This window comes from Segatella sinensis, assembly GCF_040095255.1.
In the GTDB taxonomy this organism is placed as follows: Bacteria; Bacteroidota; Bacteroidia; order Bacteroidales; family Bacteroidaceae; genus Prevotella; species Prevotella sinensis.
The window spans coordinates 1-57,671 of sequence record NZ_JBBNGE010000005.1; the positions used below are offsets into that span (position 1 = coordinate 1).

The 57,671-nt window shown below is 47.2% G+C and carries 34 protein-coding genes (1 of these 34 running past the window's edge); 28 read left to right on the plus strand and 6 right to left on the minus strand.

Translation table 11 applies throughout. The features are described 5' to 3' along the window. Positions 1–159: 159 nt before the first annotated feature. Entirely contained in the window at positions 160–1,677 is a 1,518-nt protein-coding gene (locus tag AAAT87_RS02290; RefSeq protein WP_349225506.1) for an NAD(P)H-hydrate dehydratase, read from the minus strand. 126 nt (positions 1,678–1,803) lie between these two features. Here AAAT87_RS02290 and hpt point away from each other — a divergent pair, with 126 nt between their 5' ends. The 5 genes from hpt (at position 1,804) to AAAT87_RS02315 (ending at position 6,417) form a co-directional block, all read left to right on the plus strand. Next, the gene (gene hpt / locus AAAT87_RS02295; protein WP_349225507.1) at positions 1,804–2,343 is read left to right on the plus strand and encodes a hypoxanthine phosphoribosyltransferase; all 540 of its coding nucleotides are present in this window, start codon (positions 1,804–1,806) and stop codon (positions 2,341–2,343) included. 54 nt (positions 2,344–2,397) lie between these two features. Further along, positions 2,398–2,970 (plus strand): adenylate kinase, encoded by a 573-nt coding sequence (locus AAAT87_RS02300; RefSeq protein WP_089543891.1) that lies wholly within the window; start codon positions 2,398–2,400, stop codon positions 2,968–2,970. Between the two features lie 114 nt (positions 2,971–3,084). Next, on the plus strand, positions 3,085–4,245 hold the full coding sequence (gene obgE / locus AAAT87_RS02305) for a GTPase ObgE (protein WP_295023708.1): 1,161 nt from the start codon (positions 3,085–3,087) through the stop codon (positions 4,243–4,245). Next, on the plus strand, positions 4,238–5,077 hold the full coding sequence (gene pgeF, locus AAAT87_RS02310; RefSeq protein ID WP_218419289.1) for a peptidoglycan editing factor PgeF: 840 nt from the start codon (positions 4,238–4,240) through the stop codon (positions 5,075–5,077). The genes obgE and pgeF overlap by 8 nt, the downstream gene beginning before the upstream one ends. Positions 5,078–5,193: 116 nt before the next feature. Beyond that, positions 5,194–6,417 carry a peptidoglycan DD-metalloendopeptidase family protein gene (locus AAAT87_RS02315; protein WP_349225508.1) on the plus strand — a complete coding sequence of 408 codons (1,224 nt, stop codon included), beginning with the start codon at positions 5,194–5,196 and terminating at the stop codon, positions 6,415–6,417. A 147-nt stretch (positions 6,418–6,564) separates the two neighbouring features. Here AAAT87_RS02315 and AAAT87_RS02320 read toward each other — a convergent pair whose 3' ends face one another. After that, entirely contained in the window at positions 6,565–6,765 is a 201-nt protein-coding gene (locus AAAT87_RS02320) for a hypothetical protein (RefSeq protein ID WP_006848784.1), read from the minus strand. A gap of 21 nt (positions 6,766–6,786) precedes the next feature. Then, positions 6,787–7,971, minus strand: a complete 1,185-nt coding sequence (locus tag AAAT87_RS02325) for a phosphoribosylaminoimidazolecarboxamide formyltransferase (protein WP_153096179.1) — start codon at positions 7,969–7,971, stop codon at positions 6,787–6,789. Positions 7,972–8,175: 204 nt separating this feature from the next. On the opposite strand from AAAT87_RS02325, the gene AAAT87_RS02330 reads away from it, so the two are divergent. Beyond that, positions 8,176–8,430 carry a hypothetical protein gene (locus AAAT87_RS02330; protein WP_295023711.1) on the plus strand — a complete coding sequence of 85 codons (255 nt, stop codon included), beginning with the start codon at positions 8,176–8,178 and terminating at the stop codon, positions 8,428–8,430. 79 nt (positions 8,431–8,509) lie between these two features. On the opposite strand, the gene rplS is transcribed toward AAAT87_RS02330, so the two are convergent. After that, positions 8,510–8,875 (minus strand): 50S ribosomal protein L19, encoded by a 366-nt coding sequence (rplS, locus tag AAAT87_RS02335; protein ID WP_296973322.1) that lies wholly within the window; start codon positions 8,873–8,875, stop codon positions 8,510–8,512. Between the two features lie 261 nt (positions 8,876–9,136). Here rplS and AAAT87_RS02340 point away from each other — a divergent pair, with 261 nt between their 5' ends. Together AAAT87_RS02340 and AAAT87_RS02345 are read left to right on the plus strand one after the other, a co-directional pair. Beyond that, the gene (locus tag AAAT87_RS02340) at positions 9,137–9,913 is read left to right on the plus strand and encodes a 5'-nucleotidase C-terminal domain-containing protein (protein WP_296973325.1); all 777 of its coding nucleotides are present in this window, start codon (positions 9,137–9,139) and stop codon (positions 9,911–9,913) included. Between the two features lie 68 nt (positions 9,914–9,981). Beyond that, positions 9,982–10,896 carry a bifunctional metallophosphatase/5'-nucleotidase gene (locus tag AAAT87_RS02345; protein WP_349225509.1) on the plus strand — a complete coding sequence of 305 codons (915 nt, stop codon included), beginning with the start codon at positions 9,982–9,984 and terminating at the stop codon, positions 10,894–10,896. 86 nt (positions 10,897–10,982) lie between these two features. On the opposite strand, the gene AAAT87_RS02350 is transcribed toward AAAT87_RS02345, so the two are convergent. Continuing rightward, positions 10,983–12,653 (minus strand): glycoside hydrolase family 43 protein, encoded by a 1,671-nt coding sequence (locus AAAT87_RS02350; RefSeq protein ID WP_295023715.1) that lies wholly within the window; start codon positions 12,651–12,653, stop codon positions 10,983–10,985. Positions 12,654–12,856: 203 nt separating this feature from the next. Next, entirely contained in the window at positions 12,857–16,927 is a 4,071-nt protein-coding gene (locus tag AAAT87_RS02355; RefSeq protein ID WP_349225510.1) for a hybrid sensor histidine kinase/response regulator transcription factor, read from the minus strand. 543 nt (positions 16,928–17,470) lie between these two features. Here AAAT87_RS02355 and AAAT87_RS02360 point away from each other — a divergent pair. The 20 genes from AAAT87_RS02360 to AAAT87_RS02455 form a co-directional block, all read left to right on the plus strand. Beyond that, the gene (locus tag AAAT87_RS02360) at positions 17,471–18,898 is read left to right on the plus strand and encodes a cellulase family glycosylhydrolase (RefSeq protein ID WP_349225511.1); all 1,428 of its coding nucleotides are present in this window, start codon (positions 17,471–17,473) and stop codon (positions 18,896–18,898) included. A 141-nt stretch (positions 18,899–19,039) separates the two neighbouring features. Beyond that, on the plus strand, positions 19,040–22,168 hold the full coding sequence (locus tag AAAT87_RS02365; RefSeq protein ID WP_428848534.1) for a SusC/RagA family TonB-linked outer membrane protein: 3,129 nt from the start codon (positions 19,040–19,042) through the stop codon (positions 22,166–22,168). Between the two features lie 14 nt (positions 22,169–22,182). Beyond that, complete coding sequence (locus AAAT87_RS02370) at positions 22,183–24,126, plus strand: RagB/SusD family nutrient uptake outer membrane protein (protein ID WP_295023719.1); 1,944 nt, start codon at positions 22,183–22,185, stop codon at positions 24,124–24,126. Positions 24,127–24,180: 54 nt separating this feature from the next. Beyond that, the gene (locus AAAT87_RS02375; protein ID WP_295023720.1) at positions 24,181–27,021 is read left to right on the plus strand and encodes a SusC/RagA family TonB-linked outer membrane protein; all 2,841 of its coding nucleotides are present in this window, start codon (positions 24,181–24,183) and stop codon (positions 27,019–27,021) included. 22 nt (positions 27,022–27,043) lie between these two features. Then, positions 27,044–28,837: a RagB/SusD family nutrient uptake outer membrane protein gene (locus AAAT87_RS02380; protein ID WP_295023721.1), complete on the plus strand. Its 1,794-nt coding sequence runs from the start codon at positions 27,044–27,046 to the stop codon at positions 28,835–28,837. A gap of 34 nt (positions 28,838–28,871) precedes the next feature. Next, on the plus strand, positions 28,872–29,855 hold the full coding sequence (locus AAAT87_RS02385) for a DUF5627 domain-containing protein (protein ID WP_349225513.1): 984 nt from the start codon (positions 28,872–28,874) through the stop codon (positions 29,853–29,855). Between the two features lie 14 nt (positions 29,856–29,869). Continuing rightward, positions 29,870–32,053, plus strand: a complete 2,184-nt coding sequence (locus tag AAAT87_RS02390) for an endo-1,4-beta-xylanase (protein WP_349225514.1) — start codon at positions 29,870–29,872, stop codon at positions 32,051–32,053. A gap of 180 nt (positions 32,054–32,233) precedes the next feature. Continuing rightward, positions 32,234–34,138, plus strand: a complete 1,905-nt coding sequence (locus AAAT87_RS02395; protein WP_428848533.1) for a sialate O-acetylesterase — start codon at positions 32,234–32,236, stop codon at positions 34,136–34,138. A 332-nt stretch (positions 34,139–34,470) separates the two neighbouring features. Further along, on the plus strand, positions 34,471–37,503 hold the full coding sequence (locus tag AAAT87_RS02400) for a SusC/RagA family TonB-linked outer membrane protein (protein WP_349225515.1): 3,033 nt from the start codon (positions 34,471–34,473) through the stop codon (positions 37,501–37,503). 19 nt (positions 37,504–37,522) lie between these two features. Then, the gene (locus AAAT87_RS02405; RefSeq protein WP_295023725.1) at positions 37,523–39,316 is read left to right on the plus strand and encodes a RagB/SusD family nutrient uptake outer membrane protein; all 1,794 of its coding nucleotides are present in this window, start codon (positions 37,523–37,525) and stop codon (positions 39,314–39,316) included. 119 nt (positions 39,317–39,435) lie between these two features. Beyond that, complete coding sequence (locus AAAT87_RS02410; RefSeq protein ID WP_349225516.1) at positions 39,436–40,761, plus strand: family 43 glycosylhydrolase; 1,326 nt, start codon at positions 39,436–39,438, stop codon at positions 40,759–40,761. 171 nt (positions 40,762–40,932) lie between these two features. After that, positions 40,933–41,496: an acetylxylan esterase gene (locus AAAT87_RS02415; protein WP_296973387.1), complete on the plus strand. Its 564-nt coding sequence runs from the start codon at positions 40,933–40,935 to the stop codon at positions 41,494–41,496. Between the two features lie 20 nt (positions 41,497–41,516). After that, positions 41,517–43,007: a family 43 glycosylhydrolase gene (locus tag AAAT87_RS02420; protein ID WP_349225518.1), complete on the plus strand. Its 1,491-nt coding sequence runs from the start codon at positions 41,517–41,519 to the stop codon at positions 43,005–43,007. A 50-nt stretch (positions 43,008–43,057) separates the two neighbouring features. Further along, entirely contained in the window at positions 43,058–45,664 is a 2,607-nt protein-coding gene (gene xyl3A, locus AAAT87_RS02425) for a xylan 1,4-beta-xylosidase (RefSeq protein ID WP_349225519.1), read from the plus strand. A gap of 1,014 nt (positions 45,665–46,678) precedes the next feature. Beyond that, a complete protein-coding gene (locus AAAT87_RS02430) occupies positions 46,679–48,241 on the plus strand; it encodes an ATP-binding protein (protein ID WP_349225520.1) in 1,563 nt (520 codons plus the stop codon). A gap of 122 nt (positions 48,242–48,363) precedes the next feature. Beyond that, positions 48,364–49,935: an ATP-binding protein gene (locus tag AAAT87_RS02435; RefSeq protein ID WP_349225521.1), complete on the plus strand. Its 1,572-nt coding sequence runs from the start codon at positions 48,364–48,366 to the stop codon at positions 49,933–49,935. Between the two features lie 261 nt (positions 49,936–50,196). Next, complete coding sequence (locus AAAT87_RS02440; protein WP_349225522.1) at positions 50,197–51,543, plus strand: glycoside hydrolase family 43 protein; 1,347 nt, start codon at positions 50,197–50,199, stop codon at positions 51,541–51,543. A gap of 91 nt (positions 51,544–51,634) precedes the next feature. Further along, positions 51,635–54,610 carry a family 43 glycosylhydrolase gene (locus tag AAAT87_RS02445; RefSeq protein WP_428848532.1) on the plus strand — a complete coding sequence of 992 codons (2,976 nt, stop codon included), beginning with the start codon at positions 51,635–51,637 and terminating at the stop codon, positions 54,608–54,610. Between the two features lie 16 nt (positions 54,611–54,626). Then, positions 54,627–57,020: a glycoside hydrolase family 95 protein gene (locus AAAT87_RS02450; protein ID WP_428848535.1), complete on the plus strand. Its 2,394-nt coding sequence runs from the start codon at positions 54,627–54,629 to the stop codon at positions 57,018–57,020. Between the two features lie 118 nt (positions 57,021–57,138). Further along, a protein-coding gene (locus AAAT87_RS02455) for a family 43 glycosylhydrolase (RefSeq protein ID WP_349225523.1) crosses the window boundary here: on the plus strand, positions 57,139–57,671 show its start. 1,606 nt of this gene lie beyond the right edge of the window; only the first 533 of its 2,139 coding nucleotides appear in the window; the start codon lies at positions 57,139–57,141; its stop codon lies beyond the right edge, outside the window.

A 57,671-nucleotide genomic window follows, 5' to 3' on the forward strand; every position in this document is an offset into this window, starting at 1 on the left:
CCGATCGCCCTGAAAGGGCAAAAGCTTTCAATTTCAAAGCTTTTGCCCTTTCAGGGCGACTTTTTTGTATTTGTTCTAAAACCCAGGGCGATGCCCTGGGCTAGGAGCTTCTGCCCTTTCAGGGCGTATTGGCTGTGACTAATGACACACCCTCCTATTTTACTCTTCCAATCTGAGGAATGCCTTCGGCAGGTAATCGATGAGATCGCTGGCGATGAGGCTTTCCTTGCCCAGGTCCTTGATGGCGAGGTCGCCGGCAAGACCATGAAGGTACATGCCGATGCGGGCAGCATCTGCCTGCTTGTAGCCGCGAGCCAGAAGAGCGGTGATGATGCCTGTAAGCACATCGCCACTGCCCGCCGTAGCCATACCGCTGTTGCCCGTAGAGCAGAACTCCACCTTACCATCCGGATGACAGAGGGCAGAGAAATGTCCCTTCAGCAGGATGTAGCCGTGCAGACGGTCGGCAAGCTCGCATGCCTTGAAGAGGCGCTCGGTGCAGTTGCTGCTGGTGATGCCAGCCAGACGGTCAAGCTCCCTAGGATGTGGAGTGAAGATGAGGTTCTTAGGCAACTGCTGCATCCAGGCACGGTGACTGGCAAGGATGTTGAGTGCATCGGCATCCACCACAACCGGACAGGTGCATCTTCTGAGCTGGGCAATCAGGGCGATGGCTGTCGCCTCGCTGGTTCCCAGTCCCGGACCGATGCCCATGGCATGGTAATCTTCCGTATCTACCGGTTCGCTGAAGATGGTTTCCTCCGTATCCATCTGCAGTACCGCCTCGGGCACGGAAATCTGCATGATCTCGTAGTTTCTCTTAGGCGTATGGGTAATCACCTTTCCCACACCCGTTCTGAGGCAGGCTCTGGTGGCAAGGACCGAAGCGCCCGACATGCCGTAGCTGCCTGCGATGAGGAGTGCCGTGCCCATACTGCCCTTGTGGGCGAAGTCGCCGCGAGGCTTCAGGAGCTGGCGGATGTCCTTCTCCTCAAGGATGCTACAACGGCTCTCGGTGCGCTGGATGAACTCTGGAGAGAGTCGGATATCAAGCACCTTGATTCTGCCCAGGTACTGCTGGTTGTCTGCCATCATCATCGACAGCTTCTTCTGCTGCAGGGTGAGGGTGAGGTCGGCACGGATGATGTTGGCTCTGATGTTGTAGGAATTGTCCTCGCTCATCAGGCCGGAAGGCAGGTCGATGCTCACGATCTTTGCCGCACTCTGGTTGATGTATTTCACCATGGCAGCGAATCCGCCCGCCAGCGGCTTGTTGAGTCCGCTGCCGAAGAGACCATCCACCACGAGCATTCCCGCCTCGAGCTGAGGAGGGTCGAAGTTGACGGTAACCTCTGTAAACTGCTTGACGCGCTTACCCTCGATGAGTCGTTTCTTGTTGGTGGCACAGTCGGCAGAAAGCTTGTTGTGCACATTGAACAGGAATACACTCACCCCATAGCCGTCTTCGCTGAGGAGGCGTGCCACGGCAAGTGCATCACCACCATTGTTTCCCGGACCGGCGAAGACCACGACCGGCGTTCTGTTAGACCATTCCTGCTCGATGGCACGTGTGAGCGCCTTTGCCGCCCTTTCCATCAGGTTGAGCGATGTGATCGGCTCATGCTCAATGGTGTATTTATCCAGCTCATGTATCTGAGCACTAGTGAATATTTTCATATATTAATGTATTTTATGTCCGATTATCTGATTATTTTAATGCAAAAGTACTAAAAAAAGTCGATGAATGGATGAAGTTTCACGATTTTTTCGTAATTTTGCAGAAAATATTATATCATCAAGACTATGGGCATAGTAAAAATCAAGGATAAGACCTTCAAAACCTCCATTCCAGAGGCAGATATTCTGAAGAAGGTACAGGTCGTAGCCGACCGATTGAACCGGGATTATGCGGACAAGACTCCGGTGTTCCTGGCTGTGTTGAATGGTTCGTTTATCTTCGCTGCCGATCTGATGCGAATGATTACGGTACCAAGCGAGATTTCTTTTGTGAAGTATGCTTCCTACGAGGGTACCAGTTCTACCGGCAGCATGAAGACCCTGATGGGTCTGAACCAGGATCTTACCGGTCGCCACGTGGTGATCGTGGAGGACATCGTGGATTCCGGCTTTACCATGGCTCACATGATCGAGGATCTGAAGAAGAAGAATCCAGCCAGCATCGAGATCTGCTCGCTCCTCGTGAAGCCGGGCAATCTGAAGGTGGATCTGGACATCAACTATGCCGTAATGGAAATCCCTAACGATTTCATCGTAGGGTATGGATTAGATTATGACCAAGAAGGCAGAAACCTCCGCGACATCTACACGATAGTAGAAGAATAGGGGGTGAAGCATGTGGGAGACACAACATAAAACAATTTATATATAAAGGTAAAAATGAAAAATATCGTAATTTTCGGTGCTCCAGGTGCTGGTAAGGGTACACAGAGCGACAAGATGATCGAGAAGTATGGTCTCGGTCACATTTCAACAGGTGACGTACTTCGTAATGAAATCAAGAATGGTACAGAGCTCGGCAAGACTGCCAAGGGCTATATCGACAATGGTCAGTTGATTCCAGACGAGTTGATGATCGACATCCTCGCAAGCGTATATGACAGCTTCGGCAAGGATCACGCAGGTGTGATCTTCGACGGTTTCCCACGTACCACTCCACAGGCTGAGGCTTTGAAGAAGATGCTCTCTGAGCGTGGTCACAAGATTGCTGCCATGATCGAGCTTGCCGTTCCTGAGGATGAGCTGATGGCTCGTCTGCTCAACCGCGGTAAGTTGAGTGGCCGTTCTGATGACAACGAGGAGACTATCAAGAAGCGTCTGAACGTATATCATACACAGACTGCTCCTCTCATCGACTGGTATGAGAAGGAGGGTATCCACCACCACATCGAGGGTCTCGGAACTGTAGATGAGATCTTTGCTCGTGTTTGCAATGTGATCGACAACTTGTAATCAAGATATAATAATCTTCCCCGCAAGGCTGCGGGGAAGATTTATTCATTAAAAAAAGAAGAATCTTCCGTTCAAAAGAAGAAGATTCAACGTTCAAATTAAAAAGAAAAATCAATGGCTGAATCCAATTTCGTAGATTATGTAAAGATCAACTGCCGCTCTGGTAAGGGTGGTAAAGGCTCCATGCACCTGCGCCACGTGAAGTACCAACCGAATGGTGGACCTGACGGTGGCGATGGCGGACGTGGAGGAAGCATCTATCTTCGCGGCAACCACAACTACTGGACCTTGCTGCATCTGAAGTATCAGCGCCACTTCTTCGCCGAGCATGGTGGCAATGGAGGACGTGACAAGTGCCACGGCACTGATGGTAAGGACATCTATATCGATGTGCCTTGCGGTACCGTGGTGTATAATGCCGAAACCGGTAAGTTTGTCTGCGACGTGGCTTACGACGGTCAGGAAGTACTGCTCCTGAAGGGCGGACGCGGCGGACTGGGTAACTTCCAGTTCCGTACCTCTACCAACCAGGCTCCACGCTATGCGCAGCCAGGTGAGCCGATGCAGGAGATGACCATCATCATGGAGCTGAAGCTCCTTGCCGATGTGGGTCTTGTGGGTTTCCCTAATGCCGGAAAGTCAACCCTGCTCTCTGCCGTATCCAGTGCCCGTCCAAAGATAGCCAACTATCCGTTTACCACCCTTGAGCCATCGCTGGGAATCGTGGATTACCGCGACCACCAGAGTTTCGTGATGGCAGATATCCCGGGTATCATCGAGGGAGCGAGCGAAGGAAAGGGCTTGGGACTGCGATTCCTGCGACACATCGAGCGCAACTCGCTGCTCCTCTTCATGGTTCCGGGCGATACCGACGACATCAAGAAGGAATACGAGGTGCTGCTGGGCGAGTTGAAGAACTTCAACCCAGAGATGCTCGACAAGCATCGCGTGCTCGCCATCACCAAGTGTGACCTGCTGGACGAGGAGCTCATCGAGATGCTGAAGGAGACCCTGCCAACCGATCTTCCGGTGGTATTCATCTCATCAGTTACCGGACAGGGCATCCAGGAACTCAAGGATGTGCTCTGGAAGGAGTTGAATTCAGAGAGCAACAAGCTGCAGGAGATTACTTCAGAAGATACTCTTGTTCACCGTGACAAGGATATGAGCCGCTTCCAGCAGGAACTCGAGGCTGAGGGCGAGGACATCGTGGAGTATGTCGACGAGGATGAAATCGAGGATGTAGATGACTTAGATGATTTCGAATATGAATAAGGAATATCATATCGCTGAGGGCGTCACAGCTTTCTCTACCACCCGAAAGGGAGGAGTGAGCCAGGGCAACTACAGCGAATTCAATATCAATGACTATTGCGGCGACTGCGCCGAACACGTGGCAGAGAACCGCAGGAAGCTGGCGGATGAGCTGGGCATAAGCATCGACCATATCATCCTGCCGCATCAGGTGCATGGAGTAGAGGTCCGTCAGGTGGCAGGAGATTATTTCTCAATGCCTGAGAACATCCGCAAGATGATTCTCGAGGGCGTAGATGCCGTGATGACCAATGAGAAGGGCGTATGCATAGGCGTTTCCACCGCCGACTGCATCCCAATCCTGCTCTATGACGAGGAGCACCATGCCGTGGCAGCCATCCATGCCGGATGGCGAGGCACGCTGGCACGCATCGTCCACAAGACCATCCAGGAGATGGCTTTCGCCTATCATACGGAGCCAAAGAAGCTGAAGGCAGTGATTGGTCCGGGAATCTCGCTGGAGCATTTCGAGGTAGGCGATGAGGTGTATGAGGCTTTCGAGCAGGCAGCCTTCCCGATGGAAGAGATTGCCGAGCAGCGCCCCAATGCCGCCTTCTCGGTAGATGTTGCCGAGCGTGAGCGCCTGGCTGCAGAAGGAAACATCGTGCAGCCGCTGAAGTGGCACATCAACCTGCCGCTCTGCAACAAGCAGATCCTGCTGCATTGCGGTGTGGCTGAGGAGAATATCCAGGATTGCGGCATCTGTACCTTTGCCCATAGCGACGAGTTCTTCTCGGCAAGAAAGCTGGGCATTGAGAGTGGCAGAATCTATACCGGCATTCTGATGAAGTAAGTTTTCAAGATAACATCCATTTTTCTCTTTTCTATGAACGAAGAGGGAAAAATGGATGTTTTTATGTTTTAAGATTTAATGGTTAAATTTAAAAAATGAATCTAAAAGAATAGAGAATGATTGTAAACAGTAGATTAAAAAGAAGAATCGGGCTGGCTGCCGTCTCGGGAATGCTGATGCTTTCGCTGAGCAGTTTCATGCCCGCCAAGAATGAGTTTACTGCCGCCGAGCAACAGCAGGTGAGCATCGCAACGCCAGGTCTCTTTGCCCAGAGTCAAGCCTTCAATGTTGACTTTGAGATATTCCGTGCCAAGGAATATTCATTCCCGCTTCCTGTGGGCAAGGCTAGCCTTATCAATGGCAACAGCGTGATGCGCATCTCTACTGCCAAGGGCGATGCAGTGAAGGCGATGTTTGATGGTTATGTGCGTCTCTCGCGCAAGACCGAATCGATGGGCAACGTGATCGTGATCCGCCATGACAACGGTCTGGAAACCGTGTATGCCAACAATGCCGAGAACCTGGTGAAGGTGGGACAGTCGATAGATGCCGGACAGACCATCGCCATCGTGGGCACCCGAGAGGGAGAGACCTATTGCGATTTCTCCATCATGGTGAACGGTGCGCGCATCAACCCGGAAACCATCATCGAACTGAAGAGCCATAAGCTCCGCCGGCAGACCGTGCAGTTCCGCAAGGAGGGCAACCGTATCGGCGTCAAGGTGATTGGTGGCAAGGACTCCTCCGTTTCCAAGAACGATAAGAATGATAGAAACAATAAGGAAACAAATAAGAAATCGGGAAGCAGCCGTGGCGATCACGCCATGACCCTCGACCCCGACGAGGTGTACGACCCGTTTACCATCACCAACACCTTCCTGCTCGATCTGGAGAAGATAGAGGAGAAGGCATGGGCATATCCATTGCCTGATGCCCGTGTCATCAGTCCATACGGAGGTGCCCGCCGTCACTCGGGTGTGGATTTGAAGACCAAGCCTAACGACGAGATTTATGCCGCCTTCGATGGCGAGGTGGTTGCCTCGGGACCTTACTACGGCTATGGCAACTGCATCCGCATCAAGCATGCCTACGGCTTGGAAACGCTCTATAGCCATCAGAGTAAGAACATGGTGAAGCAGGGGGATAAGGTGAAGGCAGGCCAGGTAATCGGTCTTACGGGCCGCACTGGCAGGGCCACCACAGAGCATCTCCATTTCGAGGTGTCTTTCGGCGGCAAGCGCCTGGATCCAGCCATCATCTTCGACCACAGCAATCACAAGCTCAAGGCAGCCACCCTGCATCTTACCAAGGGCAAGGGCGTAAAGAGCGTGAAGAACTGATTGGTAAAAGCAGCAATAGCTTATCTTGATTTGACTTGCTGCAAAATAAAGCAAAGAGGGTGTGTCATAAGTCCTATGACACACCCTCTTATATTTTCCCTTAAGGCTAATTGTATTTTCCCTTAAGGCTAAATATATTTTTCCTTCTTATTTCTTCTTCTGCGATTTACGGTTGGCTCTCTGTTGGCGATACTTTGCCTTCTGACGGGCAGAGCCGCTTCCGTGAGCACCCGTGATGTACTTCTTCTTCTTGGCCTTGGTCTTCACCTTGTCGTCGTCGTCCTTCTTCGGACCGCCGCCGCCCTTGAAAACCATGCCACCCATGATAATATCGTCAATATCGCTCATATACCTTTTATATTATATAAATTAATGATGGAAGAGGCGAACGTGAGTAAACGCCATGGCGATGCCGTACTTATCGCATGTATCGATAACATTATCGTCACGGATGCTACCGCCTGCTTCTGCTATGTATTCAACACCACTCTTGTGAGCACGCTCGATGTTGTCGCCGAATGGGAAGAAAGCGTCGCTACCTACAGATACACCCTTGTTCTGGGCAATCCAAGCCTTCTTCTCCTCGCGGGTCAGTGGCTCAGGTTTCTCTGTGAAGAACTGCTCCCATACGCCATCCTGCAATACATCCTCCCACTCATCAGAGATATAGACATTGATGGTATTGTCGCGGTCGGCACGGCGAATCTTCTCCTTGAAAGGCAGGTTCATCACCTTAGGACACTGGCGCAACCACCACTCATCAGCCTTGGAACCAGCCAGACGGGTACAGTGGATACGGCTCTGCTGACCGGCACCGATACCGATAGCCTGACCATCCTTCACGTAGCATACAGAGTTACTCTGGGTATATTTCAGGGTGATGAGCGAGATGATCAGGTCGCGCTTAGCCTCTGCAGTGAAGTTCTTGTTCTTGGTAGGGATATCCTCGAAGAGAGCTGGATCATCGAGCTTCACCTCGTTGCGTCCCTGCTCGAAGGTAACACCGAATACCTGCTTGTGCTCGATAGGAGCTGGCACGTAGTCTGGATCAATCTGGATGACGCAGTAGGTACCCTTGCGCTTCTCCTTCAACACCTTGATAGCCTCAGGGGTAAAGCCTGGAGCAATCACGCCATCGCTTACCTCACGCTTGATGAGGAGGGCTGTAGCCTCATCGCATACATCGCTCAGGGCAACAAAGTCACCGTAAGAGCACATACGGTCTGCACCACGAGCACGAACATAAGCGCAAGCCAAAGGAGAAAGTTCAAAATCTACGTCATCGCAGAAGTAAATCTTCTTCAATGTGTCGCTCAGAGGCAGGCCGATGGCAGCACCAGCAGGAGAAACATGTTTGAAACTAGCGGCAGCAGGCATTCCTGTAGCTGCCTTCAGTTCCTTGACCAATTGCCAAGAGTTGAAAGCATCCAGGAAGTTGATGTAGCCAGGACGGCCGTTGATAACTTCGATAGGCAGTTCCCTTCCGTCATCCATATAGATGCGAGAAGGCTTCTGATTCGGATTGCATCCGTACTTAAGTGCTAATTCTTTCATCTTAATTAAGAAATGTATTTAGAATTTGGTTGCAAAATTACAAAAAAAATATGAGAAAACCATTTTTTTCGTGCGAAATTCAAAAATAATCTCCCAAACATGACTCCGTTTCAAAAATATTGTGTACTTTTGCCCGCAGTTAGGAATGAAAAATGAAAATTTGAGAAATTAAAGGAATTGAGAATTAGAGGAAGGATAATCACAATGAAAAATGATTTGAAAATCCTCGCTGTAGCTTTGGAGAAGAAGCTAGGCAGGGAACACCTGCAGCACGAAGAGAAGCATAGAAACAACAAGTTGCTGCACAAGGTGTGGGAGATAATGAAAGGAAAGGAGAAACCTTCACAGCAGATACTCAACCGTCTGGCATTGCTTGCCGGATTCCAGAGCTGGGCTGATCTGCAGGGCGCATTGCACGGCACCGATGACGGGCTGACCAACTACAGCGCCGGAGAATAAGGAAATGCAGAAAGGGCATCCAATCGTGAGATCGGATGCCCTTTTTCTGATTCTAATTTTTAATAGGTAACTAAGAAAATTACTCAGCGCTCTTAGCGAGGGTCTTCTTCTCAGCGATACGAGCCTTCTTACCTGTGAGCTTACGCAAGTAGTACAACTTAGCGCGACGTACCTTACCGTGCTTGTTCACCTCGATAGAATCGATAGCTGGTGACTCGATAGGGAAGATACGCTCTACACCTACAGTACCTGACATCTTACGAACGGTGAAACGCTTCTTGTCACCATGACCAGAAATCTTGATAACTACACCACGATAGAGCTGGATACGCTCCTTAGTACCCTCGACGATTTTGTAAGCGACTGTGATAGTGTCACCTGCCTTGAACTCAGGGAACTTCTTGCCGGTTGCAAATGCTTCTTCAGCAACTTTAATCAAATCCATTTTTTTGTATAAAATTAAAAATTGTTTGTCGTTCCAACGCAACATGGCCGGGCAACACTTCTGCCCAGACAACAGCGGTTACGCCGAAAAGCGGGTGCAAAGTTACGACTTTTTCTCGTATCTCGCAAATTTTCAGTGGGTTTCTTCTCTTTTTTCTCGCAGATTTAACTATTTTTCTTTCTTGTCAACGTCTTTTCCCACAGATTTCACGGATTTCACAGATTTATTTTGTATCTTTGTACCCTGAAAAACAGAAAAGGTATGAAGAAAAAGAATAGTATGCAGATGATGCTTGCCTCCATGGCTCTGATGCTGATGGCAAGTCCAGCCTTTGCCCAGAAATTCAAGGTGGCAAAGGTGGAGAGAACCCGTTTATTGGTAGATAAAAAATGGGATGCACAGCCTGATGCTGAGGCTGCGAAGTTCATCGCCCCTTATCAGCACAAGGTGGATAGCATCATGGGACCTGTAGTGGGATCCGTGGCTCATGACATGACCCACCATCGCCCTGAGAGCGAGTTGAGTAATCTGCTTTCTGACATCCTGGTATGGGGTGGCAGACAGTTTAATGAGCAGCCTGTCTTCTCGGTGTATAACATGGGTGGCATCCGTGCTGACTTTGCCAAGGGCGATATCAACGTAGGCGATGTGAGCGAGGTGGCTCCTTTCGAGAACAAGATCTGTTTCCTCACGCTTACCGGCGAGAAGGTGCTTGAACTCTTCCAGCAGATAGCCCACCGTGGTGGCGAAGGAGTGAGCCATGCCGTAAGAATGGTTATCACCCGCGACGGAAAGCTGAAGGGCGTGACCCTGAACGGCGAACCTGTCGATCCAGCCAAGAGCTATCGCATAGCCACCCTCGATTATCTTGCCGAGGGCAACGACCAGCTTGTAGCCTTCAAGAGCGGTACCGATGTGGTGGCTCCTAAGGCGAAGGAGAACAATGTGCGCTACATCATCATGGACTATTTCCGTGAGATGAAGGCTCAGGGCAAGGTAGTGGAATCAAGAGTAGAAGGCCGTTGCGTAGTAGAATAGGGAGGACGAAGGTTTCCGGGGATTTGCAATCCCCGGAATGCAGATAGACTAACTAAATAAGTACAGAAATGAAACATACATTATTATATATAGTGCTGGCGCTGGCATCATTCACGCTGCAGCCGGCAACAGTACAGGCTGAAGTCCTGAAGGATTCAAAGGCCAAGAAGGAGGCAAAGGCGCAGAAGACTCCAAAGGTAGTGAAGCAGCTCGTGGTGCTCCATACCAACGATACCCACTCCTGCGTGATGCCTTACAATCTGAATCTCGCAGATACAGCTATGGCAAACCGTGGAGGCTACCTCCGCCGTGTGGCAATGATCAAGCAGGAACGCAGTCTGAATCCTGATCTTCTGCTCTTCGACAGTGGCGACTTCTCCCAGGGATCTCCTTACTATTCGCTCTTCAAGGGGGATGTAGAAGTGGGATTGATGAACGAGATGAAGTATGATGCAGCCACCATCGGAAACCATGAGTTCGATTACGGCATGGACAATATGGTGCGTCTCTTCAAGATGGCAAAGTTCCCGATCGTTTGTGCCAACTACGATTTCACCGGCACTGAGCTGGCGGATATTGTGAAGCCATACGTGATATTGCATCGCAAGGGACTCAAGATTGGCGTCTTCGGACTGGCTCCGCAGCTTGCCGGCTTGGTGAGTGAGAAGAATTACGGTTGCATCCAGTACCTGGATCCTATCCAGAAGGCGAACGAGATGACAGAGATCCTGAAGAAGAAGGAGAAGTGTGATGTCATCATCTGTATCTCTCATCTGGGCTGGAATATAGACGGCACGGATGATACCGAGGTGATTGCTGCATCCCGCCACATCGACCTGGTATTGGGAGGTCACAGCCACAGCCTCTTCCAGACGCTGAAGTACAGAACAGATCTCGATGGCAAGCAGGTGCCTGTAGATCAGAACGGCAAGGGCGCCATCTGGGTTGGCAAAATGACATTGGATATTGTGAAAAATAAATAAAACTTATACAAAGACAAAATACAAAAAGACTCCCCGAAAAGCTCGGGGAGTCTTTTTGTATTTTTTATATCATATCATGATATCTGTTATTCCTTGTTGGAAGAAGCATAGAGACCGATGCAGGCTCCGATGAAGCCACCGCTCTTCTGGGTGCTCAGGTTGCTGGCATCCACGCCCTTGGCAAGCAGCTGCCAGTCGCCACCTTCCTCTGCATAATAGAAATCGTAATATCTGTCATGACCTTCTACCTTCAGCTTCAGCTTGCCAGCCTTGATAGGAGCTGAGGCGATAGTGGCGTTGTTCTTCTCGGCACGGGTCAGGGTAATCATCAGCTTGCCCTTCTTCATGGTCTTGCCCAGTACGAAGTTGTGGTCTTCCTTCTGGAGAAGTGCCAAACCTGCTATCTCCTTGTCGTTGCGAGGAGTGAAGTTAATCTCTGTCTCAGCAGTGAAGGTTCCGTGCTGCTGGCGAGCCCAGATGGCAGACATCGGTTCACGCTTGTAGATATTGCCCGGCAAGAGATTGAACTTCAATTTGCCGTTTTCTACCTTATAGCAATCTACGAAGTCGCGGAGGAACATCCACCGAGGATTCAGATCCTTCAAACCTGCTCCATTGTCTGCTGTATCAAAATTATCCACGTAAGAGAAGTTTCCTGAAAACTCATTCTTTTCAGTTGGTTTCAAGCCAGCCTTCTCTCCAATGGTAGAGATAGGAGTATTCTTGGCAAGAATCTCTGGCCAGCCATTCTTCCAGGTTACCGGCAGAAGATAGGTGTCGCGACCTGTATTATACATATCTTCTTCGTATGGACGGCAAGCCAGGAATACAGCCCACCAGTTACCCTTTCCATCTTCTACTATGTCTGCATGACCAGCACTGGATACAGGGTCCTTGCGGTTAGGATCGAGTCCGGTACGCTGGGTAAGAATAGGGTTGTTTGGGCATTCCTCCCAAGGACCCATTGGGTTCTTGGCGCGGAGAATCACCTCGCTATGCCAACCGCCTGTACCACCTTCTGCACACATCAGATAATAGAACTTGCCCTTCTTGAATAGATGAGGACCTTCAATCCAGATAGGACGAGCCTCTACATGGGTTCCGCCACGCAGAATCTCCTTGAAATCGCCCTTGATGCTGTCGCCCTTCACATCGAATTCGAAGCAGCGGATGGCACGCTGACCCTCATAGTCGGCACCACCAGCTACCGGACCGTTATGCACGATATATCCCTTTCCGTTGTCATCGAAGAAGAAGCTAGGGTCGATGCCGTCAATCTTCTTCAGATAGATAGGTTCGCTCCAACCCTTGGATGGGTCCTTGGACTTGACGAAGAAGTTTCCGGCTCCCACGTTGGTGGTGATCATATAGAAGGTCTTGTTCTTCTTGTTGTAGCTGATGGCTGGTGCGAAGATGCCGGCTGATACTTGCTGTCCCTTCAGAGGCACCTGCGATTGGCGGGTGAGCACATGGCCGGCTGGAGTCCAGTTTACCAAATCCTTGCTGGTAGAGAGAGGCACACCTGGGAAGAAGGTGAAGGAAGAATTCACCAGATAATAGGTGTCACCTACGCGGCAGAGAGATGGGTCAGGATAGAATCCTGCCAGCACGGGGTTGTAATACTGATGCGTCTTGTCTATCTGGACATTGAATCGGGCATCATTGCCGGCATACTTGAAGTAGTCGAAGTCTGCTGTCTGTGCCTGCGCTCCTGCAGCAAGCATCATCGAAAGCGATAAGATTGCTAATTTTTTCATTATGATAGTTGATTTTTAAAGATTATACAATAAGATAAAAAAATGCAGCGGAAAGCCAGGTATGAGAATCCATACTGGTTTTTCCGCTGCAAAGTTACGGCTTTATTTGCAATCTTTCATTGTGAAATGTAACCAAGACTTTTTTCAAAGTTTCATAAAGCTTTGTTTTTGTTACATATTCTTTTTTCTATTGTGTATCATCTTTATTTCTTCATGGCATTCTGCATGTATTCTCTAGGAGAACAGCCAAAGAGGTTCTTGAACATGGTGCTGAAACTTGCGGAATTGGAGAAACCGCAAGCGTACATCACTTCAGTGATGCTTTGCTTGCCATCCTTGAGCAATTTGGCTGCCTGCTGCAGACGGATGTTGCGGATGAAGCTGTGTGGCGTCTGATTGGTCAGCTCCTTCATCTTGCGGTGCAGGTGTACACGACTGATGCCCACCTTCTGTGCTATCATATCGACACTCAGGTCGGAATCGTTGATGTTTTCGTTGATAACCTCCATCACCCGTTGCATCAGGGAATTGTCAGGTGTCTGCATTTCTATCTGTTCTACCTGGTGATTCTGGCTTTCATTGCCCGTAAACTTATTACGCAAAGTGCGGCGCACGGTGAGCAGGTTGATGATGTTGCGGTGCAGAATGTCCATGTTGAACGGCTTCAGGATGTAGGCATCGGCACCGGTCTGCAATCCTTCCAGCTGGTCTTCCTCACGACTCTTGGCTGTGAGCAGGATGATAGGCACATCGTTGGTGTTGATGTTTGATTTCAGTTTGGCGCAGAGGGTGGTTCCGTCCATTTCCGGCATCATGATGTCGCTGATGACAAGGTCTGGCTTATTCTTCAGAATCTCGTTCAGCGCCACCTTTCCGTTAGGGTATGTGCGAATCTTGAAGTCGCTGGAGAGCTGTGCTTTCAGGTATTCCTGAATATCCTCTTCGTCTTCCACAATCACGATTTCTGCCTTGGCTCCCTTGGCAGAGGCTGGGGTAGTATCGGAATTGTTCAAGGTTTCGGCTGGTTGGTCATTGTTTTCTGCCAGCTGTTCTTCCTGTTCAGCTTCAGCAAGTTCTTTATTCTGCTCTTTCTTCATCTCTTCTTCCTCGATGATCTCTTCAGGTTTGAGATGATCCTTGCCCAATGGAATGCGGATGATGAACTCGCTTCCGTGCTCAAACTTGCTTCCCTTCTCGCCCTCGTTGTTGCGGGCAGAGATGGTGCCGTAGTGCAGTTCCACGAGCGAGCGGGTGAGGTCGAGACCGATGCCCGTACCGACGTTGCGCTCGTTAGGGTCGGCAGGGGTCTGGTAGAAGCGCTGGAAGATGGTTTCCAACTTATCCTTCGGGATACCGATGCCACTGTCCTTGATGCTGATGTAGGCATGGTGGCCGGTATGCGTAAGCGAGAGGAGGATGTGGCCTGCCGTAGGGGTAAACTTGAAGGCATTCGAGAGGGTGTTAATTATCACCTTGTCGAAGTTGTTGCGGTCTATCCATACAGGAAGCTCTTCGCAGTCATGCTGGTATTCGAAGTCGATGCTCTTGGCAATGGCTTGCTGCTTGAAAAGGTCGTATTCTTCATTGATGAACGAAACCATATCGGTCTTGCACATACGCATTACCATCTGTCCCTTGTCAATCTTTCTGAGGTCCATCATCTGGTTGATGAGGTGAAGGATACGTTCCGAGTTCTTTCTGATAATCTCGTAGATGCCTTGACGGTGAGGCTCCTTGTCTTCCTTGATGAGCGAGAGCAGCGGCGTGATGATGAGCGTGAGCGGCGTGCGGATTTCATGACTGATGTTCATGAAGAACTTGATCTTTGCCTCGCCCATCTCTTCGGCGTGGATGTGCTGCTGCAGGATGAGCAGGTCTTCCATCTGGTGCTTGCGGTGGCACAGGTAGAGCATGATGGCTGCTATGAGGAGCAGCAGATAGAAGAGCTTTGCCCAGATGCTGGCATACCAGGCTGGGTGAACGATGATGGTGAACTCCTTCACCGGTGTTTCGTAGCCGTTGCAGATGGCCTTGATGCGGTATTTGTAGCTGCCGGGAGCCATGTGCGAGAAGGCAAGTTCGTTCTGTCCGGCTGGCACGGTGCGCCAGGCATCGCCGTTGATGCTGTAGGCGTATCTTATCTGCTCCACATCATTATAGGTGAAGGTAGAGAGCTGCAGGGAGAAGGTGTTGTCATCGTGCGAGAGATTGAACTCCCGTGCCACAGTTACCCAGCTGTCCGTGATGGTATAGCTGCCTGACTCCATGCCTGGGGTCACTGTCTTGTTGTTGACCACGAAGCCCGAGATAACCACCTTTGCCTGCCATGGGTGCTGCTTTACCCGGTCGGCCTGGAACCAGTTGATTCCGCCAGAGCCACCCATCAGAATCACCTTCTTATCCTGGGTGGTGCATACGGAAGCATCGCTGAACTCGTTGCTCTGCAGTCCGCTTTCGGTATAGAACTTGGTGATTGTTCCGCTCTTGAGAGCCAGTTTGTTGAGTCCCTTGATGGTTCCTAACCATATATTGCCCTGGTAGTCCTCGGTAATGCTTGCCACGCTGTTGTCGGTGAGTCCGTTGGCTGTGGTATACAGTTTTGGCTTGATGCCTTTCCTAAAGTCGAAGCAGAAGGCTCCATCCTCGGTGCCATACCATACGTGGTCTTTGCTATCTACAAACACGCAGTGCGAAAAACGGTTCTTGTTCAGGCAGTTGATGCCCTTGAAGGTGGAAACCCAGCTGTTTCGCTTGCGGTCGAGGCACGCCAGTCCCACAGAGGTGGCTATATACACTTGGTTGCCATCCTTTGATAAGGCCATCTTGACGAGGTAATCGTTGGGCAGGCTGTTGACCTTGAGGTTGTTATCTGCACCATATTTAGCCTTGTAGTTCCTTCGGCTTCCGTCTTTCTGCAGGCAGAAGAGACCTTCGCCCATGGTGGCTATCCAGATGTTGCCCTGTGGGTCTTGCTTGATATCGAAGATGCCCACCGACTTGCTGATGCCCAAATCAACGGGGTGGAAGCTTCCGGCTGCATCCATATAGCCCAGACCGTCGGTATAGGTTCCCACCCAGGTTCTGCCCTGCTGGTCCTTACAGAGGGTGAGCACGGTGTTCTGGTTCAGGAAATGCCCCTCTACGCTGCGGGTTGCTATATTAAATAGGTATAGGCCATCCTTGTCGGTACCCACCCACACCTGGTTGCCCTGGTTGATGCTGAGGCTGGTAACGCAGTTTTCGCCAATCACGTTGCGGTTGCCCAGGCGGAAGCCCATGTAGTTGAAGTCGTTCTGTATGTTGCTCTGCATGAACACGCCTTTCTGCAGCATGCTCACCCAGATGTTGCCCTGATTGTCTTCTATGATGCTGGTTATATTGCTCTTGGCCAGGTTCACCAGTCGGCTGAAGAGAGGGTTATCCTGCAGGAATCCGGTCTGAGGGTCATATACATAGATGCCCAGCCCGTCACTGCCGATATAGAGCTTGTTGTTGCGGCTGATATAGATGTTGTCGATGGGCAGGTTTCCGATGCTGCTGATTCGGGTAAAGACGTTGCTTCCTGCCCTGAGCAGATATACGCCCTGGTTCTTGCTGGCGAGATAGATGTTGCCCAGGGCGTCCTGCTGGATATCCTGTGCGCCCACGCCTTCGGTACCGGCAAAGTGGGAGGTGACTCTGCCGTTTGTTTCCTTGCGGTAGAGTTTTCCGTCTTCGGTGATGATCCAGAGTCTGCCCCGTTTATCTTCCAGGAGTTTGTGGATATATTTCAGTTTTTCCACCTCTCCCTTCATGGCATGGCATTTTTGTTCATCCTGCTTTTTGAGCATGATGCCATAACCGGATGTAGCCACGGCTACGTCTTTGTTTCTTAGGGGATATACCTGCTTTACGTAGGTGGCGAGTTCTTCGCCTTTGGAATCGAGCATAGGGATTTTTAGGAATTCGCTTCCCGTAAATTCCAATAGAGAGTTGTTGGTACCTAGCAGGATATGTTCCTTCTCGTCTTGAGCAATGCTATTGATGTAGTTGCTGTTGAGACCTAAAAAATTTGACATATCCTTCTTTATTACGTTGATATGGTAACCATCGTAGTTGTTCAAACCGTTGCGGGTGGCTATCCAGATGAATCCGCTCTTGTCCTGGAACACCTGCGTGGCGAGGTTGCTCGAGAGCTGATTGTCCGTGTTGAAGAGCTTGCCGCTCTGTGCCCATGCCTGGATGGAGAAGAGGCAAATCATCATCGTGATGATTAATTGGCTTATAGTTTTCATGTTTCTTGTTTATATTTATAGTGTTATTTTCTGCTTGCAAAAGTACAATTTTTAGTTGGAATATCCCAATAATTCTTTCTTTTTTTGATTACAGGAAACAAATAATATGCCTTTGGGTGTTTGTTATCAGGTGATGTTACATGACGGAAAGTATATGTAGCACGACTAAACTCTTCATAAACTATCGGTTACGCAGGATAAAGCCTGTTTCCCGATTTTCTGATACCTTTGCCCCATCAAAAAAAATGCATTGGCATTAGGTTATGTTTATTGTGAAATATGCGAAACAGCAGTTTTTTGAATGATTTTAGTTAGAATGGTTTTAGTTAGTTTGATGTTTTTTTAAGAAAATTAGGTTGATAGCATTTGAGTTCAATTTAAAAATGAATATTTTTATGATTGAAAAGATCATGATTAATTGGTTTTCTAGGAATGGTGCGTAGGGATACGCGCCATTCTCTTTAAAGGTAACTAAGATTGTTTTTCGAGCTTAACAATTAATTGACAATTTGGAAAAGTGATAAAATCTAAAAATAAAATAACATGAACAGAACGAATTTTTTCATATCCCTGGCTCTTGCGATGTTTGCAATGGTGGGGAATGCGGCTGCCAGCCAGGCTGACCTACAAGCTGACGGAAATTTGCCGGCTCTGCGTGTAGAAGGCAAGAATCTGGTTGATGCCAACGGCAAGACCGTGGTGCTGCATGGTGTGATGGATACGCCCAACCGCTACTTCAATGGCTGGCGATGGCAACAGTGGAAGGCTGACTATTCGGAAGCCGACATCCAGCCTTGCCTGGAATATTTCTCCAAGCAGTTTGCTGCCATTACCGACAAGGAGCAGGGTGCTTACTGCACTGTGTTCCGTCTGCACATGGATCCCTGCTGGACCAACGATCCATCGAAGAAGGCAGAGAACGAGGCCGATATCTCAGCATTCAATATGGCGCGCTATCGCCTCTATCTCCAGAAACTCTATATCCCATTAATTAAGGATGCCATCGCCCACGGACTCTACGTCATCGTGCGTCCACCGGGTGTATGTCCTGGCGACATCAGCGTAGGCGACAAGTACAACCGCTACCTGAAGTCGATATGGAAGGCCTTTGCTGCCGATGAGTATATCCGGCAGAACTCTGGATTGATCTCCATCGAACTTGCCAACGAGCCGGTGAGGGTTCATCTGAGTGATGGCTCTAATTCGGATAAAGCACTGCATGATTTCTTCCAGCCAGTGGTTGACGAGATTCGCGCACAGGGCTTCAAGGGCATCATCTGGGTGCCGGGTGCGGGCTATCAGAGCCAGTATCAGAATTACGCCAAGTATCCTATCACCGACAGTGAGGATAATTTCTCGTATGCCGTACATGTATATTCCGGCTGGTATGGTAACATGACCGACAAGAACTGCAATCACGATACCTTTATCCGCAACTTCAAGAGTCAGGTGCCGATGGTAGAGACGAAGCCTATCATGGTAACGGAGATAGACTGGAGTCCGGAAGATCCTGACAAGGCGAACGAAGGTCACTACAACGAATGGGGCCAGTGGACTCAGCCTAACCTGGGCAGCTGGGCAACGGCATCCACCTCGAAATGGGGCTTGGCATGGAAGGCAGTGCACGACCATTACGGCAACATCGGTATGACCCTTACCCATCCACAGGAATATTACGATATTGATGAATATCTTAAATCGGGCAAGGTGATTCCTGGTTTCCAGAATGCCAAGAAACACGGACTGTTCGAAGAATGTTGCGGCTATGCCTGTATGAACTGGTATAAAGAGTGGTATTTGAAACAAAATACAACAGGAATTAAACAATTAGAAATCCAGGCAGACGTGGTTTCCACCTTATATTATAATATAGAAGGAAAAGAGGTTGAAAAGCCAACTGCAGGTGTTTATATAATAAAACAACTGTTAAGTAATGGAAAAATGCGTTCTCGCAAGATTTTTCTAAAATGATAAACTTTCTGTTACACCACGCAAAGTTTGTTCCGAAAGAAATCCATACCTTTGCCGCCGTGAATAAACAGTTTTAGCGCACGCCTAAATTTTTAAGCATAAATCAAAAATGAATAGAACATGATTGAACAAGTGTTAACAATGAAACGGACAGCAGCCTTATGCTTGGTGGGAGCTTTCTGCAGCCTGAATGCTCAGGCACAGAATATCCAGGTCAAGGGTAATCTTGTTGACGGTACAGGTGAGCCACTGATAGGTGCCACTGTAAAAGTGAAAGGTAATGCCAGCGTCGGTGCGGTCACCGACTTTGATGGTAACTTCAGTATCAGTGTTCCTTCAGAGAATTCTATCCTCGTATTTACATACGTAGGTATGAAGACCAAGGAAGTAAAGATTGGTACGAAGAGAGAGTTCAAACTTACTCTTGAAGACGACAACGCCATCGGCGAAGTTGTAGTCGTTGGTTATGGTCAGCAGAAGAAGGCTTCTGTCGTAGGTGCCATTACCCAGACCACAGGAAAAACGCTGGAGCGTGCTGCGGGTATCAGTGATATCGGAGCAGCTCTGACTGGTAACCTTCCGGGTGTTGTTACCACGGCATCCAGTGGTATGCCGGGTGAGGAGGAACCTCAGATTCAGATTCGTGGTGCTTCTTCCTGGAACAACTCTTCTCCTCTCGTGTTGGTCGATGGTATTGAGCGACCAATGTCAAGCGTTGATATGCAGTCTGTGGCTACCATCTCTGTATTGAAGGATGCTTCTGCCACCGCCGTTTATGGTGTGAAGGGTGCGAATGGTGTCATCCTGATTACCACCAAGCGTGGTTCTGAAGGCAAGGCTCAGATTAGTGTTACTGCCAATGCCGTGATGAAGATTCCTTCTAAGCTTCCTGATAAATATGATTCTTATGATGCACTCATTGCCCGTAACAAGGCTATCGAGCATGAGTTGAATATCTCTCCTGGAAGTTTTGACAAGATGGAACCGATGAGTTTCATCGAGAACTATCGCAACCAGACTACACTGGAGCAGCGTGAGCGTTATCCGAACGTAGATTGGCAGGATGTACTCTTCAAGGATTACACCATGTCATACAATGCCAATGTGAATGTATCGGGTGGTACCAAGTTTGTGAAGTACTTTGCAGGTGTGGATTTCGTGAGCGAGGGTGACCTTTATAAGAATTTCGGCAATGGTCGTAACTATAGTACAGGTTACGACTACAATCGTGTGAATGTTCGTTCTAATCTCGACTTCAACATCACAAAGACCACCGTGTTCAAGATGAACCTTGCTGGCTCTAATGGTCAGCGCAAGGCTCCTTGGGTAAATAGTTCTGATGGTTATAGCGATTGGCAGGTCAGCCAGCAATGGGCTGGTGCATATAATATTTCTCCAGATGCTTTCTTGCCTAAGTATAGCGATGGCTCTTGGGGATATTTGCCAGGATCTACTAATGTAACCAACTCTGCCCAGCAGGTTTCTTTGGGTGGTACCATGACTTCTACCACTACTCGCATCACTACTGATTTCGTGTTGGAACAGAAACTTGATTTCATTACCAAGGGACTTTCTGCCCGAGGTATGATTTCGTGGGACAATACTTTTGTAGAGAAGAATCGTGGTATTAATGATATGAACCATGATCCTCAGTTGAAGTGGATTGATCCTCATACAGGTGCCGTTTCTTACAAGAAGGCATACGAGCCATACGATAAGTTCGATTATGCTATGGGAAACCAGTGGACCGTGAATGGTGGTGAGGTTAACAATAAACTTACACAGCGCAACTTGAACTATCAGGCTCAGCTCAACTGGGCTCGCAGTTTTGGCAAGCACAGCGTAAGCGCCATGGGACTTTTCGGTCGCCAGGAATATGCAACAGGTTACATGATTCCTTCTTATCGTGAAGACTGGGTATTCCGTACCACTTATGATTGGAATTCCCGTTACTTCTTCGAGTATAATGGTGCTTACAACGGTTCAGAGAAGTTCTCTTCAAATAACCGTTTCGCCTTCTTTAGTTCCGGTGCCATCGGATGGATGATTTCCGAGGAGCCTTTCATGAAATATTTGCGTGAGAACAAGATTTTGGATATGATGAAGATCCGTGCTTCCTATGGTGAAATCGGTGACGATAATGTGGGCGACCGATTCCTTTACATGTCTCAGTGGGCATATGGAGGTACAACCAAGATGGATGCTACCCGTGGAGATTCTCCATATACCTGGTATCGTGAATCTACCGTAGGTAACGAGAACGTACACTGGGAGAAGGTGAAAAAGGTGAATGTGGGTATAGACTATGGTTTCTTGGGTGGCTTGTTCACCGGTGCCGTAGATTTCTTCCACGATACTCGTACCGATATCCTTGTCAACGGAGCTTCCCGTTCGGTTCCTTCTTACTTCGGTCAGACTGCTCCTACAGCCAACTTGGGTAAGGTAACTACCAGCGGTTATGAGTTTGAGGTGAGGTTTAACAAGGTTTTTGCCAACAAGATGCGTCTCTGGGCAAACTTCAGTATGACCCACGCCGTGAACAAGGTGAAGATCAAGGATGATGCAGCGTTGCTCCCATCTTATCGCAAGGCAGCAGGTCATGCTATCAACCAGACTTACACCTTCCTTGATAAGGGTATCCTCCAGAACTATGATGATATCTATGGTTCTCCAAAGATGGATTCCAACGATGGCCAGCGTCTTCCTGGTGACTACTACATCGTAGATTTCAATGGCGACGGTAAGGTGGATAATGTGAACGATAGAGTTCCTTACGGTTATACCGGTACTCCACAGAACTCCTACAATGCAACAATCGGTTATGAGTACAAGGGCTTCAGCTGCTTCGCTCAGTTCTATGGTGTAACCAACGTAACCCGTGACGTAACCATGATCAGTTTGGTTGACCCAATGCTTGCCAATGTTTATGATCAGGGAACCTGGTGGAGCGACAATCACAACAACTGCGATGTCATCACTCCACGTTTCAACTCTAAGCCAATGTCGAATGCGGCTTACTATGGCACTCAATATCTTTGCGATGGTTCTTACATTCGCTTGAAGAACGTAGAGATAGCCTATACCTGGAATGGCGGCTGGATCAAGAAACTCGGTTTGAACAACCTCAAGGTTTACGTAAGTGGTAACAACCTTTGGCTCTGGACCAGAATGCCAGACGACCGTGAGTCAAACTTCTCTAGTAACGGTGGCGCCGTAGGTGCTTATCCAACGATGAAACGTGTGAACTTCGGTGTCAAGTTTAATCTTTAAATATGTAAACTAAAATGAAACGAAATATAGTAAAACTCTTTTGTGTGCTGGGACTCGCTTGCGGTTTCACCTCTTGTACTGACTATCTGGACAAGAGCCCAGATTCTACCGTGAGCGCAGAACAGGCATTCAAGAACTTCACCAACTTCCAGGGTTTCATAGAGGAAGTATATAACTGTATTCCTAGCAAGGAATCAAACTTCTGGTGTACTACCTTCAACTGGGGTGAAGATGAAATCATGAATACAGGTTTGGGTGATGGCCATGTAACTGCCCATTTTGATTTGGGCGATTATCGCCATTGGTACAATGATGCACAGAGCTTTCTGCACTCCGATGATTTGAATCCGACCAAGACGGATAAATTCAGTCACTCATTGGAGCATGCCTGGTATTGTATCCGCAAGTGTAACCTCGGTCTTGCCAATCTCGATTTGATGACCGACTGCACTCAGGAAGAGAAGAACTTCATCAAGGGTCAGTTGCTCTTCTTCCGTGCTTGGTGGCACGAGGAGTTGATAGCCTTCTATGGTGGAATGCCATACGTAGATACCGTGCTGGATGGCTCTCAGGTATTAACCTTGCCACGCCTCTCTTATCAGGAGTGTGCCAAGAAATGTGCAGAAGACTTCCGTGCTGCTGCCGATCTTCTTCCAAACGACTGGGATAAGACTACCGTTGGTAAAAAGACCTTGGGTAAGAATGATATCCGTATCACTAAGGTTTGTGCGTTGGGTTATTTAGGCAAGGTATTGCTTTGGGCAGCTTCTCCATTAAACAATTTGGGCAAGGCAGAGATTGGCGCCTCAAAGAATGGCGACACCTATAAATATAATACCGAACTGGCTGCTCAGGCTGCAGATGCTCTGGCAGAAGCTATCGGCGAAGTAAATTCCGGTAAGACTCCTTACGCTCTGGCCGAGTATAAGTATTCTAATATTTATGACCATGAGGCTGACAAGAGTTCCAACTCCAACTTCTCTGATATCTTCCGTACAACCGGACAGGACTGGAAGATGCCTGGATCTACCGAGGCTATCATGCGCGGTCCACATATTGGTGAGAACGGTTCCAACTGGAACTTCACCAAGCTTTGGGGACCTAAGCTGAACGGTATCGTTGAGCACGATGCGCTGATTCATCAGCCTACTGCCAACTACGTGAACTACTATGGTATGGCAAACGGTCTGCCTCTGGATGATCCTGATTCCGGTTTCGACCCAACTCATCCGTTCAAGAACCGCGACCCACGCTTCTATCACGATATCGTATTCGATGGCTTCCAGTATATCAATACCACCATTGCTAAGGAATCTGACGACTATCAGTTTAAGTACATCCAGATGTACACTGGCAGTAATCTGCGTAGCTCTTCTGCCAACGGATGCCGCACTGGTTACTATACTCAGAAGCTGGTTCCTCACCAGTGCAACAAGTATGATGGCATGTACAACTGGGGCGGTGCCTTGCAGTGCAACCTTCCTTACATGCGTCTTGCCGACATTTATCTGATGTATGCTGAGGCTGGTGCAGCCGTTCAGGGAGCCAACTACAAGAGTTCAAAGCTCAACCTCACCGCTGCTGATGCAATCAATGTGCTTCGCGATAGAGTAGATGCTGGTCATGTAGCAGATAAGTTTATGAACGACCAGAAGAAGTTTATGGACGAGGTTCGCCGCGAGCGTGCCGTAGAGCTTGCCTTTGAGGGCTTCCGCTGGAACGACCTGCAGCGCTGGTTGCTTCTCACAGAATATCCTTATAACATCAAGACTTCACAGGAATTCAAGCGTGTAGGTAATTTCGATTATACCAAGAACGATCCACGTGATGCCGAGGTGACAGGATGGAGCGAGAAGACCATCGTGACCCGCGACTTCTCAGAGAAACACTATCTCTTGCCACTCAAGGAAAGCGATGTTTATCTGTATCCTGAGTTTGGACAGAATCCAGGATGGTAATCACCCGGAGATGTGATATATAAAAAGCATAAACTTAGAAATAATCATATTTATATGAAAAATAATAAGAAAACAATATACTCTGCTCTGACAGTGGTTACGGCACTTCTGGCACAGTTGCCTGCTTCGGCTCAGGAATCTGCTGATAGCGCAATGGTTAACGTGGCGTTCAAGAAGGCGTACCAGAGCGATGTGCTCGGTGGTGTGAGCACCGTCAATGTCAGAGAATTGACAGAGAAAAACTATAATACCTACAGCCTTGACAACATGCAGGGTTATGTATCCGGTTATAATGGCAATGGTATGTGGGGTTATTCCAATGCACTCGTCCTCATCGACGGTGTGCCACGTGATGCCAATAATGTTCGCCCCGACGAGATTGAGGATATCTCTTTTCTGAAGGGCGCCCAGGCCACAGTGCTCTATGGCAGCAAGGCTGCCAATGGCGTGGTTCTCATTACCACTAAGCGTGGCAAGGTTAACGATGGCTTGTCGGTAAAGGTGAATGCCAATACGGGTTGGAATGTAGCCAAGGCTTTTCCTGAGTATCTCGGTTCGGCTGAGTACATGACTCTCTACAACGAGGCTTTCCTCAATGATGGCGGTGCCGAAAACAACCTGCCATATTCTGCAGAGACCATCTACAACTATGCATCCGGCAAGAATCCATATCGCTATCCAAGTGTTGACTTCTATTCTTCTGATTACATCAAGAAGGCGTTCAACCGCTCGGAGGTTTCTGCCGAAATAGAAGGCGGCAACCAGAAGGCGCGCTTCTATGCCAACGTGAGTTACTATCGCAGCGGTGACAACTTGAACTTCGGCGAGGCTAAGAAGAACTATACCGACCGATTCAATGTAAGAGGTAATGTGGATTTCGCCTTGAGCAGCACCATCAATGCCTACGTAAATGCGAATGCCACCTTCTACGGGGCTAAGTCGGCTAACACTAACAATAATAGCAGCTACTGGGAGCAGGCTCGCACCTTCCGTCCTAACCGCGTGGCTCCGCTGATTCCTGTGGATATGATTGACCCTAATGCCAAGTCGGCGCTGACTATGATAGGGGCTACCAGCAATATCATTGATGGCAAGTACTTCCTGGGTGGTTCTTCTGCCGACCTCACCAACGTGTTCGGTGATATCTACGCTTCGGGTACCAATGTCTATCACAGCCGTCAGTTCCAGTTTGATGCAGGTTTGAATTTCGACCTCTCTTCTGTACTCAAGGGCTTGAGTTTCCACACCATGGTAGCCATCGACTATGCTACGGCATACTCAACATCGTTCAACAATTCCTACGCCACCTTCCAGCCTACATGGGCTAACTTCAACGGCAAGGATGTTATCGTAGGTTTGAACAACAATGGTACGGTGGACAAGAAATCGGGAGTTCAGAATATCTCTGGTTCTACCGATAACCAGACCATCGCATTCAATGCGCACTTCGATTACAACCGCACCTTCAACGATGTGCACAACGTAAGCGCCATGCTGGTGGCCAACGGTTACCAGCAGAGCAAATCGGCTGAGTATCATAAGGTGAGCAACGCCAATATGGGCTTGCAGCTCTCTTATAACTATGATCATAAGTATTATGCCGATTTCGCTCTGGCTACACCTTGGTCTGCCAAGTTGCCATCAGCCAAGCGATTGGGTGTATCTCCATCTGCCACTTTGGGCTGGCGCCTCTCTAAGGAGAAGTTTATGGAGAATTCATTCTTCGATGATCTGACCCTCAGCGCAAGCTACACCGATATGAAAACCGATCTGGGTATCGATGATTACTACATGTATCTCGGAACTTATCAGAGCGGTGGCTGGTGGGATTGGAATGGTGGTTCCGGTCACTCAGCTATGCAGTCTAAGCGTGGTAGCAACAACGAACTCAGCTACCTGCACCGCAAGGAAATTTCTGCTACGGTTCATGCAGAGGTGCTCAACAAGGCTTTGAGTTTCGATGCATCTTACTTCCTTTCTAAGTGGACCAACGGAATTCTGGAGGCTCGCAATCAGGTGCCTAGCTATCTGTTCAGCTACTATCCTGAGTCTTCTTTCGTTCCTTACATTAATTTTAATGAGGACAAGCGCAGCGGTTTCGACTTTGCTGTGAACTACAAGAAGCAGTTGGGCGATTTCGGTTTCGGCGTAGGAGCCAACGTAACTTACTACACCACAGAGGCAACCAAGCGAGATGATTCGCAGTATGCTGATACCTATCAGTATCGCCAGGGTCAGCCACTCGATGCCATCTGGGGTTATGAGTGCCTGGGCTTCTTCCAGGATGAGAATGATATCAAGAACTCTCCAACCCAGATTATCGGCGGAACCATCCGTCCGGGCGACCTTAAGTACAAGGACCAGAACGGCGACAACGTCATCGACAGCAAGGACCAGGTTTATCTGGGCAAGGGCGGCTGGTATGGAACTCCTACCACCATCGGTATGAACCTCACTCTGAAGTATAAGGGTTTCACCCTCTTCATGCTCGGCACAGGAAACTTCGGTGCCAAGGCTGTTAAGAATTCAACCTACTTCTGGGTAGGAGGTGATGGTAAATATACAGCAGAGATGCGCGGAAGATGGACCAAGGAGACAGCGGCAACAGCCACATTCCCACGTCTGACCACAGAGGCTGGTACGAACAACTATCAGACATCAGACTTCTGGATGTACTCTACTGACCGTATCGACTTGCAGAAGGTACAGTTGAGTTACGACTTCCCTAAGGCGATGTTTATGAAGAGTTTTGTTCACGGACTTCAGCTCTTTGTCAACGGCAACAGTCTGCTGACTATTGCCAAGGAGCGCAAACTCCTGGACATGAATGTTAACAATTCAGGTTCGGCACCAGTGAACCGCTTCTATAGCATCGGTGCTAAGGTTTCATTCTAGAATTAATTAAAGAATTAAAATTATGAAATTATCAAGATTATTATTGATAAGTGCAGTCTTAGTATCGCTCACTTCTTGTGACGACCTGTTTGAGCCTGCCTTGGAAAATAACCAGGATATCAGTGAGATGTATAAGGATCCTACGTTTGCCCGTGGTATTCTTGACAATGCTTACCTGGCTCTGCCATACAGCAATTCGCCATCTACTGATGCTGCCACCGATGATGCCGTTATCAACCAGAACGGTGATGATTACAAGAAGATGGCAACAGGTTCTTGGGCTGCGAATATGAATCCGGTTTCACAGTGGGATGGTCGTTATCACGCCATCCAGTACTGTAACTTGATGTTGGAAAACTGCGATAAGGTAGAGTGGGCTTACTCCAGTGAGATTCTCAATCAGATGTATTGCGACAACTACAAGGGTAATGCCTATGCTTTGCGTGGCTTACACATGATGTACTTGCTCCGTGCTCATGCCGGAATGGTAGATGGTCAGTTGATGGGTGTGCCTATCCATCTTTCTTCAGAAGATTCAAAGTCTGATTTCAATCTTCCACGCAACACCTTCAAGGAGTGCTACGATCAGATTATGTCTGATTTTGATGAGGCTTTGAAGTATCTGCCAGAGCAGTATACCGATGTGAATGAGGATCAGGTTCCTGCCAAGTATGCCCAGAAGGGTGCTACCAATGCGGAGTACAACCGTGCCTTCGGTATCAACCATCGTGGCAAGATTGATGGTCGCATCATCTCGGCTTTCAAGGCTCAGCTCGCCATCCTCGCCGCTTCTCCTGCTTATGAATCTGCCGGTGTAGCCTCTTATGAGGATGCCGCCAAGTATGCTGCCGACTGCCTGAGCGAGTTTGGCGGTTTGGATGCAGTGGATCCTGACGGATGGAAGTGGTTCTGTAACAAATCGCTTATAGACGGATTGGGTGCCACATCCGAGAATCCTAAGGAGATTATCTGGCGTGGAAACGTTGAAGAAAGCAACACTCTGGAGACAGATTACTATCCTCCTTCGCTCTATGGTAGCGGTAAGATCAATCCAACCCAGAACCTGGTGGATGCGTTCCCTATGGCAAACGGTTATCCTATTGCTGATGCCAATGCAGAATACGATGCCAAGAATCCTTATCAGAACCGTGACCCACGTCTCGCTGCCTACATTCTTGTAAATGGCGATAAAATCGGTGCTACTGATGGAGTGGTAAATACAGCGGCTGATTCTAAGACTCTGGATGGCTTGAACAAGGAGAATGGAAAATCAACCAAGACGGGTTACTATCTCCGCAAGTTGCTCCGACCTGATGTGAACCTCAACCCAAGCTCTACAACCAAGCAGAAGCATCTGTCAGCACGTATCCGTACTACGGAAATCTTGCTCGACTATGCTGAGGCTGCCAATGAGGCTCAGGGTCCTAAGGCAAATGTGGGTGGTGCCAACTATTCTGCCTACGATGTAATCAAGGCAATCCGTAAGCGTGCCGGACTTGGTGAGTCGGGCAAGGATCCATACTTGGAGGAGTGCGCACAGAACCAGGATAAGATGCGTGAGCTGATCCGCAACGAGCGCCGCCTGGAGCTTTGCTTCGAGAACCATCGTTTCTGGGATTTGCGCCGCTGGAAGGCTAATCTCAATGAGGCTGCCAAGGGTATCAACATCACGACAGATGCCACAACAGGTGAATACATCTACAAGACTTTCGACGCTGAGGAACGCAAGTATTCAGACTATATGATCTATGGTCCTATCCCATACTCTGAGATTCTGAAATACAGCAACCTCAAGCAGAATGAGGGTTGGAAATAATAAACGGCTAATATTATAATAAAGACTAATGATTATGAAACGATATATCAAAATGGTGGCAGCCCTTCTGACACTGATGGCTTCTTTCACGGCATGTGAGAATGGAGACCAGGCTTTCGATGATTACGAGGGCGGTACCAAAGTAATGTTTACCTATCAGAGCCCAGTTCGTACCATTGTTCTAGGTGATGATGAGTATGATACATCTATCGATAAAGAGCATAAATGCAAGATCAAGGCTACTTTCAGTGGTTCTTACAATGGAAGAAAAGGTTATGTGAACGTAGCTGTGGATAACAGTCTGTGCGATCATCTTACTTTTGCAGATGGTACTCCTGTAAAGGCAATGCCTGCAGAGTATTACTCACTTTCTACCAACAAGCTCGAATTTAAGGGCGGTATGACTGGAGAGACTGTAGTACAGTTGACTGATGCTTTCTTCAACGATCCTGATGCCGTGAAGAATACCTACGTGATTCCTCTGGTGATGACCGATCAGCAGGGCTTCGATAGAATCTCTGCCGGTACTCTGAGAGAAGGTGCTACAGGCTCCCGTACCAATGCATCCATCTGGGAAACAGCTCCTAAGGATTACGTGATGTACTGCGTGAAGTATCAGAACAAGTATAGTGGCTGGTGGTTGACAAATCACAATACAAGCACCGACAACATCGAGAAGGCTTCACAGGTTCAGATTACTACCCGCACCCTGAACAGCTCTGTTTATACTGTAGAGTTTCAGGAGGGCAGTACCATCTACAAGGCAGATCTCCTGCTCACCTTCGATGCCAACGAAAAGTGTTCCATCACTTCGCTCACCGATGGTGTTAAGGCTACAGGCTCAGGCTCTTGGGCTGACGATGGTATCCATTCGTGGAATAACAAGGATCGTGACCTGATGGAACTCAACGCCGAAATCACCTTCGCTGATGGTGTAAAGAAGAGTTTGAACGAGAAACTCGTCTGGTGGCGTAGTGGAGTAACTTCAGAGGAGTTCTCTTATACCTATAATAATTAATGATCGCATAAGTTATGAATAAACAAATATTAGTATCTGCACTCGGGGCCATGCTTTTGGCCTCTTGTGCAGACCACTTCGACCAGAATTTCGAGACCGTACGTCCTGGAAAGGAAGCGCAGTATGGTTATCTGGAGCAATATGATGCCTTGAAGGAATACATCAAGGACCGTCCAAACTTCCACCTCGGAATCGGAACTGCTGTAGATGAATATAACAAGAAGGAACTGGTGTATGCTTTGACCAACAGCAACTTTAACGAGACTGTAGCCGGCAACGCCATGAAGATGTCTTCTTGTGTTGCTGATGATGGTAGCATGAATTTTGATAAAGTAAGTGAATATGTTAAGAATGCTACCGATGCAGGCCTTTCTGTTTATGGCCATACCTTGGCTTGGCATGCTCAGCAGCCTAACAAGTATCTGAAGCGACTGATTGCAGATAAGGAGTTACCTCCTGCTGGGGATAATCCTGGTCTTATCATTACAAGTGGCGATCCTAAGGCCAATACCTGGGATTATGAAATCTACTATGATTTGGATGAGCCTCTTAAAGCTGGTAAAACTTACGAGATTTCACTTAATGTAAGGGGAACTAATCCTGGAACGATTGATTTCTGGCCTGGTAAGAAAGATGGTTCTGCTACACAATATGGAGCAGGTTCATTTACTGTAGCTGAAAGTGCTGTTGATAATAGCTTCTCTTTTACGCCGAATGCGGATATCGATCGTATGCGTTTCTGCTTCGGAAAGATTGGCGGTACTCTCTATTTTGATAATTTTGTATTGAAGGAAAAGGGTTCTGACCATAATATTGCAGTCAACTCTACCTTTGATGAAGATGATATTTCGCATTGGACAAAAGTGCCTTGGGTAGAGATTTCATATAAAATAGGTAATGTTGCTGGTGCAGCTGCTGTAGAAATAGAAAATGAAGTTCATGAGCGAACCTATACTGATGGACCTTTCCCATTCTTTGCTATGGGATGCGAACCACCTGTTGTGAATGGTGCTATCCATTTTGTTCCAACAGGAGATTGGTCTCAGTTCTTTGTTATGTCAGGTGGCGAAAATAAGCTTTCTGAGGAGGGTAATTATGTGGTTTATTTGGATATAACTTCTTCCAAGGATGCTAGTGGAGTAGAATTGACTATGCAGAATGGTTGGGGTGGCAGTGCCCAGGCTATTACTGTAAGTGTACCTGTTTCTGCTGGTCGTCAAACCGTAAAACTTCCGATGCCTAATATTGTTGGAGGTGATTATGATATTATCTTGAAACCACAGACAGCAGATGCTACTTTGGATGTACATTCTGTTAAGGTTTGTCAGGTCAAAAAATCCAATACTAAACCTTTGACTCCTGAAGAAAAGAAGGAAGCACTTACTCCTGTTTTGCAGGATTGGATTTACGGCATGATGGAAGCTACCGAGGGCAAGGTGAAGGCTTGGGATGTTGTAAACGAGGCTATCTCTGGTGAAGATAAGGATGGCGATGGTTTCTACGATCTCCAGTCTGCCACACGTGGTACAGTTACTCCAGATGATGCCAAGAACAATTTCTACTGGCAGGATTACCTGGGTGACATTGAGTATGTTCGCACTGCTGTAGCTGCAGCTCGCAAGGGCTTTGCTGATGCTGGTGGAAAGTCTGAGGAGTTGAAACTCTTCATCAATGATTATAACCTCGAAACTGCTTACGACCAGAACAAGAAGCTCAAGAGTCTGATTCATTGGATTGAGGAGTGGGAGAAGGACGACGTTACCAAGATTGATGGTATCGGCAGTCAGATGCACATTACTTACAGTATGGATCCTGATAAGCAGAAGAAAAATGAGGAAGCTTACGAGAACATGCTCCGCCTGATGGTTGATTCACATAAGTTGGTTCGTATCTCTGAGTTGGATATGGGCTTGGAGGATAAGAACGGCAACCTTGTAAATACTACTGATATGACCGAGGAACAGCACAAGGCAATGCGTGCTTACTACGAGTTTATCGTCAAGAAGTATCTTGAGATTGTTCCTGAGAATCAGCAGTGGGGTATCTGCCAGTGGTGTGCTACTGACAGTCCAGCCAATAGTGGTTGGCGTGCTGGTTTGCCAGTAGGCCTCTGGGATTTGGATTATTATCGCAAGCACACCTATGGTGGCTTTGCAGCAGGTCTTGGTGCTCCTGAATATTGGAACGATGCCAAGTAAAGATATTGCCAGATATTAGTATCAAATATAGAATAAATTGAAAAGACATTAGTTTAGGTTTTATCATATACAAGGATTAACCGAAATGATGTTAGTCGTTAAGGTTGGTCGTGTCGTGATGACATGACCAATTTTTTTTATCCAAAAGCATCTTTATAATTGATATTTAACATATAACAAATGAGACGTTTAATAATTATCGCATCTCTTTTCATGAATCTGTGCCTTCCTATGGGGACACAGGCAAGTAATGGGGGCAATGTAAGCCCCGATCCGAATTTTCAGATTTATCTCTGTTTCGGACAGTCGAATATGGAGGGCAATGCCGCCATTGAAGACATCGACCGGACAGGAGTAAATCCAAGATTCGTGGCTATGTATGCCGTGGATGATGAGAAGGCAGGATGGAAAAAGGGACAGTGGCATACCGCTGTCCCTCCTCAGGCACGACCAGACACTGGCCTCACTCCTGTAGATTATTTCGGAAGAAAGATGGTGGATAACCTGCCAGACAGCATCAAGGTGGGAACCATCACCGTGGCTGTGGGCGGTGCCAGCATCGACCTTTTCGACAAGCGTACCTATAAGGCGTATCTGAAGAAGCAGCCCGACTGGATGAAGAACTTCGCATCGCAGTATAACGGCAATCCATACGCCCGACTCATCGAGCTTGCCAAGATAGCTCAGAAGCAGGGTGTCATCAAGGGTATCCTGCTGCATCAGGGAGAAACCAACAATGGTGATGCCAACTGGCCTAACCGGGTGAAGACCGTGTATAACGATATTCTGAAAGAGTTGCACCTGAAGGCAGAAGATGTACCTTTGCTCGTGGGAGAAACTGTTCAGAAAGACCAGGGCGGCAGCTGCTGGCAGCATATCGCCATTGTGGATGATATCGCCAAGACTATCCCTACTGCCCACGTCATCTCTTCCAAGGGATGTCCGCAGCGTGGCGATGGATTGCATTTCATTGCCGAAAGCTATCGCACCATGGGTAAGCGCTATGCCAATATGATGCTCTCGCTGCTCGGCATCATTCCGGATGCCAACTATCCGCGTGTGGACAAAGACCATCGTGCCTATGTCAAGCTCCACGCACCGGAAGCAAAGCAGGTTATCTTCGACATCTGCGGAAAGAAGTATCCTATGAAGAAGGATTTGGACGGCGACTGGTATGGTGTTTCAGACCCATTGGTAGTAGGCTTCCACTATTATTTCCTGAATGTGGATGGTGTACAGGTAGTAGATCCTGCCAGCGAAACTTATTTCGGCTGCTGCCGAGAGGCGAGTGGGCTGGAGGTTCCTGAGGGAGCCGAAGGCAACTACTATCGTCCTCAGCAGGGAGTAGCACAGGGTCAGGTTCGTTCGGTATCTTACTATGCTGCATCTCAGGGCAAGTTCCGCAGAGCCATGGTTTATACGCCTGCAGAATATGAAACCAATCTGAGCAAGCGCTATCCAGTGCTCTATCTGCAGCACGGAATGGGCGAGGATGAGACGGGCTGGAGCCATCAGGGCTATATGCAGCACATCATGGACAACCTCATTGCCGAAGGCAAGGCTGAGCCTATGATTGTGGTGATGGAGAGCGGCGATGTAAAGCAGCCTTTCGTGCCACGTCCGGGCAAGGATGTGGATGAGGAGCGCAAGCTCTATGGCGCATCTTTCTACGATGTGATTATCAAGGATCTGATTCCGATGGTAGATAAAAAGTTCCGAACCTATACCGACAGAGAGCATCGTGCGATGGCTGGTTTGTCGTGGGGCGGTTGCCAGACTTTCAACACCGTGTTGCCGAACTTGGATAAGTTCTCTGCCCTGGGAACCTTCAGCGGTGCACTTTTCGGTGTGGATGTCAAGACCTGCTTCAACGGCGTCTTTGCCGATGCAGAGAAGTTCAACAGTCAGATAAACTATATGTTCATGGGCTGCGGTTCAGAAGAGAACTTCGGCACGGAGAAGATGGCGAAGGAATTGAAGGACCTGGGCATCAAGCTTGATGTCTATGTTTCACCAGGTACTCATCATGAGTGGCTTACCTGGCGCCGCTGCCTGAAGGAATTTGTGCCACATCTGTTCAAGTAACAAGACTGGAAATCAATAGGATAATATAAAAGAAATCCCGAAACTGCCTGATAGCTTCGGGATTTCTTTTTGTTATATTTCTAATATCTTATGTTTCTTTTTGTTTTTTTATTATGTTTCGCAAAGTAATTGTAACATAAAAGAAAGTCATTTCACGAAATAAATCTTAATTTTGCAGCGTGCTTTGCAAAAGAATGTTTTTACTGAACACGTACACAATCATAAACTGATAAAATAAAATAAATAATTTAATCTATTTTCTTATGAGGAACTTAAGAAAGATTGAAAAGCCGTTAGCGTTGCTATCCTTTCTCTGTTTATTCCCAGCTGGGATGTCGGCTCAGAGTATAGTAAAAGGAGTAGTTACAGATCCAAGTGGTGAACCTATCATTGGTGCTACAGTGAAAGCTGCAGGCAGCAAGCTGGGTGTGATTACTGATTTGGATGGTAAGTTTAGCATTGATGCTGCACCTGATGCAACATTAACGATTACCTATGTGGGTATGGAGCCTAAGACCGTGAAAGCTCAGGCTGGTAAAATGCTTACCATTACCTTGAAGGATGATTCTAAAGTTCTGAATGATGTCGTTGTCATCGGTTATGGCGTTCAGAAGAAGAGCGACCTGACAGGTGCAGTTGCATCTATCAAGAGCGATGATATCAAGGGCTTGTCAGCTACCGATGCCGGTGCTGCCCTCCAGGGTAAGGCAGCCGGTGTACAGATTATTAATTCGGGTGGTCCGGGTGAGGCTGCCGATATCCGTATCCGTGGTTATTCTTCTAATAGTGGTAATATCGGTCCGTTGCTCATTGTCGATGGTCTGAAGGTGGATAACATCCAGTATCTGGATCCATCTATGATTGAAAGCATGGAGGTGTTGAAGGATGCCGCTTCTGCTGCCATCTATGGTGCGCAGGCGGGTAATGGTGTCGTTATCATCACAACCAAGACGGGTGCTGCCAATGGCGGTAAGGCACAGATTTCCTATAGCAGCAAGTTCACCATCCAGTCGTTGGGAAAGAAGGCTGATATCTTTGATGCTCCTGAGTATATCGAGTATCACAAGTATTTGGGCGATATTGATGATGCCTTGCTCCAGAAAAACGGTTATAATGGACAGAATACCAACTGGTATGACGAGGTGTTTGAGAATTCCTTGGCTCACCAGCATAGTCTCACCTTGCAGGCAAGTAACGGTAAGGGACGTTTCCTCGCTAGCTTGAATATCTTGAACAATGATGGTATCGTTAAAGGTAGCAAGGATACTTATAAGCGTTTCACTGGTCAGATCAATGCCGACTATGATATCTATAAGTGGTTGAACGTGACTACTAATACATCTTTCGAAAAGTGGAAGACCAAGGGCGTGACCAAGGGTTATGGTTCATTGCTGAACTCTGTGGTTTCTATCGATCCTTTGACTCCAGCATATATCAGTAATGTGGAGGATTTGGCTCCTGGCATGAAGGCACAGGTAGAAGCCGGTGGCGCAGTTCCTAGAGATCCAAGCCATAACAATGACTTCTATGGTACTTCTAAATATGTAGATGATGCTACTGGTAACCCTCTCTATCAGCGCGACCGTCATGACACATGGAATTCTGGTATCAATGTACGTGGTACCGTTGCTGCCAATATCAAGCCATTCAAGGGCTTTACATTTACTTCTCGCTTAGGTTATCGTATCACTCAGAGTAACTATCATAACTACGAGACTCCATATTGGTTATCATCTATGGCACATAGTGAAAACTATACCATTGCAGCGAATACCAATAATGGTTTGTACTATCAGTGGGAGAACTTTGCCAACTATATGAATACATTCGGCAAGCATACAGTGGGTGCGATGGCAGGTATGTCGTTTACCAAGAATCATTGGGACAATAGTTCCATCAGTTCTACAGGAGGTAACATACTCTCATATTATGAGCCAAACTTCCGTTACATCGACTACTTGTTGGCTGATGCAGCCAAGAGTGTAGGTAACGCTCCTTCAGATGCAACAGAGTTATCTTACTTCGGACGTTTGAGCTATAGCTATGACAACCGTTACTTCCTGCAGCTCAACTTCCGTCGTGATGCCTTCGATACATCGAAGCTTTCCAAGAAGGCTCGTTGGGGTAACTTCCCATCTTTCTCTGCGGGATGGTCTATCAGCAATGAGAAGTTCTTCAAGGATCATATCGACCGTGATGCCGTTTCCTTCCTGAAGCTCCGTGCATCATGGGGTCGCAATGGTAACGTCAATATCCTGAGCGGTTATCCATATTCTTCTCCTATTGCACTCAACCAGAGCTTCTATCAGTATAATCCATCTATCGGTGATGGTAAGCTTGCCTATGGTTCCAAGCCAACTGGTCTTGCCAATCCTGACTTGACGTGGGAGACATCTGAGCAGGTGGACTTAGGTCTTGATGCTCGTTTCCTTAACGACCGTCTTACCTTGGGTGTTGACTGGTATCGCAAGACTACCAAAGACCTCTTGATTCAGATTACTCCTCTTCCAGAGATTGGTGTAAACAAGAGTGTTGTTAATACAGGTAAGGTACTTAACTCTGGTCTTGATTTCGAGTTGGGTTGGAGAGACAACATCAAGGACTTCAAGTATAGTGTGACCGTAAATGGTTCAACTCTGAAGAATGAGGTGAAGGAGGTTTCTAACCTTATAAGCCGTTTGACCGAAATAGGTATTGATGGATTCAATAACCAGCTTAAGCCTACATTCGAGGCTGGCCATCAGGTATGGTATTTCCGTGGTTACAAGTATGCAGGTGTAGCCGAAGATGGTAGTGCTCTCTATTATAATAAGAATGGCGAAACAACTTCAGCTCCAACCGATGAAGATAAGCAGGATTTGGGCTCAGCTATTCCTAAGTTTACTTATGGTATTACTCTTAATGCAGAATATAAGGGCTTTGACCTCACCGTATTTGGAACAGGCGCTGCTGGCAACAAGATTTACAACTTGATGGTTTCTGCAGACCGTCCGTTGATCAATGGAATTGATACCTACTGGAAGGATTCTTGGAGAGCAGACCGTACCAATGCTAAATATCCTGATATGAAAAAGGTTGCTACCGACTGGAAGTTCTTCAGTTCTGATGCAGCTGTGTTCAGTGGCTCGTATTTCAAGATCAAGCAGATTCAGTTGGGCTATACATTGCCAAAGGCTATCACTAGCGTGGCAGGTATCAGCAATCTTCGTGTATATTGCTCACTGGATGATTTCTTCACCATCACCAACTATCCTGGTGCCGACCCTGAGACTGCTTCCATGAACAGTGGTGCTTCTCGTGGTTTCGATAATGGTACTTATCCAACTTCCAAGAAGGTGGTATTTGGTATCAATGTAACATTCTAACCTTTAATATTCAAAAACAATGAAGAAAATATTATTTTCAACAATATTGGCTCTTGCTGCCACAGGAACAATGACGCTCACTACGTCTTGTGAGGATCAGCTAGACATTGAGCAGAAGGGTGTAATACCTACCGAGAACTTCTATAAGACCGATGCTGATGCAGAGGCAGCCCTCGTTGCTGCATACGAAGGCTTTATGTGTAATGTGATGGGACGTAACCACGATGGTGGTGGCCCAGGTATTTATACTCCATTGAAACTGATAGTCAATGAGTGTGGAGACGATGTGTTGGCAGCAGGTGCCAACTCTGGTGATAATACGTTTGGTATCATGCTCAATCAGTTCTATTATGATGCTGAGGCTGAGGTGCCAAAGTTTATGTACACAGGTCTCTATCTCTCTGTATATACCTGTAACCTTGTACTCGATCACTTTGCCGATGCTACTACCGCTGTGCAGAAACGTTGCGCTGCAGAGGCTCGTGTGCTTCGTGCTTATGATTATTTCCTGTTGGCTAATCTTTGGGGTACTCCACCATTGGTAACTCATGTTCTGGATGCTTCTGCACAGCCTTTTAATTGTGATAAGGATCCTGAGAATCCTATGAATCACCAACAGTTGATAGAGTGGATTGCGCAGGAATGTGAGAATGCTGCCAACGATTTGGATGAGCGTAAAAGTAAGGATGACAAGGATGGAGCTGTGAAGGTAACCAAGGGCTTTGCATATGCTCTTGCCGGAAAGGCTTATTTGTTTGCCGGTCAGTATGATAAGGCTAAAACTGCTCTTAAAAAGGTTATAGACTCGGGCAAGTATGATCTTGTTCCTGGTGAGCAATATGCCGACAACTTCCATATCGAGGGTGATGCCAACGAGGAGAAGGTATTTGAAGTCAACTTCGAGTATAATGCAGGTAAGACCGATTGGAGTGGTATGATTCAGCGTTCTAGCTGGATGGAGACCAACTATTGGGATTGGCGTGCTGATCACTTTGTTGCTTCTCCTAACAAGGTTTATTGTGGCGGCGTTGATGGCTGGGGTGGCCTTGGCGTGCCTCAGTGGTTTGGTGACGAGTTCTATAAAAATGATGGTGACTCTTACCGCTTGAAGGCTACTTTAAAGCATATTGATGATGCGGTTTATCATATGTCTTACGGCAAGGATGAAATCGATAATATGACTGACGAGCAGAAGAAAACCAGTGACAAGATTGGCATCAATGACCCTCTTCAGGGACTCTACGGCAACTCTACCTGGTTGGCATTCAAGCAAATAATGAGAGCTTCTGATACTGAAGGCAAGAAATATGGTGATAACATTCGCTTGAATAATTATCTTGTAATGCGTTACGCTGAGGTTTTGCTCAATTATGCAGAGGCTTGTCTTCAGACAGGCGATCAGGCTGAAGCTAAGAAATATATCAATATGATTCAGAAACGTGCTGGTTCCAAGACAATCAGTGAAACTGTTGATATGGATGTGTTGAAGAAAGAAAAGTCATATGAACTTTGGCTTGAAGGCTGTCGTTGGTTCGATATCATGCGATGGAATGATACAAAGGCCATTGATCGTTTGACTAAGGCTGGTACAGTCGTGCCACATTTGTTTGATAAGGTTTTCAGAGCTCCAAAGGCAGACGACCAGAATATATTTTGGGAGCATGGATCAGAAGCAAACAGCCGTTTCTATACGACCAACACTCCTGAGACTAATTTCAAGGTAGGTTTCAAGGAGGGCAAGCATGAGTTCTTCCCTTATCCACAGACCGTGTTGGATAAGAATCCTAACCTGGAGCAGAACCCTGGTTGGTAATCATGAAGTTGTTTTGTAAATAAAACGTTTTAAGTTAAAAGAACTATAGGTTAGTTTGATAATTAGGGGGTGTTTTGAAAAGAAGCACCCCCTTTTTTCTTCTTTAAGGGAATTTGCGTATGAAAACATGGATGTGTGCAATGTTGATGACAATGGCGGTAGGAGCATCAGCCCAAAACCCGATTATCAGCGGACAGTATTCTGCTGATCCTACGGCTCGCGTATTCAACGGGAAGGTATATCTTTATCCTTCTCATGACATTCCGAGTCCTATCGAGAAACTGAAGGAATGGTTCTGCATGGCAGATTATCACGTTTTCTCTTCTTCCAATCTTACCGAGTGGCAGGATCATGGAGTCATCGTTTCGCAGGACAAAGTACCTTGGGTACAAGACGGCAGTTATACGATGTGGGCTCCAGATTGTGTGGAGAAAGACGGGAAATATTACTTCTATTTCCCTGCTGCTCCCAAGGGGGAGGAGAAGGGGTTCGGAATAGGTGTGGCGGTTGCCGACCATCCGGAAGGACCATTTATGCCGATGTGGAAACCCATAGAGGGGGTTCATGGTATAGACCCTTGTGTGTTGATAGATAAGGACGGACAGGCTTATATCTACTGGGCGGGAGCTGGTTTGCACATGGCTAAGCTGAAACCAAACATGACGGAACTTGCCTCGGAACCCAAACAGGTAGAGGGGTTGCCTGAGGGATTCAAGGAAGGACCATTTGCCTTCGAGCGTAACGGCAAATATTATTTCACCTTCCCTTGGGTACGTGAAAAGGATGGAACCGAAACGCTGGCTTATGCCATGGCTGACCATCCGATGGGACCTTTCACATTCAAGGGCATCATCATGGATGAGTCGCCTACGAAGTGCTGGACCAATCATCATAGCATCGTAGAATATCAGGGACAGTGGTATCTCTTCTATCATCATAATGATTATTCGCCTAAATTCGACAAGAACCGCTCGGTGCGAATCGACTCTCTGAACTTCAATCCTGACGGAACGATACAGAAGGTGATACCTACACTAAGAGGTGTGGGATTGACGAAGGCACGTTCGCATATTCAGATTGACCGTTATTCTGCGCTGCAAGGTAAGGGTATTGGTATTGAATATCTGGATAAAAACAATTGTTTTGCCGGCTGGAAGACTCTCTTCTCTAAATCGAATACTGCTCTTATATATAATAAGGTGGATTTCGGTAACGAGAAGGTGGAAGAAATCACCGTTCGTGCCAAGTCGGTTAAGGGCGGTGTGCTCGTAGTCAGAGCCGATGGCAAGAAGGGTAATATCATCGCTAAGGTGAAGATTCCGAAGTCGGCAGCCTGGAAGAATGTCCGTGCCCAGGTGCTCCATGCTCCTCAGGGCGTTCATGCTCTCCATGTATCCTTGCAGAGTGGAGCCGATGTAGAGGTTGACTGGCTGGGCTTTATCTGATTATCGAACCTCAATAATAATGAATAGTCTATGTACAACTTTTTCTATAAAATAGTTAGATTGTTTTGTTTATGTGTATTCCTTTTTGGGCATTCCTCTGCGGATGCCCAAAATAGGAATTTACCTGCAGACATCAATCCTTATTTCGGACCAGTCGGCAAACAGACTGTTATGCCTAATGCGGCTGGCTTTATTCAGAGATGGTTGCTCTTGGAGCCAATCTCTGTGCCGGTCAAGAGCAATGTCGTTTTTACTGATTCTTATCTGAAGGAGATATTCCATACGCAGTATTTCCCTAAACAGATGGAAACTGTTCCTAAGGATGGAGCCGTTGTGAAGGTGGGCAAGGAAAAACTGAAATGGCATGCGCTGGATAGTAAACTGTTTAATGTGAAGCTCTTCCGTTTCGCTACTTCGTTTAAGAAGCCCAAGTATGGTGTCTTGTTCTGGGCGGTTACCGTTATCGATTGCCCTGAGGAGATGAAAGACGTCCGCTTGTCTGTTGGCTCGAATGGTGCTTCCATGTGGTGGCTCAATGGTGAGGAGGCGGTGATGCTCGAAGGCGACCGAAGGATGGTTCGCGATGATGTGGTTTCTAAGAAGCTTACCTTGAAGAAAGGTAGAAATATCCTTCGTGGTGCGGTCATCAATGGTCCTGGCATGAGCGACTTCTGTGTCCGAATCATCGACGGACAAGGCAAGCCAGTCAGAAACCTGTCTATTCAAGTGAAGTAGTGCAATCAATAAAGAATGTTATGAAACAGAACAATATATTTTTCAGATATTTTAGCCCGGTTGCTGTTCAGCAGAAACTTTATGCCGCTGCTTTGGTTGCCTTGTTGTCTTCATCTGCTTACGAGGCAGAAGCCCAGGTTGGCGAACCTTTCATTCATGATCCTTCTACCATTGCCCTGTGTGATGGAAAGTATTATACCTTTGGAACGGGTGAAGGTGGAATCTGGTCGGAGGATGGCTGGACCTGGCAGGGTGGTGCTGTTCGTCCCGGCAGAGGAGCGGCTCCTGATGTGTTGAAGATTGGCGACCGTTATCTTGTAGCCTACAGTGCTACGGGTGGTGGATTGGGAGGCAGTCATCGCGGTGATGTCCTGACGATGTGGAACAAAACGCTCGATCCGAAATCGCCTGATTTCAAATATACTGAACCAGTTGTGGTAGCCTCATCCTTGGATGATGAAGACTGTGATGCCATTGATGCGGGCTTGTTGCTCGATCCTACTACCGGCAGACTCTGGCTCAGCTATGGTACCTATTTCGGATTTATCCGTTTGGTAGAACTTGATCCGAAGACGGGTAAGCGGATGGAAGGCAACGAACCCGTCAATATCGCCATCGACTGCGAAGCTACTGATTTGATTTACCGCAATGGCTGGTATTATCTTCTCGGCACTCATGGCACCTGTTGCGATGGTCCTAATTCTACCTACAATATCGTGGTGGGACGTTCGCGAAAGATAACCGGTCCATACGTAGATAATGTGGGCAGAGAGATGTTGCAGGGCGGTGGAAAGATGGTGATTGCTGCCAATAATCTGAAGACGGGTCCCGGTCACTTCGGACGCTATATTGAGGAAGAAGGTGTGGAAAAGATGTCGTTCCACTATGAGTCTGATTTCAGACAGGGAGGACGAAGCGTGTTGGCTATCCGTCCTTTATTGTGGAAGAACGACTGGCCTGTGGCTGGTGATGAATTTCATACCGGAACCTACGAGATAGAATCGGAACGAAGAGGCTATGCCCTGGAGATTGCCGTAGATTTCGTGAGAATGCAGCGGGATATCGAACCTTTCTGGATCAAGCCGACCAAGCCTCTGAAAAATATTGAACCTCAGACATTGAAGGAGGTAGAGGCAGAATGGCCTAAGGGAGAAGTAAAGGTAAGAATGAACGATTACATGTTCCGTCCTCATCAGAAGTGGAGTATCATGCCTGCCGGAAAGGGTGGTTATCTGGGTGGTCCTTATTATAAGATCTGCATAGAAGGCACTACCCGCTATCTTACTGCAACCGCTCAGCATGATGTCATTGCCAAACCTGAGTTTACGGGTGAAGATGCCCAGCTTTGGCGCATCGAGCAGCTTACCGATGGCACCTATCGCATCATGCCGAAGGCTGTGCCAGGCACAGAAAAGAAACTGGCATTGGTTTCACTCGGCGACTGTACCCCAGGTCTGGCTCCTTTCGATTTCAACAGCGATAATTCTAAATGGAATTTCAGACAACAATAAATTCATGATGAATCCCAATTTAATATACTAATAGCTTAATAGTAATTACAATGAACAAGAATGTTATATACGCAGCTTTGATGTTTGTGGTAACTATGTCTTCCGGCAATGCCTCAGCTCAGCAGTTTCCTTATCAGAATCCAGCCCTCTCGGCTCATGAGAGAGCGGTAGATTTGTGTGGTCGTCTCACTTTGGAAGAGAAAGCTTCTCTGATGCTGGATGATTCGCCGGCTATCCCACGATTGGGAATCAAGAGATTCCAGTGGTGGAGCGAGGCACTGCATGGTGTGGCGAACATGGGAGATGTAACCGTTTTTCCAGAACCTATCGGAATGGCAGCTTCGTTTAACGACGGAATGGTGTATAGAGTCTTTGATGCAACATCTGATGAGATGCGTGCCAAATGGAATGAACTGCAGCAGAAGGGAGGAGATGTAACCCGTTTCCATGCCCTTTCGGTCTGGACTCCAAACGTGAATATCTTCCGTGATCCTCGCTGGGGACGTGGACAGGAAACCTATGGTGAGGATCCTTATCTTACCAGTAGGATGGGATGTGCCGTGGTGCGCGGATTGCAGGGACCTGAAGATACGAAATACCGCAAACTCTGGGCTTGTGCCAAGCACTATGCAATTCATAGCGGACCAGAATGGGCTCGCCATACAGACAATATTACCGATGTTACACCGCGCGACCTTTGGGAAACTTATATGCCTGCCTTCAAATCACTGGTGCAGGATGCCAAGGTGCGTGAGGTGATGTGTGCCTATCAGCGTTGGGATGATGAACCATGCTGCGGCAACACCCGCCTTTTGCAGCAGATTCTCAGGGATGAGTGGGGATTCAAGTACCTGGTAGTTTCCGACTGTGGTGCTGTTACTGATTTCTGGGAGAATCATAAGGTTTCGAGCAATGCCAGAAATGCAGCAGCTAAGGGTGTATTGGCAGGAACCGATGTAGAATGTGGATTTAATTATGTATATAAATCGGTGCCTGAGGCTGTGAAGTATGGTGCCCTGACTGAAGAAGAAGTTGATAAGCATGTGATTCGTCTGCTCGAAGGTCGTTTCGACTTGGGTGAGATGGATGACAACAAGATAGTATCATGGTCGAAGATTCCTGTGTCTGTGCTTTGCAGCAAGGCGCATCGCCAGCTCTCGCTCGATATGGCTCTGCAGACCATGACGCTGCTCCAAAACAATAATGAGGTATTGCCTCTCGATAAAAAGGTAAAGAAGATTGCTTTCATCGGACCAAATGTGGATAACGAACCGATGATGTGGGGAAACTATAATGGTACTCCACGACAGACAATTACCATCCTGGATGGTATCAAGAGTCGTTTGAAGAAAAACCAGGTCGTCACCTTTAAAGGGTGCGACCTGGTGAACGACCAGACTTTGGATTCTTACTTCGACCAGTGTAGCATGGATGGCAAGATGGGCTTTAAGGGCACTTTCTGGAACAATCGTGAAATGAACGGTAAGCCTGTTACCATCACCCAGGAAAAGAATCCTGTGCAGGTAACTACCTATGGTCAGCATTCGTTTGCACCTAATGTGAAGTTGACGGGCTTTTCTGCCAAGTATGAAACCGTATTCCGTCCTAAGCAGAACGCCAAGGTATTGCTCGATGTGGCTGCCTGCGGTCATTATGAGGTTTATCTGAATGGTGAGAAAAAGTCAGAGAAGAGCGATTGGCGTACTGCAGAATCCCGCATCGAGTTTGAGGGCGTGAAAGGCAAGGAGTATCAGATAGAAATACGCTATGCGGAAATGCCAAATTATAATGCCAATATGAAGATCAATATCGGTCATGAGAATCCTATCGACTATCAGGCTTCGCTCAAGCAGTTGAAGGATTGCGAGACTGTAGTCTTCGTAGGTGGCATCTCTCCACAGTTGGAAGGTGAGGAAATGCCTATCGAGATTCCTGGCTTCAAGGGTGGTGACCGCACCAACATAGAATTGCCAAAGGTTCAGCGCAATTTCCTGAAGGCTTTGAAGGAGGCGGGCAAAAAGGTTGTCTTTGTCAACTGTTCGGGTTCGGCTATCGCCTTGACTCCAGAGACAGAGAGTTGCGATGCTATTCTCCAAGCCTGGTATCCTGGTCAGGAAGGTGGTGAGGCAGTGGCTCGTGTACTCTTCGGAGAGTACAATCCTGCCGGCAAGTTGCCTATTACGTTCTATAAGAATTCAGAGCAGTTGCCTGATTTCAAGGATTACAGCATGAAGGGCAGAACCTATCGTTATATGAACGATGCGCTCTTCCCATTCGGATATGGTTTAAGCTACACTTCTTTCCGTATAGGTGATGCTACACTTTCCAACTCTATCTTGAAGAAGGGTGAAAAGATTACGCTGAAGGTACCGGTAAGTAATGTTGGAAAGAAGGATGGGACCGAGATTGTGCAGGTGTATGTGAAGAATCCTGCCGATACCGAAGGACCATTGAAGAGCTTGAAGGCTTTCGAGAGAGTGGAGGTGAAGGCAGGAAAGACTGCTGAGGCTGTCATTACGCTGGATAGCAAGAACTTCGAACTCTTCGATGCTGCCACCAATACCGTGCGTGCCAAGGCAGGAAAGTATGAGGTTTATTACGGCAGCAGTTCGGCTGGTAAGGATTTGAAGAAACTGGATGTTTCTATTGAATATTAAGTAACTTGAGAAAATCATCAAGGAGCTGAGTAAATATGAAAAGAGGGTGTATCTTGGACTTTTGACACACCCTCTTTCTGTAATCTTAATCCTTCTTTACACACACGTATATATTTTTTTAAGAAAAAAGTCTCATAGTCTCATTTTTAGCCGCAAATATCACGTTATATTGTTGATATAAAGATATTTATAACTAATGAGACTTCTAGCAAAAAGTAGAAAGAAGTATCATAGAAGTATCATTAAAAATCATAGAAGTATCATTAAAGATAATACAAAGCATGCGAAAATCCAGTTTAAACGTTTTAAATATCGCAAAGAATCAAAAAAATATTGCCCAAAAATGAGTCCGATGTTTGGGCACTCGTTGCCCGCTTTATGGGCAGTGGTTGCCCAGCACAGGGGCTGCTGATGCCCACTTGGTGGGCTACGGATGCCCGTGTAACGGGCACAGAAAGACCAACCGAAGGGCATAAAGGGACCATCTGATGAACTGACTTTTCCTGATTTCAGTAGATGCTTTTTTACTTTATAAACTAGAAAGGTAGACACTATCAATTTCATAAAACTGAAATAGTAGACGCATTAGCTAAAAGTGCAGTCAATGATACTTCTATGATACATCAATGAGACTTCTCGGCGCTAAAACAGAAAAGTCTCATTGTTGCTAAATCTTTATATAACAAGTGCTTAAACCATATTTTTCAAACAAAAATGAGACTATGAGACTTTTTTCGCTAAAAAATTTTTTTCACGTAAGCGATCGGCGTCTATAAAAGATGAAAAACTCCCAAAAAGTTTGGAGATTTAACCAAAACACCTCATCTCATTTTATGACGCACCCTCTTCTTACTTGTTACATCCTATAAACTCTTGGATAAACGTTGATAGAGTGATAAAATTCCCTTCAAGGTATTGGGTACACAGTTCTATACAGAATAAATCCCGAAATCGCTTGGCGGTTTCGGGATTTTTGCTTATCTTTGCCAACGTTAATGGTAAATAGTTGATAATATGGCAACGAAGTTATATCCAATAGGCATGCAGACCTTCTCTGAGATTCGAGAGGAGGACTTTCTTTATGTAGATAAGACGGAGTACATCTATCGTATGACTCATACGAGTGGAAAGTATTTCTTCTTGGCGCGTCCACGTCGTTTCGGAAAGTCACTCCTCGTCTCTACTATGCAGAGCTATTTCGAGGGAAAGAAGGAATTGTTCAAGGGATTGGCAATTGATAAGTTAGAAAAGGAGTGGACGGAATATCCTGTCCTCCATTTTGACATGAGCGGTGGCAAGCACATGGAACCCGAGCAGCTGGAATTGTATTTGGGCTATATCCTGGAAGATCAAGAGAAGAAATGGGGTATAAACGAGCCACGTATCGGGGCAAATAACCGACTCATCGACCTCATCAATACTGCTTATGAGAAGAGCGGAAAACAAGTGGTTGTGCTCATCGATGAATATGATGCGCCTATGCTGGATGTGGCTCACGAGAAAGAGCAGCTGGATGTGTTGCGCAATATCATGCGTAACTTCTTTAGTCCTCTGAAATATAGTGAGGCAAAACTGCGTTTTGTTTTCCTTACAGGTATCACCAAGTTCTCGCAAGTTAGCATCTTTAGTGAACTGAACAATATCACAAATGTGTCGATGGACGATGAATATGCAGGAATCTGCGGCATCACCAAAGAAGAACTTCTGGAAAATATGTCGGATGACATCGATATGCTTGCTGACGCACTTGGATATTCTAAAGAAATGATGATTGCAAAGCTCAAGGAAAATTATGATGGCTATCATTTCTCGAAGAAATCGCCAGACGTTTTCAATCCATATAGTCTGCTCAACTGTTTCTCGAAAAAGGAATTGGGGGCATTCTGGTTCAGTTCTGGTACGCCAACTTATCTTATCAATATGTTGAGGCAGTTTGGCGTGTTGCCAACGGAGATAGCTCCGACAGAAGCTGTAAGTTCATCCTTTAATGCACCAACGGAGAATATGAAGACTATCACGCCGCTGCTCTACCAGAGTGGATATGTTACCATCAAGGAGTACGATCAGGAAACGAGGATTTATACCCTGGATATTCCAAACAAGGAAATCAAGGTAGGGTTGTTTGATAATCTTCTGCCAAACTACGTGGATGGTGTCTCTGCCGAACGGGGCAATGTGGCAATAGCCAAAATGGCATTGCTTATTGGCAAGCGCAACATGGATGGTGCCTTGCATCTGTTGCAAGACTTCCTGGGTACGGTGCCATACTGCAACGTGACCAATTATGAGGGGCATTATCAGCAGATGCTCTTCATCATCTTTACTCTCTTAACCAATTACCTGGTGGATGTGGAGGTGCATACGCCACGTGGCAGGGTAGATATTGTGCTCCTTACCAAGACCGATCTCTATGTGGTTGAATTGAAGCTGAATAAGAGTGCTCAGGCGGCAATGCAGCAAATCAATCTGAAGAACTATCGTCAGCGATTCGCTCTTTGTGGCTTGCCAATTACCAAGGTTGGCATCAATTTTGATTCTACCCAAGGTACTATTGAGGATTGGGTGATAGAGGCATGAGCATCTGAGAGATAGGTAAAAAAATAAAAGAGGGTGTGTCAACATAATAAATCCCGAAATCGCTTGGCGGTTTCGGGATTTTTGCTTATCTTTGCCAACGTTAATGGTAAATAGTTGATAATATGGCAACGAAGTTATATCCAATAGGCATGCAGACCTTCTCTGAGATTCGAGAGGAGGACTTTCTTTATGTAGATAAGACGGAGTACATCTATCGTATGACTCATACGAGTGGAAAGTATTTCTTCTTGGCGCGTCCACGTCGTTTCGGAAAGTCACTCCTCGTCTCTACTATGCAGAGCTATTTCGAGGGAAAGAAGGAACTCTTTAAGGGACTTGCTATTGAAAAACTGGAGAAGGAGTGGACGAAATATCCTGTGCTTCATTTTAGTTTGGCAGGTGGAAAGCACATGGAGAAAGATCAATTGGTGCGCTATCTCTTATATATATTAAAGGTAAATGAAGAAAAATTTGGCATCGTCAATGATTCTCCTGACCCGAATGTCCGTATGCTTAATTTAATAAAAACAGTATATGAACAGACTGGGCAGAAGGTTGTTGTGCTCATCGATGAATACGATGCTCCTTTGCTTGATGTGGTGCACGAGGATACCAGCTTGGGCGTCTTAAGGGAGGTGATGCGCAATTTCTATAGTCCCCTAAAGGATAGCGACCGTATGTTGCGTTTCGTCTTCTTGACAGGCATCACCAAGTTCTCGCAACTTAGTATATTCAGTGAACTCAATAATATTACTAATGTGAGTATGTACCAAGAGTATGCTGGCATTTGCGGCATTACCAAAGAGGAATTGTTGGATAAGTTTGATGAGGATATTGATGTGTTAGCAGGTAGGTTGGGATTGACACACGAACAAGCCTTGTCAAAACTGAAGGAAAATTATGATGGCTATCACTTTACCTGGCCATCATCAGATATTTTCAATCCTTATAGCTTGTTGAACTGTTTAGCTGAAGGACAGATGAATTCCTATTGGTTTGGCTCAGGCACTCCTACTTATCTCCTTAATATGATGCGGAAATATGACTTTACACCGATTGACCTGGGTGAACAGATGGATGCATCAAAGGATGATTTCGATGCAGCCACTGAGACGATGACTACTATCATGCCTTTGCTTTATCAGAGTGGTTATATCACAATCAAGAATTATGATCCGGAAACGGAACTCTATACCTTGGCTCTGCCTAACAAAGAGGTGAGGATAGGTTTGTATCGCAGTATGTTGCCGCATTATTTGGCGGCAAAGTCTGCAATGTGCAATACAACTGTGGCCAAAATGTCGGCTCTTATCAATAAGGGTAACATGGATGGTGCTCTTCAGCTATTGAAAACGTTCTGGGAGACGGTACCTTATTGCGATAATACCGATTATGAGGGGCATTATCAGCAGACAATGTATATCATCTTTGTCCTGCTTACGAATTTCCGTATATTGGTGGAACAGCATACTTTCCGGGGAAGAACAGACATTACGATGGAAACAAAGGATACCATCTATGTGATAGAACTGAAATTTAATAAGTCGGCACAAGAGGCTTTTGACCAAATCAACAACAAGCATTATGCTGATGCTTTTGCCCTAAAAGGCAAAAACGTGGAAAAGATTGGTATGAACTTTATGATTGATGAAGATAAGACTATCGTATTGGATTGGGTAAAATATTCCTGCTAAAAAATGAGGGTGTGTCATAAGTCCATGACACATCCTCATTTTTTCTTGTTGGATGCTGATATCGGTGCAGGCAATCAGCCTATGCTAGCAAGCAAGAATGTGGAATATAACGGAAAAGCAGTAAGGCTGTAAGGGTACAGATGTAAGTGTTACATCATATTAAGAATTTGACACATGTGAAAAAGCAGAATTCTACTTTTTTGATTACTTTTGCAGCAACAAATAACAATTTAATATACTATAATTAATTTAAATCATAAAATGACTAGATTCAGAATGATTTTATCCCTGCTTTTGGCTGGCATGGGAACTGTAGCAACAGCACAGAACATCAACTTGCCAATCATCCAGACCAAGTACACAGCCGATCCTGCACCTTATGTGCACAACGATACGGTTTATCTCTATACCACCCACGATGAGGATGGGGCTGAGGGGTTCCTGATGAAAGACTGGCTGCTCTACACCTCAACGGATATGGTAAACTGGCAAGACCGCGGTGCCGTGGCTTCATTGAAAGACTTCAAGTGGTTCAAGGGCGAGAATGGTGCCTGGGCAGAGCAGGTCATCGAGCGCAATGGCAAATGGTATATGTATTGCCCAATCCACGGTCATGGCATCGGAGTGCTGGTAGCTGATAATCCATACGGACCGTTCAAGGATCCTATCGGAAAGCCTTTGGCATGGGAGGGCGACTGGTTCGACATCGACCCTACCGTATGGATAGATGATGATAATCAGGCTTACATGTATTGGGGCAACCCGGAGTTGAAGGCAGTGAAACTGAACGAGGACATGATTTCTTATTCTGATTCCATCATGCACTTCCCGAAGATTCAGGATTATCAGGAAGGTCCTTGGCTCTGGAAGCGCAATGGCAATTATTATCTGGCTTATGCTTCTACCTGCTGTCCTGAGGGCATCGGTTATGCGATGAGCAAGAATCCGCTCGGACCGTGGGAATATAAGGGACATATCATGAACCATACGCCCCGCACTCGTGGCAATCATCCGGGCATCATCGACTATAAGGGCAAGAGCTATTGCTTCGGCTTGAATTATGACATCTTCCGTTTGAAGACGGGGCGTCATGCCGAGCAGCGTTCTGTTTCTGCGGCTGAAATGACTTACAATCCTGACGGAACCATCCAGGAGTTGCCATACTTCCAGGATTGCAAGTTGGAGCAGATAGAATGGTTCAACCCTTATCGCCAGGTTGAGGCTGAGACGATGGCTTGGGGCTATGGATTGAAGACGCAGCCTAAGAACGAATGGGCGCAGAAGGACAGATGGAACCAGGTGGTTACGAATATTGATGAGGATGAGTATATCCTCTTGAAGGGTGTTGACTTCAAGAAGGGTGCAAGTAAGTTTGAGGTTTCTGCCTCTTGCCACATGTTTGGCGGCAGCATCGAAATCCGTCTTGATGGGGTAAACGGCCAGTGCATCGGCAAGGTGGATATCAAGAACACCAAGGATGAATACAAAACCTTCTCTACTCAGGTGAAGAAGGTAAAGGGTGTTCATGATCTCTACTTCGTCTTTAAGGGAGGCGACATCCAGAAGCAGAACCTCTTCTTCCTGGATTGGTGGAAGTTTGGGGAGTAAGATAAACTTAATAAAGTTTTTGAAACATTCTATAACGTCATTATGATTATTTTTTCGTAATTTTGCAGCATTAAACGAAAAAACAATCATAATGATGAATACAACGAAAATCTTGGCTCTCAGAAAGCCGTTATTGATAAGCGCATGCCTGCTTGCCATGCAGGGTGCTGCCTATGCACAGAACCCAATCGTACAAACACAGTTAACTACCGACCCGGCACCTCTGGTTGTCGGAGACCGTCTCTATGTATATACCGGTCATGATGAAGATAAGGCTGACTTCTTCTGGATGAACGAATGGCGTGTATATTCCACCAAGGATATGGTGAACTGGACAGACCATGGTTCTCCGCTCGACCTCAGTTCTTTTTCCTGGGCAGACGACCGTGCCTGGGCAGCACAGACTATCGAACGTAATGGTAAGTATTACTGGTATATCTGTGCGCACTCTAAACTGACGGGCGGAATGGCTATCGGCGTAGCTGTGGCTGATTCTCCTACCGGTCCGTTCAAGGATGCGCTGGGCAAACCGCTTTTCGATAATGGAAGTTGGGACAATATCGACCCAACCGTCTGGATGGACGAGGATGGTCAGGCTTATCTCTATTGGGGTAATCCACATCTTTACTATGCCAAACTGAATAAAGATATGATCAGCTTCAAGGGTGGTATAGATGCTAAGGCTGCTGTTGATGAAAAGCGTGAAGTGGGCAGAATCGTGATGACTGAGGAGGGATTCGGTTCGCCTGACGTGGAGAAGCGTGATTCTACCAGAAAATATAAAGATTGCTACACAGAGGGACCTTGGTTCATGAAGCGTGGCAAGAACTATTATATGCTTTATGCTGCAGGTGGAGTGCCTGAGCATATCGCTTATTCCATGAGCAAGAAGCCTTTCGGACCATGGAAGTATATGGGCGAAATCATGCCATTGGAAGATACGGGTTCCTTTACTAACCATTGCGGTGTGACCGACTTCAAGGGCAAGTCTTATTTCTTCTATCATACGGGTAAACTGGGTGGCGGATTCGGACGCAGTGTGGCTGTGGAAGAATTCAAATATAATGCCGATGGCACCTTCCCAATCATCCACCATACCCAGGAAGGAGTGGCTCCTATCGCAACTCTCAATCCTTACAAGCGTCAGGAGGCTGAAACCATCGCTTTCTCTAAGGGAGTGAAGTCGGAGCAGACCGATGATACGGGTGTTTATATCTCTGAAATTCATACAGGTGATTATATCAAGGTACGTGAGGTGGATTTCGGAAATGAGAGTCCGGATGCATTTGCCATCTCAGCGGCGTGCGCTTCGCTTGGAGGTTCGCTGGAGGTTCACCTCGATAAGGAAGATGGCGAACTGATAGCTAAACTTGATGTTACCAAGACGGGTGGCTGGGAAAAGTGGAAGACTTTCTCGGCACAAATGCTAAAGAAAGTGACAGGAAAGCATGATATATACTTCGTGTTCAAGGGATTGAAGGGAAGCAAACTCTTCAATTTCGACTGGTGGAAGTTTGAGAAGAATTTCGCCAATCCTGTGGTTTGGGCTGATGTGCCTGATGTGGATGTAATCCGTGTGGGTGACAGCTTCTATATGGTAAGCACCACCATGCATCTGATGCCGGGTGCGCCTATCATGAAATCGAAGGATCTGGTGAACTGGGAAACCGTGAACTATATCTTCCCTAAACTTACCGATTCGCCTAAGTATGACATGAAGGAGGGTACGGTGTATGGTCGTGGTCAGTGGGCCACTTCGCTGCAGTATCATCGTGGCAAGTTCTATGCGCTCTTTGCTCCAAACGATAATCCTGGTGGAGAGACTTATATCTGTACAGCCGATGATATCGAGGGCAAATGGACTGTCCACAGCCGTTTGCAGCATTTCCATGATGCTGCTCTCTTCTTCGATGACGACGATAAGGCATACGTGGTTTATGGAACGGGAGAGATGGTGCAGCTGAATGCAGACCTTACGGAAGTGGTGCCGGGCAGCCATCGTAAACTCTTTGAGCGTGATGCTGATGAAACGGGTTTGCTCGAAGGCTCCCGCATGATCAAGCACAACGGCAAGTATTATCTTCTGATGATTTCGTGGCCACAGGGACATCCTCGTCGTGAAGTTTGTTATCGTGCTGATAAAATAACGGGTCCTTACGAAAAGAAGGTGATTCTGGAAACGGAGTTTGCCGGATTCAACGGCGTGGGACAAGGTACGATTGTAGATGATAAGGATGGCAACTGGTATGGCATCGTATTCCAAGACCGTGGTGGTGTGGGCAGAGTGCTCACGCTGGAGCCATGTACCTGGAAGGACGGATGGCCTATGCTGACCGATGAGAAGGGCAATATTCCTGCCGAGATGCAGAAGCCTGTATTGGGATATGACGGCAAGGGACTCGTGTATAGCGACGATTTCTCGAAGGATAAACTGGAACTGCAGTGGCAGTGGAACCACAATCCTGTGGATAATGCCTGGTCGCTCACAGAGCGCAAGGGCTGGCTCCGCCTGAAGACATCCCGTATTGTTCCTAACATCTTCCTGGCTCCTAATACCATCAGTACCCGTACTGAAGGACCAACCTGCGAGGGAATCATCAAGATGGATGTGAGCAAGATGAAAGATGGCGATGTGGCTGGCTTGTCAGCCTTCCAGGGTGATGCAGCCCTGCTTTCTATCGTAAAGGAAGGCAAGAAACTCTTTGTGGTGGGTACCAAGGAGAGTGTAGCTTTGACTGAAAAGGAAAAGGCTGTGACCGAAGTGAAGCGTGAGGAGGTGTATCGCCAGCCTTTGAATCTGAAGCAGGATAAGGCAACGAAATCAAGCATCATCTATCTGAAGATGAGTTGCGATTTCCGTCTTCATCAGGATCTCGCCACCTTATTATATAGTATAGATGGAAAGACCTGGATTCCTGCCATCAAGGATTTCAAGATGCAGTATGATTATCGCCGCTTCTTCATGGGTACCCGTATCGCCATCTACAATTATGCCACAAAGGCTGCTGGTGGATATGTGGATGTGGATAGTTTTGAGTATCAAAAACAGAATAGTAGTGAGAAATAGAATAATATTGGGAACTATGGCTTTGGCGTTTCTTCTTCCGGTAAAGATGATGGCTAAGGCTAGCAGTTCTGCTAATAGTACTCTGCTTTGGTATAACGCCCCAGCCCAGCAGTGGCTGGAGGCTCTGCCTATCGGAAACTCACATCTGGGAGGTATGGTGTATGGCGGAACCACGGATGAGAATATCCAGTTGAATGAGGAGACTTTCTGGAGTGGCGGTCCTCATAACAACAATAGCAAGAAATCCCTGGAGAATCTGCCAAAGGTGAGGGAACTCATCTTCAATGGCAGGGAAGAGGAGGCGGCGGCTCTCATCAACCAGACCTTCATCCCAGGGCCTCATGGCATGCGCTTCCTGCCGATGGCAAATCTGCATATCAGCATGAAGAACCGGGGAAAGATTGAGCAGTTTGTGCGCAACCTGGATTTGAAGAGGGCAATTGCCACGACTTCTTTCGTGATGGATGGCGTAAGATATACTCGTACTACCTTTGCTTCGCTGGCTGATGGAGTCATGGTTTGCCACATCAAGGCGAGTAGAAAGGGTGCCCTGAATATCGATGTTACCCTGGATTCGCCTTTTGAACATCAGACTCAGAAAACGCCTTCAGGGGTTATGCTGAAGGTGAAGGGACAAGACCAGGAAGGCATCAAGGCGGCTCTCACTGCCGAATGTGTGGCAGATGTGAGGACGGATGGCACCGAGGCAACCATCCTCGTGAGTGCTGCCACCAATTTTGTGAACTATCACGATGTGTCGGGCAATGCTGCCCAACGCAATGCCGACTATATAAATGAGGTGAAACTGATGAGCTATGCACAGTTGGAGAAACGCCATGTGGAGGCTTACCAGAAGCAGTTCGCTACTTCTTCTCTGATTTTGCCAACCGATATCAATGCTTCGTTGCCTACCAACCAGCGCCTGGAGAAATTTGCAGGCAGCAAGGATATGGCGATGGTGGCACTGATGTATAACTATGGTCGCTATCTGCTCATTTCCTCTTCCCAGCCTGGTGGACAGGCGGCAAACTTGCAGGGCGTTTGGAACAACAGCAAAAATGCACCTTGGGACAGCAAATATACCATCAACATCAATACGGAGATGAACTACTGGCCTGCCGAGGTAACGAATCTTGGCAACACCACAGAGCCTCTGTATTCGCTGATTAAGGATTTGAGTGTAACGGGAGCACAGACGGCTAGGGAAATGTATGGTTGCCGTGGCTGGATGGCACATCATAACACCGATATCTGGCGCATAGCAGGTCCGGTGGACGGTGCGCAGTGGGGCATGTTCCCGAACGGCGGTGCCTGGCTCACTACCCATCTCTGGCAGCATTATCTCTATACGGGCGACAAGGCTTTCCTCAGGCAGTGGTATCCGGTAATAAAAGGTGCTGCTGAGTTCTATCTTGACTATATGCAGAAGTTACCTGGCACCGAATGGAAGGTAACCGTGCCGTCGGTGAGTCCGGAACAGGGACCTATGGGTAAGAGAACTGCCGTAACGGCAGGTTGCACGATGGATAACCAGATAGCCTTCGATGCCCTGACCAGTGCCGTGAAGGCTTCTGAAATATTGGGTGTTGATGAGGCTGAACGCAAGGCGATGCAGCAGCTGATTTCTCAGATTCCGCCAATGCAGATAGGAAAGTACGGACAGTTGCAGGAGTGGCTTGTGGATGCGGATGATCCGAAGAATGAGCATCGCCACATTTCGCATCTCTATGGATTGTATCCATCCAATCAGATTTCTCCTTTTTCTCATCCGGAACTGTTCCATGCCGCAGCCACCACTCTGAAGCATCGTGGTGACCAGGCTACGGGCTGGAGTCTAGGTTGGAAGACGAACTTCTGGGCACGCATGCTAGATGGCAATCATGCTTTCAGAATCATCAGCAATATGCTTCGCCTGTTGCCATCTGATGCGCAGGCAAAGGAGTATCCTGATGGCAGAACCTATCCGAATCTCTTCGATGCCCATCCACCATTCCAGATTGATGGTAACTTCGGAGTAACAGCCGGCATCGCAGAGATGCTCCTGCAGAGTCATGATGGAGCCGTGCATCTCTTGCCAGCCTTGCCTGATGCCTGGAAAGAAGGAAGCGTAAAGGGACTTCGTGCCCGTGGCGGCTTTGTGGTGGATATGGACTGGAAGAATGGCAGATTGATGAAGGCGAAGATTCGTTCCACCATCGGAGGTGTGCTGCGTCTCCGCTCCTACGTTCCGCTTAAGGCGAAGAATCTGAAGAAGGCTGAAGGAATATGTCCCAATATCCTTTTTGCATCTGCAGAAGTGAAGCCTGTAATGGAACAGCATCGGATAGCAGAAGGAGTGAAGGTCCCTATTCCTGACGTATATGAATATGACTTGGAAACAGAACCAGGAAAGACTTATCTGATTAAATAATGTCCTAAAATCACATTTGTTGCCATAAAAGTATCATTTTGTCCACCTCTGGTTGGATAATTATTTGTACTTTTGTGGCAATATTTTTTATAATAATCTTTTAGACCTATAAATGAGAATGAAGAAATTATTATTTGCAACCTGTTGCATCGCTTTTTTGAGCGGTTCTTTGGGAGCAGCGGCGCAGAAAAAATCTGCAGCCAAGAATGTTCTGACACAGACTTTGAAAGGGAAGTCTTGGTCGGCTGATAATGGTAACGGTACCTTTACAAACCCTTTGTTTTATGATGAGTTTTCTGACCCTGATATTATCAGAGTGGGGGAGGATTACTATCTGGCGGGTACCACGATGCACAGTGTTCCGGGATTGGTAGTGCTCCATTCCAAGGATCTCGTAAATTGGGAGTTCTCTTCCTATTGCTTTGACCGATTCGATGATTCTGATGATTTCAATCTCCGCAATGGCAAGGAGGCTTACGGACAGGGTATCTGGGCGCCTGCCATCCGATATCATAACGGCAAGTTCTATATCTTCTCCAATATCAACGGGCATGGATTGCAGGTGTATATCTCGGACAGTGCCAAGGGTCCTTGGACGCATCACAAGATTAATGGTGATATCTACGACCTCTCTGTGCTCTTCGATGATGA

Bases quoted from the DNA above. Each gene is read 5' to 3' on its own strand.
- AAAT87_RS02325 (WP_153096179.1), bottom strand. From the start codon at position 7,971: ATGAAAGAATTAGCACTTAAGTACGGATGCAATCCGAATCAGAAGCCT.
- AAAT87_RS02370 (WP_295023719.1), top strand. From the start codon at position 22,183: ATGAAACGAAATATAGTAAAACTCTTTTGTGTGCTGGGACTCGCTTGC.
- AAAT87_RS02400 (WP_349225515.1), top strand. From the start codon at position 34,471: ATGTCGGCTCAGAGTATAGTAAAAGGAGTAGTTACAGATCCAAGTGGT.
- AAAT87_RS02360 (WP_349225511.1), top strand. From the start codon at position 17,471: ATGAACAGAACGAATTTTTTCATATCCCTGGCTCTTGCGATGTTTGCA.
- pgeF (WP_218419289.1), top strand. From the start codon at position 4,238: ATGAATAAGGAATATCATATCGCTGAGGGCGTCACAGCTTTCTCTACC.
- AAAT87_RS02450 (WP_428848535.1), top strand. From the start codon at position 54,627: ATGGCTTTGGCGTTTCTTCTTCCGGTAAAGATGATGGCTAAGGCTAGC.
- AAAT87_RS02330 (WP_295023711.1), top strand. From the start codon at position 8,176: ATGAAAAATGATTTGAAAATCCTCGCTGTAGCTTTGGAGAAGAAGCTA.
- AAAT87_RS02435 (WP_349225521.1), top strand. From the start codon at position 48,364: ATGGCAACGAAGTTATATCCAATAGGCATGCAGACCTTCTCTGAGATT.
- AAAT87_RS02320 (WP_006848784.1), bottom strand. From the start codon at position 6,765: ATGAGCGATATTGACGATATTATCATGGGTGGCATGGTTTTCAAGGGC.
- AAAT87_RS02430 (WP_349225520.1), top strand. From the start codon at position 46,679: ATGGCAACGAAGTTATATCCAATAGGCATGCAGACCTTCTCTGAGATT.
- AAAT87_RS02380 (WP_295023721.1), top strand. From the start codon at position 27,044: ATGAAATTATCAAGATTATTATTGATAAGTGCAGTCTTAGTATCGCTC.
- AAAT87_RS02365 (WP_428848534.1), top strand. From the start codon at position 19,040: ATGAAACGGACAGCAGCCTTATGCTTGGTGGGAGCTTTCTGCAGCCTG.
- AAAT87_RS02445 (WP_428848532.1), top strand. From the start codon at position 51,635: ATGATGAATACAACGAAAATCTTGGCTCTCAGAAAGCCGTTATTGATA.
- AAAT87_RS02340 (WP_296973325.1), top strand. From the start codon at position 9,137: ATGAAGAAAAAGAATAGTATGCAGATGATGCTTGCCTCCATGGCTCTG.
- AAAT87_RS02410 (WP_349225516.1), top strand. From the start codon at position 39,436: ATGAAAACATGGATGTGTGCAATGTTGATGACAATGGCGGTAGGAGCA.
- AAAT87_RS02405 (WP_295023725.1), top strand. From the start codon at position 37,523: ATGAAGAAAATATTATTTTCAACAATATTGGCTCTTGCTGCCACAGGA.
- AAAT87_RS02390 (WP_349225514.1), top strand. From the start codon at position 29,870: ATGAATAAACAAATATTAGTATCTGCACTCGGGGCCATGCTTTTGGCC.
- AAAT87_RS02345 (WP_349225509.1), top strand. From the start codon at position 9,982: ATGAAACATACATTATTATATATAGTGCTGGCGCTGGCATCATTCACG.
- AAAT87_RS02350 (WP_295023715.1), bottom strand. From the start codon at position 12,653: ATGAAAAAATTAGCAATCTTATCGCTTTCGATGATGCTTGCTGCAGGA.
- AAAT87_RS02415 (WP_296973387.1), top strand. From the start codon at position 40,933: ATGCCTAATGCGGCTGGCTTTATTCAGAGATGGTTGCTCTTGGAGCCA.
- AAAT87_RS02355 (WP_349225510.1), bottom strand. From the start codon at position 16,927: ATGAAAACTATAAGCCAATTAATCATCACGATGATGATTTGCCTCTTC.
- AAAT87_RS02300 (WP_089543891.1), top strand. From the start codon at position 2,398: ATGAAAAATATCGTAATTTTCGGTGCTCCAGGTGCTGGTAAGGGTACA.
- AAAT87_RS02375 (WP_295023720.1), top strand. From the start codon at position 24,181: ATGAAAAATAATAAGAAAACAATATACTCTGCTCTGACAGTGGTTACG.
- rplS (WP_296973322.1), bottom strand. From the start codon at position 8,875: ATGGATTTGATTAAAGTTGCTGAAGAAGCATTTGCAACCGGCAAGAAG.
- AAAT87_RS02290 (WP_349225506.1), bottom strand. From the start codon at position 1,677: ATGAAAATATTCACTAGTGCTCAGATACATGAGCTGGATAAATACACC.
- xyl3A (WP_349225519.1), top strand. From the start codon at position 43,058: ATGAACAAGAATGTTATATACGCAGCTTTGATGTTTGTGGTAACTATG.
- AAAT87_RS02315 (WP_349225508.1), top strand. From the start codon at position 5,194: ATGATTGTAAACAGTAGATTAAAAAGAAGAATCGGGCTGGCTGCCGTC.
- obgE (WP_295023708.1), top strand. From the start codon at position 3,085: ATGGCTGAATCCAATTTCGTAGATTATGTAAAGATCAACTGCCGCTCT.
- AAAT87_RS02440 (WP_349225522.1), top strand. From the start codon at position 50,197: ATGACTAGATTCAGAATGATTTTATCCCTGCTTTTGGCTGGCATGGGA.
- AAAT87_RS02420 (WP_349225518.1), top strand. From the start codon at position 41,517: ATGAAACAGAACAATATATTTTTCAGATATTTTAGCCCGGTTGCTGTT.
- AAAT87_RS02385 (WP_349225513.1), top strand. From the start codon at position 28,872: ATGAAACGATATATCAAAATGGTGGCAGCCCTTCTGACACTGATGGCT.
- AAAT87_RS02395 (WP_428848533.1), top strand. From the start codon at position 32,234: ATGAGACGTTTAATAATTATCGCATCTCTTTTCATGAATCTGTGCCTT.
- hpt (WP_349225507.1), top strand. From the start codon at position 1,804: ATGGGCATAGTAAAAATCAAGGATAAGACCTTCAAAACCTCCATTCCA.